The sequence below is a fragment of the Pigmentiphaga daeguensis genome (genome assembly GCF_039523035.1).
GTDB classification, from domain to species: Bacteria; Pseudomonadota; Gammaproteobacteria; order Burkholderiales; family Burkholderiaceae_B; genus Pigmentiphaga; species Pigmentiphaga daeguensis.
Window position 1 is genome coordinate 1 of sequence record NZ_BAAAEN010000004.1, and the last position, 56093, is coordinate 56093.

52 protein-coding genes and 2 tRNA genes (1 of these 54 running past the window's edge) are annotated in these 56093 nt (G+C 67.7%); 17 read left to right on the forward strand and 37 right to left on the reverse strand.

Annotated features, from left to right (window positions below):
• Nucleotides 1-482 precede the first annotated feature (482 nt).
• From ABD104_RS06745 to ABD104_RS06760, 4 genes are read right to left on the reverse strand one after another with little or no spacing between them, the layout of a single operon-like run.
• Nucleotides 483-1097: a glutathione S-transferase family protein gene (locus tag ABD104_RS06745; protein ID WP_279814199.1), complete on the reverse strand. Its 615-nt coding sequence runs from the start codon at nucleotides 1095-1097 to the stop codon at nucleotides 483-485.
• A gap of 14 nt (nucleotides 1098-1111) precedes the next feature.
• The gene (locus ABD104_RS06750) at nucleotides 1112-2182 is read right to left on the reverse strand and encodes a phenylacetaldoxime dehydratase family protein (RefSeq protein WP_343927306.1); all 1071 of its coding nucleotides are present in this window, start codon (nucleotides 2180-2182) and stop codon (nucleotides 1112-1114) included.
• Nucleotides 2183-2205: 23 nt separating this feature from the next.
• A complete protein-coding gene (locus ABD104_RS06755) occupies nucleotides 2206-3837 on the reverse strand; it encodes an MFS transporter (protein WP_279814193.1) in 1632 nt (543 codons plus the stop codon).
• Between the two features lie 35 nt (nucleotides 3838-3872).
• On the reverse strand, nucleotides 3873-4811 hold the full coding sequence (locus tag ABD104_RS06760; protein WP_207958655.1) for a carbon-nitrogen hydrolase family protein: 939 nt from the start codon (nucleotides 4809-4811) through the stop codon (nucleotides 3873-3875).
• A gap of 117 nt (nucleotides 4812-4928) precedes the next feature.
• Here ABD104_RS06760 and ABD104_RS06765 point away from each other — a divergent pair, with 117 nt between their 5' ends.
• Nucleotides 4929-5822, forward strand: coding sequence for a LysR family transcriptional regulator (locus ABD104_RS06765; protein ID WP_343927307.1), 894 nt, complete (start codon nucleotides 4929-4931; stop codon nucleotides 5820-5822).
• 15 nt (nucleotides 5823-5837) lie between these two features.
• Here the strand turns inward: ABD104_RS06765 and ABD104_RS06770 are convergent, their stop codons facing one another.
• From ABD104_RS06770 to ABD104_RS06800, 7 genes are all read right to left on the reverse strand, one after another.
• Entirely contained in the window at nucleotides 5838-6317 is a 480-nt protein-coding gene (locus tag ABD104_RS06770) for a VOC family protein (protein ID WP_087839366.1), read from the reverse strand.
• 159 nt (nucleotides 6318-6476) lie between these two features.
• Nucleotides 6477-6564, reverse strand: a tRNA-Ser gene (locus tag ABD104_RS06775).
• Nucleotides 6565-6625: 61 nt separating this feature from the next.
• Entirely contained in the window at nucleotides 6626-6976 is a 351-nt protein-coding gene (locus tag ABD104_RS06780; RefSeq protein ID WP_087839365.1) for a GFA family protein, read from the reverse strand.
• 19 nt (nucleotides 6977-6995) lie between these two features.
• Nucleotides 6996-8900, reverse strand: coding sequence for an ABC transporter ATP-binding protein (locus tag ABD104_RS06785; protein ID WP_343927308.1), 1905 nt, complete (start codon nucleotides 8898-8900; stop codon nucleotides 6996-6998).
• Nucleotides 8900-10363 carry an ABC transporter permease gene (locus tag ABD104_RS06790; protein WP_343927309.1) on the reverse strand — a complete coding sequence of 488 codons (1464 nt, stop codon included), beginning with the start codon at nucleotides 10361-10363 and terminating at the stop codon, nucleotides 8900-8902. The genes ABD104_RS06785 and ABD104_RS06790 overlap by 1 nt, the downstream gene beginning before the upstream one ends.
• Nucleotides 10364-10367: 4 nt before the next feature.
• Nucleotides 10368-11345: an ABC transporter permease gene (locus ABD104_RS06795; protein ID WP_279814174.1), complete on the reverse strand. Its 978-nt coding sequence runs from the start codon at nucleotides 11343-11345 to the stop codon at nucleotides 10368-10370.
• The gene (locus ABD104_RS06800) at nucleotides 11342-13639 is read right to left on the reverse strand and encodes an ABC transporter substrate-binding protein (RefSeq protein WP_343927310.1); all 2298 of its coding nucleotides are present in this window, start codon (nucleotides 13637-13639) and stop codon (nucleotides 11342-11344) included. Before ABD104_RS06800 ends, ABD104_RS06795 begins: the two co-directional genes overlap by 4 nt.
• A 202-nt stretch (nucleotides 13640-13841) precedes the next feature.
• Between ABD104_RS06800 and ABD104_RS06805 the strand changes: the two genes are divergently transcribed.
• Complete coding sequence (locus ABD104_RS06805) at nucleotides 13842-14807, forward strand: Bug family tripartite tricarboxylate transporter substrate binding protein (protein ID WP_343927311.1); 966 nt, start codon at nucleotides 13842-13844, stop codon at nucleotides 14805-14807.
• 12 nt (nucleotides 14808-14819) lie between these two features.
• On the opposite strand, the gene ABD104_RS06810 is transcribed toward ABD104_RS06805, so the two are convergent.
• Nucleotides 14820-15548, reverse strand: coding sequence for an OmpW/AlkL family protein (locus tag ABD104_RS06810; protein WP_343927312.1), 729 nt, complete (start codon nucleotides 15546-15548; stop codon nucleotides 14820-14822).
• A gap of 178 nt (nucleotides 15549-15726) precedes the next feature.
• Between ABD104_RS06810 and ABD104_RS06815 the strand changes: the two genes are divergently transcribed.
• Together ABD104_RS06815 and ABD104_RS06820 are read left to right on the forward strand one after the other, a co-directional pair.
• On the forward strand, nucleotides 15727-16641 hold the full coding sequence (locus ABD104_RS06815) for a YihY/virulence factor BrkB family protein (RefSeq protein WP_087839534.1): 915 nt from the start codon (nucleotides 15727-15729) through the stop codon (nucleotides 16639-16641).
• Between the two features lie 38 nt (nucleotides 16642-16679).
• Entirely contained in the window at nucleotides 16680-16988 is a 309-nt protein-coding gene (locus ABD104_RS06820) for a hypothetical protein (RefSeq protein WP_343927313.1), read from the forward strand.
• A gap of 16 nt (nucleotides 16989-17004) precedes the next feature.
• Here the strand turns inward: ABD104_RS06820 and ABD104_RS06825 are convergent, their stop codons facing one another.
• The 8 genes from ABD104_RS06825 to ABD104_RS06860 form a co-directional block, all read right to left on the reverse strand.
• Entirely contained in the window at nucleotides 17005-17205 is a 201-nt protein-coding gene (locus tag ABD104_RS06825; RefSeq protein WP_343927314.1) for a hypothetical protein, read from the reverse strand.
• 76 nt (nucleotides 17206-17281) lie between these two features.
• Nucleotides 17282-17674, reverse strand: coding sequence for a RidA family protein (locus tag ABD104_RS06830; protein ID WP_124692289.1), 393 nt, complete (start codon nucleotides 17672-17674; stop codon nucleotides 17282-17284).
• Between the two features lie 33 nt (nucleotides 17675-17707).
• Nucleotides 17708-18895 carry an acyl-CoA dehydrogenase family protein gene (locus tag ABD104_RS06835; RefSeq protein WP_425543316.1) on the reverse strand — a complete coding sequence of 396 codons (1188 nt, stop codon included), beginning with the start codon at nucleotides 18893-18895 and terminating at the stop codon, nucleotides 17708-17710.
• Nucleotides 18896-19002: 107 nt separating this feature from the next.
• Nucleotides 19003-19857, reverse strand: a complete 855-nt coding sequence (locus ABD104_RS06840) for an enoyl-CoA hydratase family protein (RefSeq protein ID WP_087839531.1) — start codon at nucleotides 19855-19857, stop codon at nucleotides 19003-19005.
• Nucleotides 19858-19874: 17 nt separating this feature from the next.
• Nucleotides 19875-20417: a MarR family winged helix-turn-helix transcriptional regulator gene (locus ABD104_RS06845; protein WP_087839357.1), complete on the reverse strand. Its 543-nt coding sequence runs from the start codon at nucleotides 20415-20417 to the stop codon at nucleotides 19875-19877.
• A gap of 10 nt (nucleotides 20418-20427) precedes the next feature.
• Nucleotides 20428-21201, reverse strand: coding sequence for an SDR family NAD(P)-dependent oxidoreductase (locus ABD104_RS06850; protein ID WP_087839356.1), 774 nt, complete (start codon nucleotides 21199-21201; stop codon nucleotides 20428-20430).
• Between the two features lie 127 nt (nucleotides 21202-21328).
• A complete protein-coding gene (locus tag ABD104_RS06855) occupies nucleotides 21329-23722 on the reverse strand; it encodes a bifunctional salicylyl-CoA 5-hydroxylase/oxidoreductase (RefSeq protein WP_087839355.1) in 2394 nt (797 codons plus the stop codon).
• A 115-nt stretch (nucleotides 23723-23837) separates the two neighbouring features.
• Nucleotides 23838-25919, reverse strand: coding sequence for an ATP-dependent helicase (locus tag ABD104_RS06860; RefSeq protein ID WP_279814148.1), 2082 nt, complete (start codon nucleotides 25917-25919; stop codon nucleotides 23838-23840).
• 65 nt (nucleotides 25920-25984) lie between these two features.
• Here ABD104_RS06860 and ABD104_RS06865 point away from each other — a divergent pair, with 65 nt between their 5' ends.
• A complete protein-coding gene (locus ABD104_RS06865; RefSeq protein WP_343927315.1) occupies nucleotides 25985-26893 on the forward strand; it encodes a DUF72 domain-containing protein in 909 nt (302 codons plus the stop codon).
• On the opposite strand, the gene ABD104_RS06870 is transcribed toward ABD104_RS06865, so the two are convergent.
• Nucleotides 26881-27741 carry an IclR family transcriptional regulator gene (locus ABD104_RS06870; RefSeq protein ID WP_243724555.1) on the reverse strand — a complete coding sequence of 287 codons (861 nt, stop codon included), beginning with the start codon at nucleotides 27739-27741 and terminating at the stop codon, nucleotides 26881-26883. The genes ABD104_RS06865 and ABD104_RS06870 overlap by 13 nt on opposite strands.
• Nucleotides 27742-27836: 95 nt before the next feature.
• On the opposite strand from ABD104_RS06870, the gene ABD104_RS06875 reads away from it, so the two are divergent.
• From ABD104_RS06875 to ABD104_RS06905, 7 genes are all read left to right on the forward strand, one after another.
• Complete coding sequence (locus ABD104_RS06875; RefSeq protein ID WP_132979985.1) at nucleotides 27837-29171, forward strand: Rieske 2Fe-2S domain-containing protein; 1335 nt, start codon at nucleotides 27837-27839, stop codon at nucleotides 29169-29171.
• A 62-nt stretch (nucleotides 29172-29233) separates the two neighbouring features.
• The gene (locus ABD104_RS06880) at nucleotides 29234-30208 is read left to right on the forward strand and encodes a Bug family tripartite tricarboxylate transporter substrate binding protein (protein ID WP_165963199.1); all 975 of its coding nucleotides are present in this window, start codon (nucleotides 29234-29236) and stop codon (nucleotides 30206-30208) included.
• A 3-nt stretch (nucleotides 30209-30211) separates the two neighbouring features.
• A complete protein-coding gene (locus ABD104_RS06885) occupies nucleotides 30212-30991 on the forward strand; it encodes an HpcH/HpaI aldolase family protein (RefSeq protein ID WP_087839349.1) in 780 nt (259 codons plus the stop codon).
• On the forward strand, nucleotides 30988-31965 hold the full coding sequence (locus ABD104_RS06890) for a thiamine pyrophosphate-dependent dehydrogenase E1 component subunit alpha (protein WP_343927316.1): 978 nt from the start codon (nucleotides 30988-30990) through the stop codon (nucleotides 31963-31965). Before ABD104_RS06885 ends, ABD104_RS06890 begins: the two co-directional genes overlap by 4 nt.
• A complete protein-coding gene (locus ABD104_RS06895) occupies nucleotides 31958-32989 on the forward strand; it encodes an alpha-ketoacid dehydrogenase subunit beta (RefSeq protein ID WP_338618571.1) in 1032 nt (343 codons plus the stop codon). The genes ABD104_RS06890 and ABD104_RS06895 overlap by 8 nt, the downstream gene beginning before the upstream one ends.
• Nucleotides 32986-33975 (forward strand): NAD(P)H-quinone oxidoreductase, encoded by a 990-nt coding sequence (locus ABD104_RS06900; RefSeq protein ID WP_343927317.1) that lies wholly within the window; start codon nucleotides 32986-32988, stop codon nucleotides 33973-33975. The genes ABD104_RS06895 and ABD104_RS06900 overlap by 4 nt, the downstream gene beginning before the upstream one ends.
• Nucleotides 33975-34442, forward strand: a complete 468-nt coding sequence (locus ABD104_RS06905) for a nuclear transport factor 2 family protein (RefSeq protein ID WP_165963198.1) — start codon at nucleotides 33975-33977, stop codon at nucleotides 34440-34442. Before ABD104_RS06900 ends, ABD104_RS06905 begins: the two co-directional genes overlap by 1 nt.
• Before the next feature lie 15 nt (nucleotides 34443-34457).
• On the opposite strand, the gene ABD104_RS06910 is transcribed toward ABD104_RS06905, so the two are convergent.
• Nucleotides 34458-35735, reverse strand: a complete 1278-nt coding sequence (locus ABD104_RS06910) for a c-type cytochrome (protein WP_087839344.1) — start codon at nucleotides 35733-35735, stop codon at nucleotides 34458-34460.
• Nucleotides 35732-36460: a c-type cytochrome gene (locus ABD104_RS06915; RefSeq protein ID WP_425543317.1), complete on the reverse strand. Its 729-nt coding sequence runs from the start codon at nucleotides 36458-36460 to the stop codon at nucleotides 35732-35734. Before ABD104_RS06915 ends, ABD104_RS06910 begins: the two co-directional genes overlap by 4 nt.
• A 285-nt stretch (nucleotides 36461-36745) precedes the next feature.
• On the opposite strand from ABD104_RS06915, the gene ABD104_RS06920 reads away from it, so the two are divergent.
• Nucleotides 36746-37000, forward strand: a complete 255-nt coding sequence (locus ABD104_RS06920) for a type II toxin-antitoxin system RelE family toxin (protein WP_087839342.1) — start codon at nucleotides 36746-36748, stop codon at nucleotides 36998-37000.
• Nucleotides 36984-37310, forward strand: coding sequence for a helix-turn-helix domain-containing protein (locus ABD104_RS06925; RefSeq protein ID WP_338618567.1), 327 nt, complete (start codon nucleotides 36984-36986; stop codon nucleotides 37308-37310). Before ABD104_RS06920 ends, ABD104_RS06925 begins: the two co-directional genes overlap by 17 nt.
• Before the next feature lie 16 nt (nucleotides 37311-37326).
• Here the strand turns inward: ABD104_RS06925 and ABD104_RS06930 are convergent, their stop codons facing one another.
• The 3 genes from ABD104_RS06930 to ABD104_RS06940 all read right to left on the reverse strand — a co-directional run bounded on the left by ABD104_RS06930 (nucleotide 37327) and on the right by ABD104_RS06940 (nucleotide 38939).
• Complete coding sequence (locus ABD104_RS06930; protein WP_087839340.1) at nucleotides 37327-37530, reverse strand: hypothetical protein; 204 nt, start codon at nucleotides 37528-37530, stop codon at nucleotides 37327-37329.
• 286 nt (nucleotides 37531-37816) lie between these two features.
• Nucleotides 37817-37893: transfer RNA gene (locus ABD104_RS06935), tRNA-Arg, on the reverse strand.
• A 74-nt stretch (nucleotides 37894-37967) separates the two neighbouring features.
• On the reverse strand, nucleotides 37968-38939 hold the full coding sequence (locus ABD104_RS06940; protein ID WP_343927318.1) for a LysR family transcriptional regulator: 972 nt from the start codon (nucleotides 38937-38939) through the stop codon (nucleotides 37968-37970).
• Between the two features lie 99 nt (nucleotides 38940-39038).
• On the opposite strand from ABD104_RS06940, the gene ABD104_RS06945 reads away from it, so the two are divergent.
• Entirely contained in the window at nucleotides 39039-40508 is a 1470-nt protein-coding gene (locus ABD104_RS06945; protein ID WP_343927319.1) for a carboxylesterase/lipase family protein, read from the forward strand.
• 23 nt (nucleotides 40509-40531) lie between these two features.
• A complete protein-coding gene (locus ABD104_RS06950) occupies nucleotides 40532-41800 on the forward strand; it encodes an MFS transporter (protein ID WP_343927320.1) in 1269 nt (422 codons plus the stop codon).
• 32 nt (nucleotides 41801-41832) lie between these two features.
• On the opposite strand, the gene ABD104_RS06955 is transcribed toward ABD104_RS06950, so the two are convergent.
• The gene (locus ABD104_RS06955; protein ID WP_132979982.1) at nucleotides 41833-42744 is read right to left on the reverse strand and encodes a LysR family transcriptional regulator; all 912 of its coding nucleotides are present in this window, start codon (nucleotides 42742-42744) and stop codon (nucleotides 41833-41835) included.
• 106 nt (nucleotides 42745-42850) lie between these two features.
• Here ABD104_RS06955 and ABD104_RS06960 point away from each other — a divergent pair, with 106 nt between their 5' ends.
• A complete protein-coding gene (locus ABD104_RS06960) occupies nucleotides 42851-44062 on the forward strand; it encodes an MFS transporter (RefSeq protein WP_343927321.1) in 1212 nt (403 codons plus the stop codon).
• Between the two features lie 48 nt (nucleotides 44063-44110).
• Here the strand turns inward: ABD104_RS06960 and ABD104_RS06965 are convergent, their stop codons facing one another.
• From ABD104_RS06965 to ABD104_RS07010, 10 genes are all read right to left on the reverse strand, one after another.
• Entirely contained in the window at nucleotides 44111-44803 is a 693-nt protein-coding gene (locus tag ABD104_RS06965) for a DUF2968 domain-containing protein (protein WP_243724554.1), read from the reverse strand.
• A 142-nt stretch (nucleotides 44804-44945) separates the two neighbouring features.
• Nucleotides 44946-46304: a sigma 54-interacting transcriptional regulator gene (locus tag ABD104_RS06970; RefSeq protein WP_087839335.1), complete on the reverse strand. Its 1359-nt coding sequence runs from the start codon at nucleotides 46302-46304 to the stop codon at nucleotides 44946-44948.
• A 37-nt stretch (nucleotides 46305-46341) separates the two neighbouring features.
• Nucleotides 46342-48483, reverse strand: coding sequence for a TadG family pilus assembly protein (locus ABD104_RS06975; RefSeq protein ID WP_343927322.1), 2142 nt, complete (start codon nucleotides 48481-48483; stop codon nucleotides 46342-46344).
• A gap of 10 nt (nucleotides 48484-48493) precedes the next feature.
• Complete coding sequence (locus ABD104_RS06980; protein WP_176400763.1) at nucleotides 48494-49234, reverse strand: DUF3613 domain-containing protein; 741 nt, start codon at nucleotides 49232-49234, stop codon at nucleotides 48494-48496.
• Between the two features lie 66 nt (nucleotides 49235-49300).
• Nucleotides 49301-50326, reverse strand: coding sequence for a tetratricopeptide repeat protein (locus ABD104_RS06985; protein WP_087839332.1), 1026 nt, complete (start codon nucleotides 50324-50326; stop codon nucleotides 49301-49303).
• 1 nt (nucleotide 50327) lies between these two features.
• Complete coding sequence (locus tag ABD104_RS06990) at nucleotides 50328-51296, reverse strand: type II secretion system F family protein (protein ID WP_087839331.1); 969 nt, start codon at nucleotides 51294-51296, stop codon at nucleotides 50328-50330.
• A gap of 4 nt (nucleotides 51297-51300) precedes the next feature.
• Nucleotides 51301-52242, reverse strand: coding sequence for a type II secretion system F family protein (locus ABD104_RS06995; protein WP_087839330.1), 942 nt, complete (start codon nucleotides 52240-52242; stop codon nucleotides 51301-51303).
• The gene (locus ABD104_RS07000; RefSeq protein WP_165963196.1) at nucleotides 52239-53594 is read right to left on the reverse strand and encodes a TadA family conjugal transfer-associated ATPase; all 1356 of its coding nucleotides are present in this window, start codon (nucleotides 53592-53594) and stop codon (nucleotides 52239-52241) included. The genes ABD104_RS06995 and ABD104_RS07000 overlap by 4 nt, the downstream gene beginning before the upstream one ends.
• A 43-nt stretch (nucleotides 53595-53637) precedes the next feature.
• On the reverse strand, nucleotides 53638-54921 hold the full coding sequence (locus ABD104_RS07005; protein WP_132979978.1) for a CpaE/TadZ family protein: 1284 nt from the start codon (nucleotides 54919-54921) through the stop codon (nucleotides 53638-53640).
• A 33-nt stretch (nucleotides 54922-54954) separates the two neighbouring features.
• On the reverse strand, nucleotides 54955-56093 hold the 3' portion of the coding sequence (locus tag ABD104_RS07010; protein ID WP_279814104.1) for a type II and III secretion system protein family protein. 181 nt of this gene lie beyond the right edge of the window; only the last 1139 of its 1320 coding nucleotides appear in the window; its start codon lies off the right edge, out of view; its stop codon occupies nucleotides 54955-54957.

Genomic DNA, 56093 nt, shown 5'->3' on the forward strand with positions numbered 1-56093 from the left:
CTCGCCCACGAAACCGATCTTCAACGGGGTCTGCGCCGCGGCCGTGCCGCTCAGCGCCATGCCCAGTACACAACCCCACAAACGTATTTTCATTGTCCGTCTCCTCGCGAAGGCAAGCGCGATGCGCCCTATTGGCTCATGACCTGCCACTCGTTCACACGTTTTTATAGAAAATGATTTTTTCTTGTATTTTTTGAACAAAATTCTCTAAAAACCCACCAAAAACATTCCGGTCAGAGCCACGTCATCAAGCCATGAATCGCTTGAATCTTATGTCTCGACGTTTTTAATGAAAATAGACTATCTACACATGAGCATGGATAATCGAAACATTCCCACGAGTGTTTTCCCGAGAAAAACGATCGATTCGACAAATGAATCACCGTCCCTCTGCTGCTTCATTCGTCTGCCCCAAGCACTTGCATAAACAAAAAGCCCCTGGATCTCTCACGAAATCCAGGGGCGAAAGGCAAGCGACGTCGCTACGCTTCAGTCCCCGCCTTTGGCATGGGGACAAAACCCGGCAACGCCTCGATTCGGCCTAGCCAGGCCCGGATGGCCGGATACGCCTCGAGCGACAACCCGCCCTCCGGCGCATGCGCGATATAGGTGTATGCCGAGACATCCGCCAGCGAAGGGCGTTCCCCGGTGGCGAACGAGCGCCCGGACAATATCGACTCCAGGACCGGGAAGAGCTTCAGGCTGGTCTCCACCGCATTGCGCAGGGGGACCAGTTCTTCCCCATAGACCCGCCATCGTCGCGCCGCGCACGGGCCGAATGCGATAGGCCCCGCCGCCAGCGAGAACCACTGCTGCACGAGCGCGCTTCCTTCCGGGTCCTCGGGCAGCCAGGCAGGCCCGCCGTATTTCTTCGCCAGGTACACCAGGATGGCATTCGAGTCATGAAGAACCGTGTCGCCATCGACGATGACGGGGACCTGCCCGAAAGGATTCATCGCCAGGAATCCGGGCGTCCGCAAGGTCCCTCCGTGCGGATCGACGTCGATCTTCTCGTAGGGCAGGCCGAGCAGGGACAGCATCAGCTGCACGCGATGGCCATGTCCCGAGTAAGTCATCGAATACAGACGGATGGGCATGGCGGGGGCCCCGGTCAAGGCGATGCCACACCATGCCCCCACGCCCGGGCGAAGCGCAGCAGGCCGGTGCCGGCATGGCAGTTCACATATTCGAAAGAAGGCGTGGCGCCGATCACGAAGACTTCGTGCCAGGTGACGACGCTGCGTTCGGCCCCGTACTGCCGGCGCTTGGCCAGCGCGTGCCTGAAGATGTCGAGGTGGCTCTTGTGGCTGGCCGCCCACCGCTCGAGCGGCGCCAGGGAAAGGAAATAGCCGTGCTTGGACGTTTCCCTGAGCTCGTTGCCTTCGCGGTCCAGCGCGACCAGCGAACGCAGGGACAGGCACCCTGTCGTGCCGGCATGGTCCTTGAGATACGCCATGCCCGTGTCCAGCTTGGGCTGCAGATTGGCGTAATAGTCGTCCAGTTGCTCGCCTTCGGCCCGCGCCCAATACTGGCCCGAGCGGATGTTCACCACGTTGGGCGGTACGTCTATCCTGATCCGCCTGCCGGCGCCGGCATCGAACCCGCCTTCGGGAGCCTCGTCCCCATGGGGGGAGTCCAGCGGATCCACGGCCGAAATGGGAAGCCGGTCGCGCATGGCGCCGAAATAGCCGGCGACATACATGGGCTCCAGTTCGCAGCCGTTCGTGCGCGCGATGCCCGCACGGTAGTAAGGTTCGGAGAAAATCGTCTCGACCCGGTCGTAGGGCACGACCAGGGTTTCGCGCCAATGGCCCACCGCTTCCTTTTCCCGGTCCGGCGATGCGAACCAGCCGTTGAATGCGTCGCGGTGCTTCCAGGCCGCGTACCGCGTCAGGTCGACCCAGTATGCGATGACGATGGAATTGGCGAAGCCGGCCTCGTCCGTGCACCGGACCTCGTCGAAGCAGTCCGGCCCCCACGGGCTGGCGAATGCCGCCCGGGCCCTGTCGAAGAAGGCCCGTTCCGCGCCCAGGTCCGAGGGCTGGCGCTGCACGGCGATGTAGTCCGCCACGACCGTCGTGACGGGTGCGCTCCACCGGACCTGGAACTTCGGTGCCGCCGGGGCGAAGTCCCCCGGCCGCCGGGCCGGTATCGTACGCGGGTATTCGATATGAAAACTCATGCTGGGCTCACTGATGCGGATGCTCAGGCTCGGCCAGGGGCGCCGTGCAGCCCCGGCGACTCTTCTTCGACGGGCTGCTCGCGCAGGAACAGGCCGCCTATCACCACCGACAAGGCCGCGAAGATCACCGGATACCAGAGGCCGAAGTAGATGTCGCCGGTAAAGGCGACCATCGCGAACGCCACGGCGGGAAAAAAACCCCCGAAGATCCCGTTCCCCACATGGTAGGGGAAAGACAGCGCGGTATATCGGACACGGGCGGGGAACATCTCGACCAGCGCAGCGGCAAGAGGAGCATAGACCATCGCGAAAAAGACGCACAGGATGACCAGCAGCAGTATCACCATCCCGTGGTTGACCCGCGCGGGATCCGCCTGGCTGGAGTAGCCGGCCTGCTCGAGCGTGGACTTCAGCGCCGCGGCGTCGAAGCCGGTCAACGTGGTGCCCCCGATCTGCGTGACGGGGCTGACGGCGGCCGGATCCGCGACGTTGTCGTAGGGCACGCCCGACTTGGCCAGCAAGGCCTTGACGTTGTCGCATTCCGTCACGGGCGGATTCTTGCCCAGCAGGTCGATCTGCACGTTGCAGGTGCCGGGCGCGGCGCGCACCGTGACCGGGCTGGACGTCGAGGCCGCCTGCAGGCCGGGATTGGCGTATTGCGTCAGCGCCTTGAAGACCGGGAAGATCGTCAGCGCAGCAAGCAGGCAGCCCGTCAGGATCACCTTCTTGCGGCCGATCTTGTCCGAGATGGCCGCGGCGCACCACATCATGGGCAGGCAGATCGCCAGGGAAATGGCGTTCAGGAAGCTGGCCGTGCCTATGTCCAGCCTGAGCGTCTGGGTAAGAAAGAAGAACGAATAGGTCTGCGCCGTGTAGAGCACCGTCGTCACGCCCATGACCAGGCCGAACAGGGCGATCAGCATGGCCTTGATGTTGGCCCAGCTGCCGAAGGTTTCCTTGATCGGCTGCCGGGACGTCTTGCCCTCGGCCTTCATCTTCATGTAGACGGGAGATTCATGCAGCACCGTGCGGATATAGACCGAGATCGCCAGCATGACCGCGGAAAGCAGGAACGGAATGCGCCAGGCCCATTCCTCGAAAGCCTCGCCGAAGCTCGTGCGGCAGACATAGACCACGAGCAGCGCCAGGATGGAGCCGCCGGCGCCGGTCATCTGGATCCAGCTGGTATTGCGCCCTTTCCTGCCCCGGCTGGCATGCTCGGCCACGTAGATCGCGGCCCCCCCGTATTCGCCGCCCAGGCCCAGGCCCTGCAGCACCCGCAGCAAGAGCAGGAGAATCGGCGCCAGAATGCCGACCTGCGCATACGTCGGAATCAGGCCCACGCAGAATGTGGCGCCGCCCATCAGCACGATGGTGATGAGGAAGGTGTACTTGCGCCCGATCATGTCGCCCAGGCGGCCGAACAGCAGCGCCCCCAGCGGACGCACGGCAAAGCCGACGCCGAAGGCGATCAGCGCGAACAGATACGCGCTGGACGGCGACAACGGCGCGAAGAACAGCTTCGAGAACACCGACGCCACCGCGCCAAACAGGAAAAAGTCGTACCACTCGAACAGCGTGCCCAGCGTGGACCCGACGATGACGAGACGTTCGTGTTTCTTGGAATGCTTGATCGTTGATGTTTGTGCCGACATGATTTCTCCCAGTTCCCCAACGACTATCGACGCGCTCAGTCGGCCACGAAAGTGACTGGCTGCATGGGCGTGGTGTTCACGGTCAGACTGAAAATGTCCGGGCGGGAATAATGGCCGCAGACGTCGAAATCCACGTTGCTGGCCCTGCCTATCCCGGTATCGATGTCCGCGTACAGGATCGTCTCGGTATCGAACACCGGCCCCGCCAGGACCTCGCCCAGGGGACTCACGATCATGCTGCCGCCACGCATGAGATAGTCTTCGTCCGCCGCCTGCATGCCGAAATCCTCGCGATAGAACGGCGGATACTCGCCCAGCCTGATGGCCTGGCACGCGCTCAGCACGTGCACCCGCCCTTCCAGGGCGACGTGGATCATCGTGGGCGCCCAGCTGGCACGGTCATCGGCGGTCGGGGCGCAGTAGATTTCCGTCCCCTGCGCGTACATCGCCTGCCGGAATGCCGGCATGTAGTTCTCCCAGCAGATGACCGAACCGATGCGGCCCAGCGGGGAATCCACCGGAGCGATCGTCGAGCCGTCGCCAAAACCCCAGATGATGCGTTCCTGGCCGGTCGGCATCAGCTTGCGGTGAAAGCCGGCCAGGCCGGCTCCAGGGGCAAGCGTGACGCTGGTGCAGTACAGCGTGCGCCCCATCCGCTCGATCACCCCCATCACGACGTGGACACCCGTCTCGGCACAGACCTCGCCCAGCAACGCCAGCTCTGGACCATCCAGGGTAACGGCACCCTCCATGTAGCGCCGGAAATGCGCCCGTCCGATATCCGTGCGGCGGCCGACCACGGTCCCGAACGCGGAACCCTTGGGATATCCCCCAAGAAAGGCTTCCGGAAAAACGATCAGCGACGCCCCTTCCCCCGCGGCGGTACGGATCAGGCCGGCAGCCTTCTCCGCCGTCTTCTGCGGCTCGAAGGGGACCGACGATGCTTGGACGACAGCAGCCTTGAACATCCACATACTCCCGAGGCGACATTTTCAGTGGGCCTCCATTCTCGTGACAGCCAGGTGTCCCGTCCATCCGAACGTATCGAACATCATGTTCTAATAAACTGCACACCAGGACACAAGACTCCCATGCAGATCCCCGCCTACCGCTACTTCCTCGCCGTCGCCGAAACCGGGTCGATCCGGCGTGCCGCCGAGCTGATGCATTTGAGCCCGTCGGCCATCAGCCGCCAGGTCCAACTGCTCGAACACGCGTTTCGCTCCCCCCTGTTCGAGCGGAACCAGACCGGCATGGTACTGACCGAAGAAGGCCGCATCGTGGCCACGCAGATGCGCAACAGCCTGCGCGACATGGAGCTTGCGCGGGCGCGCATCGATGAACTACACGGGCTGGTGCGAGGCAACGTCGGCCTCGCCTCGATCGAAGGCGTCATGACCGGCTGGCTGCTGCCCGCCATCTCCCGGTTCCGCGCCTCGCACCCGGGCATCACCTTCGATGCCCGGGTCGCCGGCTCGGAACAGGTCCTGCGCCTGGTCCACGACGGCACGGTGGACCTCGGCATTGCGCTGGCGCCGGACGAACACGACCCCGACCTGGAGATCGTCCACCGCTTCGTCACGCGCTACGTCGTAGCCGTCGCGCCGGACCATGCGCTGGCCCGGCGCCGCCGCGTCGACCTGAAGACGCTGCTCGCGCAGCCGCTGGCCCTGCTCGATGCGAACTTCGAGACCCGGCGCTGGCTCAACCAGGCCGCGACGCGCCGGCAACTGCCGCTCACGGCCGTCCTCAACCTGGACCACATCGAGAGCATCAAGCGCGCCGTGCGTGGCGGGGAACTTGCCACGGTGCTGCCGGACTATGCCGTGACCACCGACGCGGCGGCCGGGGAGCTTGTGATGATCGAACTGGAAGGCGCCTCGGCGGCGCGGACGGCCACCGTGCTGTGCTGCCGGAGGGGCCGGGTACAGACACGCGCGGCGCGGGCGGTCATCGACCTGCTGGCCGGCTGCGGGCCGGCCTGAGCCGGATATCGCGCGTCAGCCCCGCCGCGCGGCCACGATCGCGGCGACGTCGATTTTCTTCATCTCCATCATCGCCGCGAACGCGCGCTTGGCTTCCCCGCCGCCGGCAGCCAGGGCCTCGGTCAGCACGCGCGGCGTGATCTGCCAGGAAATACCCCATTTATCCTTGCACCAGCCGCATGCGCTTTCCTGGCCGCCGTTGCCGACGATGGCGTTCCAGTAGCGATCGGTTTCTTCCTGATCATCGGTGGCGATCTGGAACGAGAACGCCTCGTTGTGCCTGAAGGCCGGCCCGCCGTTCAAGCCCAGACAGGGAATGCCGGCCACCGTGAACTGGACCGTCAGCACGTCGCCGGTCTTGCCGGATGGATAGTCGCCGGGAGCACGGTGGACGGCGTGCACCGCGCTGTCGGGAAAAGTCTTGGCGTAGAAGCGGGCCGCCTCCTCGGCGTCCTTGTCGTACCACAGGCAGATCGTGTTCTTGGCGATGGTCATGGCGGGTTCTCCTGCATCGGGAAGACGTCTGGGAAGATTACGCCAGTCGGGGATGGCGGGCGGGTCCGCGAACATTTTGAAGCCATTTTGCCTTGGGGCGGCCCGGCGGCAAGAAAAACCCCTTGATCCTCAACTGAATCAAGGGGCTTTCACGTTCTCTGGCGGAAGCGGTGAGATTCGAACTCACGAACGGTTGCCCGTTGCCGGTTTTCAAGACCGGTGCAATCGACCACTCTGCCACGCTTCCCTATGCGGCGCCAGGAGCGGAATGATAATCCATTTTAGCCCTCCCGCCCCTGCCGGCCCGCCTAGAAGCTGGCCCCATCCACCCGCTTGATCTGCAAGGCGTCCAGGTCGATGGACGGCACGCAGCGCAGGTTCACCGCCCGCATGGGCGTGCCGTCGGGCATGGCGCCGCGGGCGAAGGATTGCGTGCCGCAGGTGGCGCAGAACATGTGCTCGATCTTGTGGGCGTGGAAGAAATAGGACCGCAACTGGTCCTGGCCCTGCTTCAGCCTGAACTGGCCTTCGGGCACGAAGCTCAGCAGGAAACCCTTGCGGCGGCAATGGGAGCAGTTGCAGCTCATGGCCTGGGCGGGCACGGGGGCGTCGACCTCGAACGCGACGGCCCCGCAATGGCAACTTCCTTCGTACGACATGCTTGGTCTCCTTGTTCGTTCAGGCCGCCTCGACGTCGAAGCGCGGCACGGCGTCCAGCAGCTGCCGGGTATAGGCGTGGTCCGGCCGGGTCAGGACTCGCTCGGCCGGGCCGGTCTCGACGATGCGGCCGCCCTGCATGACGGCGATGTCGTCGGCCAGGTATTCGACCACGCCGAAGTTGTGGGTGATGAACAGGTAGGCGATACCCATGTCCCGCTGCAAGGCGTGCAGCAGGTTGAGGATCTGCGCCTGCACCGAGACGTCCAGCGCCGAGGTCGGTTCATCGCACACCATGAGCTTGGGCTCGACCGCCAGGGCGCGGGCGATGGCGATGCGCTGGCGCTGGCCACCCGAGAATTCGTGCGGGTAGCGGTCGCGGGCATCGGCGCGCAGCCCGACCTGGTCCAGCAGGCGCAGCATGGCGGCCTGGCGGCTGGCGGCGTCCAGGTCGGGACGCAGCGAGGCCAAGCCCTCGTCCAGGATCTCGCCCACGCGCATGCGTGGATTCAGCGAGGCGTAGGGGTCCTGGAAGATGATCTGGATGTCGCGCCGCAGGCGCTTGAGCTGGCGGCCGCCGGCCCGCAGCAGGTCGTGCCCCTGGAGACTGGCCTGGCCCGAGATCGTGGCCACGCCGTCCAGCAGGCGCAGCAAGGCCTTGCCGGTGGTGGTCTTGCCGCAGCCCGATTCGCCGACCAGGGCGAGCGTCCTGCCGGTATCCAGCGACAGGCTCACGCCGTCCACCGCCTTGACCCAGCCGGTGGTGCGGCGCAGCACGCCCTTGCGGATGGGGAAATGGACCTTGAGGTCGATCACGCTCAAGAGACCGGATCCGGGCGCGGAGGCGGCGCAAGCCGGCGCGGGCGCCGCCACGGCGGCCTCGGACGGCGCCACGACGTGCACCTCGGGCAGCGGCTCGGCCTTGCCCGCCGCGCGGGCGGCGTCGATCTCGGCCAGCCGGACGCAGCGCACGGCGTGTTCGGGCGCATCCTGGACCAGGGGCGGCGGCGCGGCGTCGCATTCGGCTGCGTGGGCCGGGCAGCGCTGGGCGAAGCGGCAGCCGCCGAAAGCCTGGTTCAGGGCGGGCACGGTGCCGGGAATGGCGGCCAGGTGCTCGCCGCGGCGGCCCATGCTGGGCAGCGCGCCGAACAGCAGCCGCGCATAAGGATGGCGGGGATGGCGGAAGAATTCGTCGGCCGGCGCGGACTCGACGATCTGGCCGGCATACATCAGCGCGACGTGGTGGGCCATGCTGCGCACGATGCCCAGGTCGTGCGTGATGAGCATCATCGCCATGCCGAGCTGGGCCTGCAGGGCGCTCAGCAGTTCCAGGATCTGCGCCTGGATGGTGACGTCCAGCGCCGTGGTGGGCTCGTCGGCGATCAGCAGTTCCGGTTCGGCCGCCAGCGCGATCGCGATCATGACGCGCTGTTTCTGGCCGCCCGACAACTGGAAGGGATAGTCGTCCACCCGCCGCTCGGGCTCGGGTATGCCGACCCGCCTCAGCCACTCGACGGCCTTGGCGCGCGCGGCCGCCCCGCGCAGCGAGGTATGGGTGGCGATGGTCTCGACGATCTGGTCGCCCACCCGCATGACCGGGTTCAGGCTGGTGGCGGGTTCCTGGAAGATGATGCTGATCTTGCGGCCCCGCACGGTGCGCATGTCGCGCTCGGGCAGGCGGTTCAGGTCCACGCCTTCGAGCAAGGTCTGGCCGCGCTCGATCCGCCCGGCGTCGGGCAGGAGCCGCAGCAGCGCCAGCGCGGTCATGCTCTTGCCGCAGCCGGATTCGCCCACCAGCGCGAAGGTCTGGCCGCGCGCGATGGCCAGGTCGAGCGCATCCACGGCATGGACGACGCCGTGGTCGCTGTCGAGCCGGACGTCCAGGCGGCGCACGTCCAGCATGGCGGTTTCCGCGGGGGCGTTCATCAGCGGTCCTCCAGCATCTTGGCCGAACGGGCCCTGGCCCACGCCGGCCGGTAGGCCCGGGCGCGCGGATCGAAGGCCTCGCGCACGGCGTCGGCGAACAGGTTGGCGGACAGCACCAGGGCCAGCATGAAGGCGAAGGCCGACAGCAGGCTCCACCAGATCATGGGGTCGCGCGACATCTCCAGCCGCGCCAGGTTGATCATGGATCCGAACGAGTTCATGGACGGATCGACGCCCACGCCCAGGTAGGACAGCACGGCCTCGTACAGCACCAGGGTCGAGAAATCCAGCACCACGGTGATCAGCACGATGTGCATGACGTTGGGCAGCAGGTGGCGGGTCATGATGCGCACGGGCGAGGCGCCGAAGGCGCGCGCGGCCAGCACGTAGTCCAGCTCGCGCAGCTTGAGCGTCTCGGCCCGCAGCAGGCGGCACAGCCCCGCCCAGCCGGTCACGCCCAGGATGATGCATAGCAGGAACAGGCGCAGGTCGGCGCGCTCGGCGCCGGTCTCGAACAGGTCGGGGTTGTTGTCGATGAAGACCTGCACCATGAGCACGCAGGCGGCGATCAGCAGCACGCCCGGGATGGAGGTCAGCGTGGTGTAGACGTACTGGATGATGTCGTCGACCCAGCCCTTGAAGTAGCCCGCCATGATGCCCAGCGCCAGGGCCAGCGGCAGGGTCGCCAGCGTGGTCAGGCTGCCGATGACCAGGGCCGTGCGGAAGCTCTTGACCGTCTGTACCAGGACGTCATTGCCGGTGCTGTCGGTACCCATGACGTGATAACCGGTGGACAGCGACACGGCCGCCCCCGCCAGGATGGCGATGATGCCGAAGGTCAGCAGCATGGGCGCCAGCGGCACGGCGGTGCGCCGCTGGACGATGTCGCGCCACGCCCCGGGAAAAGTCTGCCCGCCGCGCTGCGCCAGGGCGCCCGCCACCAGCAGGGCCACGACGCCGGCCAGCAGGCCGCCGGCCACGACGCCTACCGCGGTCCGCCGCAGCACGTCTCCCAGCCACTGGCTGTCGGGGTCGGCCAGGTGCGCGCCGCCGTGGCGCAGGCGTGGATAGTCCCGCACCGGCTTGCCGTCGACCAGCATGGATTCCTTGGTGAACTGGCGCACGGCCAGCGGGGCCGAGTAGGTCTTCTCGCGCCCGGCCATGGGTTTTTCCAGCAAGGCGTCGAGCACCGAGCGGGTGACCGGGGAGTAGGCGCGCGCGCCCTTCCCCCCATTGACCTCCACCGATTCCAGCAGGGGCCGGTAGTGCATGGAATCGAGCAAGCCGATCGTCACGAATACGCCCAGCACCACCACGGCGCACATGGCCGGCGTATCCCGCGCCACCCTGGCCCAGGTGGCCCGCAGGTTGGGCGTGCGGCGGGCGTGCCAGGCATAGCAGGCCACTCCCAGCACCAGCAGGAACAGCGCGACGTCGGTCCACAGAAAGACGATCTTGGGCATGTTCTTACTCGAAACGCACGCGCGGATCCGCGATCGTGTAGGAGATGTCGGCCAGGATCAGGCCGATGATGTAGAGCACCGAGCCGATGAACACCATGGCGCGCACGATGGCGAAATCCTGGGCGTTGATGGCGTCCATGGTGTAGCTGCCCAGGCCGGGGATGCCGAAGAAGGATTCGGCGATCAGGCTGCCCATGAACAGCAGCGGGATGGCCGAGATGGTGCTGGTCAGGATGGGCAGCATGGCGTTGCGCAGCACGTGGCGGAACAGGACCAGGCGCTCGGACAGGCCCTTGGAGCGGGCGGTGCGGACGTAGTCCTTGCCGATCTCCTCCAGGAACAGCGCGCGATAGAACCGCGCCTCGGGCCCCAGCTTGGCGATGATGGCCACCAGCACGGGCAGCACCAGGAAACGCACGGCATCCAGTCCGCCGGCGAAGCCGGACAAGGGGACGAGCCGCAGGGTCTTGGAGAAGAGATATTGTCCGGCAATGATGTAGAACAGCGCCGAGATGGATAGCATGGCCACGCACAGCACCACGCCCCAGAAGTCCAGGTAGGTTCCCCGGAAGAACACCAGGAGCAGCGCGAACGCCACGCTGGCGAACAGGCCCAGCAGGAAGGTCGGCACCGCCAGCGCCAGGCTGGGCCCCACCCGCTGCCGGATCTCGTAGCCGATGTCCCGGCCGGCGTCCGAGGCGCCGAAGTCGAACACGAACAGCCGGGCGGAACGGTCGAAGAAGATGGTATCGGTATAGCGCCGCGCGCCCTCGGCCTGGGTATTGATCAGCAGCGGCTTGTCGTAGCCGCGCTCGACCTTCCATTTCTCGATGGCGTCGGCGGTGACCCGACGCCCGCCTATGGACAGGCGCGCCATGTCATCGGGCGTGTTGACCGCGAAGAACAGCATGAAGGTGAACAGGTTGACGCCGATCAGGATCAGGACCCCGTACAGGATCCGGCGCACGATGTAGGCGGTCATGCCGCATCTCCCGTGGGACGGTCGGTATGGACGGCCACGGCGCGGTCGCGGCGCCGGACCATGCGCCATGCGGGCACGGCCAGAAGGACCAGCAGCACCACCGCCAGCGCCACCGGCCACCAGACCGGCTGGTTCCATTCGGCGATCTTGCGGGCCCGCAGGGCGGAATCGATCTTCATGAACTGGAGGTTGTTGCGTATCATCTGGGTCGGCTTGCCGTTGCCCACCCATTGCTGGTAGGCGCCGCCCGACTTGGGGAAGTAGCCGAACATCCACGCGGCATCGGTCTGCACGATGGCGACCATGCGGGCGATCAGGGCTTCCTTCTCGGGCCCGTCGTCCAGGTATTTCATCCGCTCGAACAGCTTGTCGAACTCGGGATTGACGTAGTTCGAGGCGTTCTCGCCCCCCTCCTTCGCCTTGCCGTTCGGGCCGTAGAGCAGGAACAGGAAGTTCTCGGCATCGGGATAGTCGGCGTTCCAGCCCCACAGGAAGATCTGCGCCACGCCGCGCCGCATCTTGTCCTGGAAGCGGTTGTAGTCGGTGGAGCGGATCTCGAGCTGGATGCCCAGCTTGCCGAACTGGCGCTGCAGCCAGTCGAACTGCGAGCGGGCGCCGGGCGAGACGCCGCCCATCGCGTCGTAGTTCAGGACCAGGGGCTGGCCGGTCTGCGCGTTGCGGCCATCGGGGTAGCCCGCTTCGGCCAGCAGCCTCTTGGCCTCGGCCAGCGGCTTGCGGGTGACCTTGTCGCCGTCTATGTCGTAGACCACCGGATTGGCGCCGGCGGGCGGATCGCGATAGCCCAGGAGGCCCGGCGGCAGCGGCCCATGTGCGACCTGCGCCTGGCTGTTCTCGAAGATGGTGACGTATTCCTCCCAGTCCACCGCGATGCTGATGGCCTGGCGCAGCTTGCGGTTACGCTCCTCCTGGGCGGGATTGTCGCCCTTGCCGACGACCGGATCCAGCCAGTTGAAACCCATGTACCAATTCTGGGTCTCGACCGTGGTCGGCAGCTTGAGCCCGCGCTCGGCGTACAAGGCCGCCTTCTCCTTGGAATCACCGGCCGCCACCAGGTAGGCGACGCCGTATTCGCCCCGCTCGGCCTGCGGCACGTCGTAGTAGCCCTGCAGGAACTTGCCCTGCAGCGGCACGCTTTCCTTCTCGATGTTGAAGACGATGCGGTCGATGAAGGGGGTGGGCTTGCCGCAGTCCTCCAGCAGGCCGGCGGCGCGGTCTTCGTCCGTGCCTTCGCAGGGATAGGGTTCGCCGCGGAAATTGGGATTGCGCGACAGCACGTGGCGGCGGTTCTCGCGGTACTCCGTCAGCATGTACGGCCCGGTCCCCACCGGCCAGTAGTTCAGGGTCAGGTTGCGCTCGGCCATGCCGGCCTGGCTGTAGAACTGGTCGGCCTCCCAGGGGATGGGCGAGAAGAAGGTCATGGCCAGCCAGTACTTGAACTGGGGGTACTTGCCCTTGATCCGTATGCGCAGCGTATGGGGATCCAGCGCCTCCACGCCCTCGAAGGCGTACTTGCGGAAGTCCAGCCACGGCAGGTCGCGCGTGGTCGGGGCCAGGCCCTTGCGCAATTCGGCGTCGGCGGCGCGGATGCGGTCGCCGTACTCCTTGAAGCCGACGATGTAGTCGGTCATGTGCGCGTAGATGGGCGACACCACGCGGGTGGTGGCCAGGCGGCGGATGCCGTAGACGTAGTCGTCGGCGGTCAGCTCGCGCGAACCGGTGCGGGGAAAGTCCGGGATGGCGTACTTGCCTTCCAGGTCGGCCGGCGCCAGGTGCCGGTACAGGTCCCTGCCCGCCTCGTCCACCGCGAAGGCGGGGTGCGGCTGGAACCGGATGCCGGGCTTGATGGGGATGTCGTAGACGCTTTGCACCACCTGTTCGCCCGGCACGTCGTCCGGCAGGCGGTTGCCCTGCGCGTCCAGGTAGACCGGGTCGACCACCCGCCCGGCGGCGCGGGGCACGAGCTGGTAGGGCCGCTTCAGGTAGTCGTAGCCGTACAGCGGTTCGTAGATCTGGTAGGTGTAGGGGGTCTCGTCGACCGAATAGGAACTGGCCGGGTCGAGGTACTTGGGCGAGCGCTGCGTGAACGCCGTGTACATCACGTTCTCGCGCTCGGCGCCGGCCGCGTAGGGGCTGTTCAGCGGCGTGCCGCCGTCGGGGCCGCCGGGCGAGCAGCCAGCCGCGACGACCGCCGCCACCGCCAGGAGGAGTCTTCTGGCCCATCCGCACGCGCCCTGTGCGCCCTGTCTCGAACCCTCAGCGCGCGTCAGGCGCATCGACCACCTCCCCGGAGTAGCGTTCTGATGAGAATAGCAAAAACCGTACCGTTGACCACACCGGTTTCGTTAAGGAATACCCCGAAACTTCCCGTGCCAGGCATGTCGATATAGGCAACCGGCATATCCCGGGCGGGGATTTTCATTACCCGGCGCGGCGCACCGCCCTTAGGATGGGGGGTTCGCAGCAAAGAGGGAAATCATGTTACGCCACGCCACCCTGACGATCTCCTGCCTGCTGGCGGCCACCGCCGCGCAGGCCGACACCTATCCTTCGCGCCCCATCACCCTGGTGGTGCCGGGCCCGGCGGGCGGCACGCCCGACGTCGTCGCCCGCATGGTCGCCGACAAGCTGCGCACCCGCCTGGGGCAGCCCGTCATCGTCGAGAACAAGGCCGGCGCCAACGGCTTCATCGGCTCGGCCGCCGCCGCCAAGGCTCCGGCCGACGGCTACACGCTGCTGATGGGCTTTGCCCAGACCATGGCGGTCAATCCCGTCACCTTCAAGAAACTGCCCTACGACCCCGTCAAGGACTTCACCGCCGTGGCGCGGCTGGTGGATTTCGAGCTGGCCCTGGCCACTCCGGCCAGCGTGCCGGCGGCCTCGCTGGGCGAGCTGGTGTCCTGGCTGCGGGCCGGGCGCGGCAAGTACTCGTATGGATCGTTCGGCGCCGCCTCGCCGTCGCAGTTCGCCGGCGACATGTTCAACCGCAAGGCGCAGCTGGACATGCAGCACGTCCCCTACAAGGGCTCGGCGCCCCTGGTGACCGATCTCGTGGGCGGCCAGGTGCAGTTCGGTTTCGTGGTCCTGCAGGTCGCGCAGCAGCTGGCCCAGGGCGGCAAGCTGAAGATCCTGGCCGTGACCGGAGAGCGCAGGCAACCCGCCGCCCCCGGCGTCCCGACCATGACCGAAGCCGGCTACCCCGACGTGAACGCCACCGGCTGGTACGGGCTGTATGCCCCCCAGGGCACGCCCGCCGCCGTGGTGAACAAGCTGGACGAGGCCGTGGGCCAGGTGATGAAGGACGCCGACGTCCAGCGCAAGCTGATCGAGCAAGGCGTGAATCCGGCCTACGCCGGGCACGACGCGCTGGCCGCCTACACGCGCAGCGAAATCGCGCGCTGGCGCGACATCGTGGCCCAGACCGGCTTCAGCGCGCAGGACTGACGCCGGCGCCGTTCAAAAACGGTAGGTGACGGCCAGCATGCCCACGATGGGGTTGATCTTCAGGTCCGCCTGGCTTTCGATCGTACCCACCGGCGTGCCATGGGTACGCAGGCGGGCACGGGTCTTGACCGGCAGGTAGGACACCGACAGCAGCGCCCCCCAGTTCCTGTCGATCTGATAGGCGGCGCCGGCATTGAGCACCGGCGCCCATTTGCTGTCGACCTCGGCCTCGGTCTTCAAGCCGGGATTGGTGTTCCGGGTGACGGTGGCCGACACCGCGCGCTGGAAGCCATCGGTCAGGCGCACGTCCGAATACCAGATGTAGCTCAGACCGGCTCCGACGAAAGGCCGGAAAGCGCTGTCGGCCGGGCCGAAGAAATACTTGAACACCACGGCCGGACTCCACTGGCGGGCGGAGCCCAGCAGCCCCACCGGCGCCAATGCCTGTTCGCCATTCAGCTTGAACCGGGGCGGCACGCCCAGGACCAGTTCGGCCGCGACGTGGTCGGTCAGGAAACGCGTATAGGTCAGCCCCAGGGTATCCGCGCTTTCCAGGGACGATCCGGTGTCGGGTACGGGCCCCGCCACCGCGCCGGGCGCAACGATGGCCAACGGCTTGCTCGTATCCTGCGGAGCGAGATGCATCCAGCCCACGCCGAAGACGTTGGATCCGGCGCCTTGCGCGTGAACCGCCGCGGCGCACAGGGTTCCCAGCATGGCCAGCAGGATTCGATGCTTCATGAATGTCTTTTCCGAATGTTCCGGGTCGCGCGGCGATGCACATTTAACCTGCCGATGGTCGCATATCGGTAACGCGTTAGCAAAATCTACATTTGCGTCGGTTTGTGTTCGGATACTGACGCTGCGCCGCCCCACGCCCAGAATGGAGCCATGCCGTTCCCGCGGAGGTTGCGCCGCCATGCCCCTGGGCCCTTACCTGGACCGTCTGCGCCGCGTGCTCATCGTCGCGCTGCTGTGGGACACCGCGCGCCGGTGGTCCGATCACCGCGCCGCCAGCAAGGGCGCGGCGCTGGCCCTGTACATGGTGTTCTCGCTGGCGCCCATCCTGCTGCTGGTCATCGCCATCGCCGGCGCCTTCTTCGGCGAGGATGCCGTGCGCAACCAGCTCGTCAGCCAGATCGGCTCGCTGACGGGGCGCCAGGGGGCCGAGGCCATCCAGACCGTCCTGGCCAGCGCCCAGCAATCGGACAAGGGCTGGGCCGCCGCCCTGATCTCGACCGTGCTGCTGATGTTCAGCGCGACCACGGCCTTCTCGGAACTGAAAGAGAGTCTGGACGAGCTGTGGGACGTGCCATCGTCCAGGACGTCCGGCATCTGGGCCCTGGTCCGCGGCCGGCTGCTGTCGTTCGGGTTGGTGCTGGTACTGGCCCTGTTCCTGCTGATCTCCCTGGCCATCAACGCCGCGCTGGCCGCCCTGCAGGAATACTGGCACGCGTACTGGGCCGAATCGGTGTTCTCGACGGCGGCGCTGCTGGTGTCCAACCTGTTTTCGTTCGCCGTGGTCACGGCGCTGTTCGCGGTGGTGTTCAAGCTGCTGCCCAGTATCCATATCCCCTGGCGGGAGGTCGTTCCGGGCGCGCTGATGACGGCCGTGCTGTTCCTGATCGGCAAGGGCGTCATCGGCCTGTACCTGGGTCACGGCAGCGTGGCGTCGTCCTACGGCGTGGCCGGTTCGGTCATCGCGCTGATCCTGTGGATCTACTATTCGGCGCAGATATTCTTCTTCGGCGCCGCCTTCACGCGGCAATACGCCGATACCTTCGGCAAGGGCAAGCGCAGTATCGCGCAGGCATTGGACGAAATCCCCCGTTGAAGTAGGATAGCTTCACCCGGTACGCGGGGGAGACGACGATGGCCGCGCTGCATCCCTACATCAGATTCCTGGGCAGTCTGCCGCAGTTCGAGATCGACCATCATGCGGGCACCGCCATCGAGCTGCGCAGCGGCGTGGTGGTGGCCAAGTACGAAGGCGAAAAACCGCATCACCGGCATTGCCTGGCGTTGACCTGGCCCGGCCAGGCGGCCGACCGGCCGGTGCTGGTGTCGGCCACCAAATACGTGCCGCTGCAGGTGGGCGAAGCCATCAAGCTGGGCGCGCCCCGCGCCGAGCTGTTGGAAGCCAGCCGGCACATCTTCGTCGAGGCCGGCGAATGGCACTGAACCGCGCGCCCGCCTTCTAGGGCACCAGCGGCGGATCGATCCAGACGAAGGTTTCGCCGCGCTGGATCATTTCCGCCACGTCCTCGGGCGGCACCTCGTAGTCGGTGCCCATCAGGCTGGCCGCGCCCGTGTCGTGGATGTGGATGATCGACGGCGGATCGGTGTCGATGAAATACCAGTAGTACCCGGGCTTGAGGCTGTGGGGGGTCTCTTTCACGATGGCTCTCCGTATGTGCGAACGTCCATGCATGAGATGATACCCATCCCCTCCACGCGACGCGACCCGGATACGGTCAGTCCGGAATGACCGCCGTCACCTCGATCTCGACCTGGGCCTCGTCCTCGACCAGGCCGGCCACCTGCACCGCCGTCATCGCGGGGAAATGGCGGCCGATGATCTCGCGATAGGCCTTGCCGATGTCCTCGTAGGACGCGACGTAGACCCGCTTGTCCAGCACGTACCAGGTCATGCGCACGATGTGCTCCGGCCCCGCGCCGGCCTCGGCCAGCACCTCGACGATGTTGGCCAGCGCCTGCCGGACCTGGCCGGCGAAGTCCTTGGCGCGGAACACGCCGTCGGGCTCCCAGCCTATCATGCCGCTGATGAAGACCTGCTTGCCGCGTGCGGCCAGGCCGTTGCTGTAGCCGCGGGGGCGGGGCCATCCGGCCGGCTGCAGTATCTCGATGTTCGGTGCCATGGGTTCTCCTTTCGTCGTTCTTCAGGCCGCGCCCGCCGCGCGCAGCAGCTCGCGGGCGATGATCAGTTGCTGGACTTCGGTGGCGCCTTCGTAGATGCGCAGCGCGCGGATCTCGCGGTACAGCCGCTCGACCGTCTCGCCGCTGACCACGCCCTGCCCGCCGAACATCTGCACCGCCGCGTCGATCACGCGCTGCGCGGTCTCGGTGGCGGTCATCTTGGCCATGGCCGCCTCCTTGGTGATGCGCGCGCCGCCGTCGCGCATCCAGGCCGCCCGGTAGGTCAGCAGCGCCGCGGCGTCGACGCCGGTGGCCATTTCGGCCAGCTTCGCCTGGGTCAACTGGAAATCGGCCAGCGTCTGGCCGAACATGCGGCGCGAGGTCGCGCGCGCCAGCGCCTCGTCCAGGGCGCGGCGGGCGAAGCCCAGCGCCGCCGCGGCCACCGAGGTGCGGAAGACGTCCAGCGTGGCCATCGCGACCTTGAAGCCCTGCCCCGGCTCGCCCAGCCGCTGGGACACCGGCACGCGGCAGCCGTCGAAACGCAGCCGCGCCAGCGGGTGCGGCGCGATCACGTCGATGCGCTCGGCGATCTCCAGCCCGGGGGTATCGGCATCGACCACCAGGGCGGTGATGCCGCGCGCGCCCGGCGCCTCGCCGGTCCGCACGAACACCACGTAGAAGTCGGCGATGCCGCCGTTCGAGATCCAGGTCTTGCTGCCGTTCAGCACGTAGTGCGAACCGTCCTCCGTGGCCGCGCAGGCCATCGCGGCCACGTCCGAGCCCGCCTCGGGTTCGGACAGCGCGAAGGCGGCGATGGCCTGGCCGGCGGCCACGCGCGGCAGATAGCGCGCGCGCTGCTCGCCGGTGCCGAACAGGCTGATCGCGCCCGACCCCAGGCCCTGCATGGCGAAGGAAAAATCCGCCAGGCCGTCGTGATAGGCCAGCGTCTCGCGGATCAGGCAGACGGCACGGGTGTCGATGGTGTCGGTCAACCCGCCGTGCTCCAGCCCGGCCACGGCATAGCGCAGCCAGCCGTCCTCGCCCAGCGCGCGCACCAGCCCGCGGCAAGTGGCGTCGGTATCCCCGCCATGGGCATGCGCCACCCGCCGCGCCGCCCAGGGGTCGAGCTCCGCCACCAGTTCCTGGTGCCGCAGCTCGAAGAACGGCCAGGCCAGGTGCTGCCCCCTGCTCAAATTCGATGTCTCACTCATCTCAACTCCACTGAATTACTTTCCAGGGCGCCGCGGATCTGGCTTTGCCAGTCAGCCAGCGCCGCCCCCTGGGGGGCGCGCGTCAGCGCGAAGGGGGGGCCTCCCCTTCAGTCCCCTTCGAAGACGGGCCGTTGTTTCGCCACGAACGCGTGATAGGCGCGGTGGAAATCATTGGTGGCCATGCAGATGGCCTGGGCCTGCGCCTCGGACTCGATGGCCTGCTCGATGCCCATGTTCCATTCCTGGTGCAGCATGCGCTTGGTCATCGCGTGGGCGAACATCGGCCCCTGCGCCAGGCTGGACGCCAGTTCGTAGGCCTGGTCGGACAAGGTTTCCGGTTCGCACAGGCGGTTGAAGAACCCCCAGCGCTCGCCCTCGTCGCCGCCCATCGAGCGACCGGTGTACAGCAGCTCGGACGCCCTGCCCTGTCCGATCACGCGCGGCAGCAGCGCGCACGCGCCCATGTCGCAGCCGGCCAGGCCGACGCGGGTGAACAGGAAGGCAGTCTTGCTGCGCGCGGTGCCCAGGCGCATATCCGACGCCATCGCCAGGATGGCCCCCGCGCCCGCGCACACGCCGTCCACCGCCGCCACGATGGGTTGCGGGCAGGCGCGCATGGCCTTCACCAGGTCGCCCGTCATCCGCGTGAAGGCCAGCAGCGACGGCATGTCCAGGCGGGTGAGCGGACCGATGATGTCGTGCACGTCGCCGCCGGAACAGAAATTGCCGCCGGCGCCCTGCACCACCACCGTGCGGATGTCGTCGGCATACGCCAGCGCGCGGAAGAAATCGCGCAGCTCGGCATACGAGTCGAAGGTAAGCGGATTCTTGCGCTCGGGCCGGTCCAGCGTGACGATGGCGACCGCGTCGCGCACCTGCAGCGAGAAATGCCGGGCCGCGTAGTCGGCCATGGCGGTACGGCCGCCGTGCAGCATCTGTTTTTCCCCATGAACATAGCGCATGGTCGTCATCCCCTGTTCTATTTGCGTTCGGTGGTGGGCAACCGGTCGGTCAGCCCCTGTTTCAATTGCGACAGCAGTTCGATCAGCGTGTCCTTGGAAGCCGCGGGCAGGGTCGAGAACAGCTCGACGATCCATTGCTCGTGCACGGCCGCCATCTTGGCGAAGGCCTTGCGTCCGGAGGGCGTGAGCTTGACCACGAAGGCGCGCCGGTCTTCGGGCGAGGGCTCGCGCACCACCAATTTTTCTTGCTCGAGCTGGTCGGTGATGCCGGTGACGTTGCCGCCGGTCACCATCATGCGCTGCGACAGCTCGCCCATGCGCAATCCCTCGGGATGCCGCTCGAGCTGGGCCATGAGATCGAAGCGCGGCAGGGTGATGTCGAATTCGGCACGCAGCCTGGACCGGATCTCGGTCTCGATGCGCACCGTGCAGGACAGCATGCGCAGCCACAGCACCAGCGACTGGTGGTGGTCCTCGGTCAACCTGGCTTCCAGGTCGAGCACCGGCGCGGGTTCGCGCCCCGCGCCGGTTGCGGTCTCGTCGACGGGCTTGCGAGCCATCTTTACTCCTTCAAGTGACTTCGCCGCCCGCGACCGCGATGGCCTGGCCGTTCATCGCGGCCGAGGCGGGCAGGCACAGCCAGACGGCGGCATTGGCCACTTCGTCGGGCTGCACCAGCCGCTTCTGCGGGTTGAACGCGGCCAGCGCCGCCGTGGCCTCGGCCTGGCTGCGGCCGGTGCGGGCGGATATGTTGGCGATGGCCTCGCGGCCCAGGTCGGTTTCGGTGAAGCCGGGACACACGGCGTTGACCGTGACCCCCTTGGTGGCGACCTCCAGCGCCATCGCGCGCGTCAATCCGACGACGCCATGCTTGGAGGCGCAATAGGCCGCCGTGTAGGTATAGCCGATCAGGCCGGCGGTGCTGGCCACGTTGACGATGCGCCCCCAGCCGGCTTCCAGCATGCCGGGCAGGACCGCGCGCGAACAATAGAAGCTTCCGCTCAGATTGACCGCCAGCATGCGCGCCCACAAGGCATCGTCGGTCTTGCCCACGGACGCCGATTCCGCCTGGCCGGCGTTGTTGACCAGGATGTCGATGCGTCCGGCCGCGCGCACGGCCTCGGCCATGCCCTGCTGGACCGAGGCCGAGTCGGCCACGTCCATCCGCACCCGATGCGCGGCGCCCAGCGGCGCCAGCGCCGCCACCGCGCCATCCAGCGCAGCCAGGTCGCGGCCCGTCAGCGTGACCGCGGCCCCCTGGCGCAACAGCTCGCGGGCGATGGCGAGGCCTATGCCCCGCGCGCCGCCGGTCACCAGCGCATGCTTTCCGTTCAATTGATCCATGAGCTATGTCACCACTCCATCGTATGACTCATGCCCAGACCCAGGGCACCGCGGATCCGGCTTTGCCGGTCCGCCAGTGCCGCCCCCTTGAGGGGGCGCCCGAAGGGCGTAGGGGGTGGTCCCTTCCTTACTCCAACAGGCGCGCGGCGATTTCGCGCGGCGACATGCCCTGGGTCGCGGCGGCCATCTGGCGTTCGCGTTCCAGGTTGCGTTCCAGTTGCAGGCGGCCCGCATAGTATTGCTTGGGCCACGTCACGTCCCATCCCATCTTCGCCGATTCCAGCAGCGTCCACGCCGGATTGGCGAGGTGCGGCCGGGCCAGCGCGCACAGGTCGGCGCGCCCGGCCGCGATGATGCCGTTGACATGGTCGGCCTCGAAAATGGCGCCCACCGCGATGGTCGGGATCCCGGCCTCGTTGCGGACGCGGTCGGCGAACGGCGTCTGGAACATGCGCCCGTATACCGGCTGCTCGCGCTTGCTGACCTGGCCCGACGAACAATCGATCATGTCCGCGCCCGCGGCCTTGAACAGGCGGGCGATCGCTACCGCGTCGTCCGGCGTGATCCCCCCCTCGACCCAATCGTGCGCCGAGATGCGCACGCTCATGGGCTTGTGCGCGGGCCAGACCTCGCGCATCGCGGCGAAGACCTCGAGCGGATAGCGGCAGCGGTTCTCCAGGCTGCCGCCATACTCGTCCGTGCGGCGGTTGGTCAGCGGGGAAATGAAGGTGGACAGCAGGTAGCCGTGGGCGCAGTGCAGCTCCAGCCAGTCGAAGCCGGCCTTCTCGGCCTCGAGGGTGGCCCGTACGAAATCGCCCAGGATGCGCCGCATGTCGTCATGCGTGGCCGCGCGAGCCACCTGCGACACGCCCGGCAGATACTGTTCCTCGGACGCGGCGATGAGCGGCCAGTTGCCGGACTCCAGCGGCATGTCCGTGCCTTCCCAGGCCAGCTTGGTCGACCCCTTGGGGCCGGCGTGCCCGATCTGCACGGCGATCCGGGCATCGGTATGCTCGTGCACGAAATCGACGATGCGCTTCCAGGCCTCGGTATGCTCGGGGCGGTAGAGCCCGGGACACCCCGGCGTGATGCGCGCGTCGGCCGACACGCAGGTCATCTCGGCGACGACCATGGCGGCCCCGCCCATCGCGCGGCTGCCCAGGTGCACCATGTGGAAATCGCCCACCGTGCCGCCCACCGCCGAATACTGGGCCATGGGCGACATGACGATGCGGTTCTTCAGGACCAGGTCGCGCACGCGCAACGGCGTCAGCATGGGGGGAATGGGCTTGCCGCGCGGCTCGGGGGGCTCGGCCAGGCCGGCCGCCGCGAACGCCTTGCGCGCGAACCAGCGCTCGTAGCCTTCCACATAGGACGCGTCGCGCAGCCGCAGGTTCTCGTGCGACAGGCGCTGGCTGCGCGTCAGCATGGAATAGGCGAACTGCTCGGGTTCGAGGTCGACGTAGCGGTCGACGTTCTCGAACCACTCCATGGAATTGCGCGCCGAGCTCTGGATCTTCAGCACCTCGATGGCCCGCACCGCCTCGTAGCCGGCCATGACGCCCTCGAGATCCTGTCCCTGGTAGGTATCGAAGCAGCGCGCCAGCTCGATCGCGTCCTCGAGCGCCAGCTTGGTGCCGGAACCGATGGAGAAATGCGCGGAGTGGGCCGCGTCACCCATCAGCACGACCGGCACGCGCTTGCCGTCGATGTCGTTCCAGTGGACCCAGCTGCCGCAGACGATGCGCGGGAAACGGATCCAGTTCGCCGACCCGCGCAGGTGGGGCGAATTGCTCAGCAGCGGCTGGCCGTCCAGGTACTTGGCGAAGAGTTTTTCGCAGAAGGCGATGGCCTCGGGCTGGCTCATCTTGTCGATGCCGGCGCGCTGCCAGACCTCGTCGGGCGTCTCGATGATGAAGGTCGAGGTATCGCCGTCATACTGGTAGGCATGCGCCTGGAACCAGCCGTGCTCGGTTTCCTCGAACGCGAAGGTGAAGGCCGGGAACAGCTTCTTGGTGCCCAGCCAGACGAAACGGCAGGCGCGGGTCTCGATGTCGGGCTTGAAGACGTCCTCGTAACGCTTGCGGACCTTGCTGTTCAGCCCGTCGCAGGCGATGACCAGGTCGGCCCCGTAGCGGCGGGCGACTTCCTGGTCGTCGTCCACTTCGGTCTCGAACACCAGCTCGACGCCCAGCTCCTGGCAACGGTCCTGCAGGATGTTCAGCAGGCGCTTGCGGCCGATGCCGCAGAAGCCATGGCCGCCCGACGTGATGGTACGTCCCTTGAAATGGACGTCGATGTCGTCCCAATGGTTGAAGGACTGGAGGATGCGGCGCGCGGTGGGCTCGTCGGCCTGCACCAGGTTGCCCAGCGTCTGGTCCGAGAACACCACGCCCCAGCCGAAGGTATCGTAAGGACGGTTGCGCTCGATGACGACGATGCGCGATGATGGATCACGCTTCTTCATCAAGAGCGCGAAATACAGCCCGGCGGGCCCTCCTCCGATGCACGCGATATTCATGAGTCCTCCGCTGGCCGGCTCGACGGCTGGAAAAATGGCGGCGGAACACGCGTATCCGCCTGTCTGGTGGCTATTATTTCATACTTAAAATATTTTTGCGTCAAGCATTTGGCGCCTAGCGCCAGGCGTTGCGCATGCGGCTGGCGATGTCGATCCGGACCGCCGGCTGGGCCGCCGGCGCGGCTGCCGGCATGCCCTGCCTGGCCTTGGGGAGGATCTCGAACAGCGGCAGCATGCGCTCCGGGATGAAGCGGCTGCGCGTGCCATAGACGTGGCGGTCGCCCATTCCGCTCTGCTGGTGCACGTAGAAGCGCTGGGGTACGACCAGTTGCAGGTCTTCCTTGGCGCGGGTCATGGCCACGTACAGCAGCCGCCGCTCTTCTTCGATCTCGTCGGCATCGCCGGTGCTCATGTCCGACGGTATGCAGCCATCGACCACGTTCAGCACGTAGACGGCCTTCCATTCCTGCCCCTTGGCCGAATGGATGGTGGACAGGATGAGATAGTCCTCGTCCAGCAGCGGCTGCCCCGACTGCGCGCTGGTGGCGTCGGGCGGATCCAGCGTCAGTTCGGTCAGGAACTGTTCGCGCGATCCGTAGGTGCCGGCGATGCGTGCCAGCTGCTCCAGGTCGGCCTGGCGCACGACAGCGTCGTCGTACAGCCGCTGCAGATGCGGGCCGTACCACCGCAGCGCGAGGTCCAGGTGCGCGGGCCAGGCCAGGCCGGGGTCGCTGAGCGCCACGAAGGTCTCGGCGAAGGATTTCCAGTCTTCCGCGGCGGCGGCCGGCGGGGAAAAATCGGCCAGCGCCTGCACCGCGGACCCGGCCCCGGCCATGGCATCGAGCAGTCGAGCGGCGTTGGCCGGGCCGATGCCGGGCATGAGCTGCGCCACCCGGAAGCCGGACAGCCGGCCCAGCGGATTGGCCGCCCAGCGCAGCAGGGCCAGCACGTCCTTCACGTGCGCGGCTTCGAGGAATTTCAGGCCGCCGAACTTGACGAAGGGGATGTTGCGGCGGGTGAGTTCGAGTTCCAGCCCGGCGCTGTGGCTGGCCGAGCGGAACAGCACCGCCTGCGACATCAGCCGCACGCCGGTCTCGCGCCGCGCCAGGATCTGGTCCGCCACCCATCGCGCCTGCCCCGGCTCGTCGCTGACGTAGACCAGTTGCGGCCGCTGCGACGAGGCGCGGTCGGTCCAGAGCTGCTTGGCGTGGCGCTCGGGCGCCGCGGCGATGACCGCGTTGGAGGCATCCAGGATGGGCTGGGTCGAACGGTAGTTGCGGTCCAGCGTGACGACGTGCGCGGGGCGCGAGAACTGCGAGGGGAAATCCAGGATGTTGCGCACGGTGGCGGCGCGGAACGAATAGATGGACTGGGCGTCGTCCCCCACCACCGTCAGGCCGCGGCCGTCCGGCTTCATGGCCAGCAGGATCTCCGCCTGCAGGCGGTTGGTGTCCTGGTATTCGTCGACCAGCACGTGGTCGAAGGTCGCGCCCAGCTCGGCGGCGATGGCGGGCTCCTTCGTCATCTCGGCCCAATAAAGCAGCAGGTCGTCGTAGTCCAGCACGTGCTGGTCCTGCTTGGCCTGCACGTAGGCGCCGAATAGCGTCTTCAGTTGCTCCTCCCATTGGGCGCACCAGGGAAAGTGCCGGGCCAGCACGCCGTGCAGCGGCGCCTGGCTGTTGACCGCGCGCGAATAGATGGCCAGGCAGGTGCCCTTCAGGGGAAAGCGGGACTTGGTACCCGAGAACCCCAGCTCGTGCCGCGCGAAGCCCATCAGGTCCTCGGCGTCGCCGCGGTCGTGGATGGTGAAGGCGTCGGACAGGCCGATGCGCGAGGCGTAGTCGCGCAGCAGCCGCGCGCCCACGGCGTGGAAGGTGCCGGCCCAGGGCAGCGACGGCGGCTGCCCGCCCATGCCCAGCACGGCCTGCATCACGCGGCCCGCGCGGCGCTCCATTTCGATGGCGGCGCGGCGCGAGAACGTCAGCAGCAGGATCCGGTGCGGATCGGCCCCCTTCAGGACCAGGTTGGCCACCCGGTGGGCCAGCGTGCTGGTCTTGCCCGAGCCTGCGCCGGCGATGACCAGCAGCGGTCCGCAACGGTCGGCGTCGGCGCCCGTGCCGTACTCGACGGCCTCGCGCTGGCGGGGGTTCAGGTCGGCCCAGGGATCGTGGGCCGGCGTGTCGGGGACATGTGACATGGGACGCAGGAAAACTGTATATTCATCCAGTATAAACGCCCCTCCCCTCCTTCGGATTTCCCGCCATGGCCGTGCGTGTCGGCACTTCGTCCTGGACCGATCCCACCCTGCTGGCCTGCGGCCGCTTCTATCCCGCCTCCGCCCGCACGGCCGAGGACCGGCTGCGCTTCTATGCCTCGCGCTTCCCCCTGGTCGAGGTGGACAGCAGCTACTACCGCCTGCCCGCCGCGCGCACGGCGTATCTGTGGACCCGGCGCACGCCGCCGGACTTCGTCTTCCACCTGAAGGCCTTCCGGCTGTTCACCGGACACCTGACCCCGGTCGCGGCGCTGCCGGCCGACATCGCCGCCGAACTCCCGTCCGGTGCCCGCGTCGTCGACCATGCCACCCTGCCGGGCGAATTGCGCGACGAATTGTGGAGCCGCTTCCTGCAAGGCCTGGAGCCGCTGCGCCAGAGCGGCCAGCTGGCGGCGGTCCATTTCCAGTACGCGCCCCGGGTGCGCAACAACGCCGCCGGCCGCGCCCTGGTCCGCGATTGCGCGCGCCGCATGGAGGACCAGGTGCACGCGGTGGAATTCCGCCATCGCGGCTGGCTGGACCCGGCGGGCCGGCCCGGCACGCTGGCATTGCTGCGCGAACTGGGCGCGGCCCACACCGTGGTCGACAGCCCGGACCAGTACGTGAACAGCGTACCCGCCGTCTGGGCCGCCACGCGCCCCGACCTGGCGGTGGTGCGCCTGCACGGGCGCAACAGCCAGGCCTGGAACCGCCGGCGCCTTGCCGCCTCGTCGGGCCGCTTCGTCTACGAATACACGCCCGAGGAACTGGAGCGCATCGCCGAGCTGGTGCGTCGGCTCACCAAGGCCGCGGCCAACGTCCACGTGCTGTTCAACACCAACTTCGAGGACCAGGGCGTGCGCAACGCGGCGGCATTCGACGATACCCTGCGGCGGCGGCCGCGTCAGACCGCGTAGCTGCTGCGGCGCACCTGCGCCACCATTTCCACCAGCCTGGGCGCCAGCCCTTCCTCCACGCTTTGCCGCGAGGCGCGAAAGCGCGGAATGACCGCGTTGAACACGATCAGCTCGCCGTCGCGCAGCCGGCCCATGGGCACGCCCACCGCATAGTGGTCGGGGTGCTGCTCGCCGTAGACGCTGCAAAACCCCTTCTTGGCGAAGGCCTCGACCGAGCGCGCCGCATGATCCTGGTGCTCGGCCCACATGCGCGGCGTCTTGACCCGGATCTCGTTCAGCAGCTTCTGCCGTTCGACCGGCTCGCACCCCGAGATGAAGGCATGGCCGATGGCGGTCGAGACGATGGGAAAGCGCAGGCCGATGTCCGAGAGCTGCGGCGCGAAAGAACTCGTGATGCGGCTCGTCTCCACATAGACGATGCTGAGTCGGTCGCGTATGCCCATCGACACCGAGCAGTTCATCGACTCGGCCAGCACGTTCATCAGCGGGCGGGCCAACTGGCGCAAGGTGATCGAGGCCAGCAGCGGGTAGCCCAGCGACACCACGCCCGGCGCCAGGCGGTACTTGCCCGACAGCGTGTCGGGCCGCAGGTAGCCCAGCTTCACCAGGGTGTAGGTGAAGCGCGAGATGGTCGGCGGCGACAGGCCGGTGCGCCGCGCCAGCTCCTTGTTGCCCAGCGCCGGCTCGAGCGGCGTGAAGCAGCGCAGGATCTGCATCCCCCTGGCCAGGGTGGAGGCGAACAGCCGGTCGCCCTCGTGCGCCTCGTAGGCGTCGAACTCGATGTCGCTGGGCTCCTCGTCGATCTGGTAGGGATTGCGCGGCATGGCGTTCCAGGGCGTATTCGGCATTGCAGAATGCTATTCAAAATATCCGAACTTCCCTACCAGCGATTTCCCGCACGGCACGACACTTCCTGCACGAACACCAAGGAGACGGCCACATCATGCTGAGCGCGGAAGACAACGAACTGATCACCCGTTCCGGTCCCGGCACCCCCGCCGGCCGCCTGTTGCGCCAGTTCTGGGTGCCGGTCCTGCTGTCCGAGGAACTGCCGGAGCCGGACTGTCCGCCCAAGCGCATCAAGGTATTGGGCGAGGACTTGCTGGCCTTTCGCGACAGCAGCGGACGCGTCGGCGTGGTCGATCCGGTCTGTCCGCACCGCGGCGCCAATCTCTACTACGGCCGCAACGAACACGCGGGGCTGCGCTGCGTGTTCCATGGCTGGAAGTTCGACGTGGACGGACGCTGCCTGGACATGCCCACCATGCCGGCCGATTCGCCCTACCGCGATCGCATCCGCCTGAAGGCCTATCCCGCGCGGGAGTGGGGCGAATGCGTCTGGGCCTACATGGGGCCGGCCGCCGAACCGCCCCCGCTGCCGAAGCTGGCCTTCGCGCTGGTGCCGCCCTCGCACCGCTACGTCAGCAAGAAGTGGCAGGACTGCAACTGGCTGCAATGCGTCGAGGGCGCGCTGGACACGACCCATTTCTCGTTCCTGCACATGCTGTTGGGTACGGAAGAAGCCGGGACGGCCGAAGCGGTGATGGAACGGATCAAGCACGCCGCGCTGGGCGCGCAGGCCGTGCGCAACGACCGCTTCAAATGGGTGCGCGACGATCCCATGCCGGCCTTCTCGGTGGACGAGTTCCCCGCCGGCCTGGTGGTGGGCGGGGCGCGCAAGGCCGACGGCGACGATCTGTACTGGCGCATCGCCCACTACCTGGTCCCCAACCATGCGCTGGCGCCCAGCGCGTTTCCCGGCGAGAACTACCATGGGCAGACCTTCGTGCCCGTGAACGACACCTCGTGCTGGATCTACACCTACACCTGGAACCCGGACCGGCCGCTGACCGAGGAAGAGCGGGAGGCGGCGCGTCAGGGACACACCATCCACGCCCAGGTGGACGAGCACTACGTGCCCTACCGGAACCTGCGCAACGACTACCTGATCGATCGCGAGGACCAGAAGCACAACAGCTTCACCGGCATCCAGGGCGTGTCCGAGCAGGACGCCGCCATCCAGGACAGCCAAGGACCGATCGCCGACCGCACGCGGGAACACCTCGGTCCCACCGACCTGGGCATCGTGCGCATGCGCCGCCTGCTGCTGGGCCTGATCCGCGACGAGATGGCGGGCAGGACGCCCCAGGCGCTGTCCCACCCGGACGAGTACGCCGTGTTGTCCGGCGGCTGGGTCGCGCACAAATCCAAGGCGCTGGGCGAAGTCATGACCGAGCGCTTCGGCAACCCCCACGGCTACGTCGGGCAGGAGCGATGACCCGCTGATTTCCCTCAAGCGTGAAGCGGCGCGGACACAGCGCCGCCATACCGGAGACGATGATGAGACTACTCAAGCTGCTCGCGGCAACGAGCGCAGTGCTGTCCTGCGCTCTGGCAACACCGGGCGCGCACGCCCAGAACTACCCGGTCAAACCCATCAAGCTGGTGGTGCCCTACCCGCCCAGCGGCATCGGCGATACCGCCGCGCGCGACATCGCGCTGAATCTCGCGCAGCGCCTGGGGCAGCCGGTCATCGTCGAGAACAAGCCAGGCGCCAGCCAGATGATAGGCGCGGAGTTCGTGGCCAAGTCGCCGCCCGACGGCTACACGCTGTTCCTGGGCAGCCTGTCCAGCCTCGTGCTGAACATCGCGGCCCAGAAGAACCTGCCCTACGATCCCTTCAAGGATTTCGCGCCGGTATCGCTGGCTTTCACCACCCCGCTGTACCTGGTGGTCAATCCTTCCCTGCCGGTGAAGTCGGTGGCCGACCTCATCGCCTATGCCCGCGGCAATCCCGGCAAGCTGAGCTTCGGTTCGATAGGCGCGGGCAGCTCGCTGCACCTGACCGCGGAAATGTTCAAGTCCATGACCGGCACGGACATGGTCCACATTCCGTACAAGGGCAGCATGCCGGCGCTGAGCGACCTCGTCGGCGGCCAGATCCAGCTGGTGTTCGACGTCGGCACCTCGGCCCTGCCCCTGGTGCACGGCGGACGGCTGCGGGTGCTGGGCGTCACCAGCAAGACGCGCGCCAGCGGCACGCCCGACATCCCGCCCATCGCCGACACCGTGCCCGGCTTCGACGCCTCGTTCTGGTTCGGCATCGTCGCGCCGGCCGGCGTCCCCCAACCCATCGTCGACAAACTGTCGACCGAGCTGCGCGCCATCCTGCGCCAACCCGCGCTGCGCGAGAAATTCCGCAGCAGCGGCGTCGAGCTGACCGGCAGCACCCCTGCCGAGATGATGGCGCAAATGAAGGCCGACCTGCCGATCTGGCAGGAGGTCCAACGCAAGGCAGGCATTTCACCGGAGTAAGACATGACTTCATCCCCCGTGCAAAACCGCTTCAAGCGCCTGATCCAGTCCGGGCACCCCCAGTATGGACTGTTCTGTGTCTCCAACGCCTTGCAGACCGTGGAGGCGCTGGCGGACAGCGGTTTCGACTTCATCATGTTCGACCTGGAGCATTCGCCCCAGAGCATGCCCCACCTGCATGCCCAGTTCGCGGCGCTGGCGGCTGGCCACACGGCGGCCACGGTACGCGTCCCCATCCTGGAGCCCGCCTCGTTCAAGCAATACCTGGACCTGGGCGCGCAGGCGCTGATGGTGCCCAACATCTCGAACGCCGACGAAGCCCGCGCGGCCGTGCGCTACACCCGCTACCCGCCGGCGGGCGGCGTGCGCGGCCTGGGCGGCACCATGCGCGCCACGCGCTATGGCCGGGACAAGGAATACTACGCGCGCGCCGCGCAGGAGACCTGCCTGCTGGCGCAGATCGAGACGCGCGAGGCCATGGCCAACCTGGACGCGATCTGCCGCGTGGAAGGCGTGGACATGGTGTTCTTCGGGCCGACCGACCTGTCGGCCGACATGGGGCACATGGGGCAGCCCAACCATCCCGAGGTGGTCGAAGCCATCGAGCAAGGGATACGGCGCGCGGTGGCCCTGGGCATGCCGGCCGGCGTGCTGGCGGGATCCCCGGAATGCGAACGCTACGTCGCGGCAGGCGCCACGGTGGTCATCGTCGGCTCTGACCTGTCGCTGCTGGTGCGCACGGCCGACGCCCTGGCCGCCAAGCACGTGCAGGCCGCCCGATGAGCCTCCAGGCGACATCCGGCGACGGGCCGTTCGCGCGCGAACTCGCGGCCCTGGACACCATGCTGCGCATCCGCCTGCTCGAGGAAAAGATCACCGAGCTGCGCAAGGCGCAATCCATCCAGGGCTCGGTCCACCTGTGCATCGGCCAGGAAGCCATCTACGCGGGCTCGTGCCAGGCGCTGCGGGCGGACGACCCGGTGTTCTCCACCTATCGCGGCCACGGGTGGGCGCTGGCGCGCGGCGTGCCGGCGCAAGGGATACTGGCCGAGCTGCTGGGCCGCGAAACCGGCGTATGCCGGGGGCGCGGCGGATCGGCCATGTTCAGCGCCGCCGACCACGGTTTCTACGGCGAGAACTCCATCGTCGGCGCCGGTGCCCCGATCGCCTGCGGCGCCGCGCTGGCCTCGGCGCTGCGCGGCGAGGAACGCGTGGCACTGACCGCGTTCGGCGACGGCGCCATGAATCAGGGCGCCATCCACGAGGCGATGAACTTCGCCGCCTACCGCAACCTGCCGGTGCTGTTCATCTGCGAGAACAACACCTATGCGGAACTGACGCCGGTGGCCGAGACCGTGCGCGATGCCGAACTGCACAAGCGGGCCGCCGCCTACGGCATGCCCGGGGAACGGGTGGACGGCAACGACGTGGCCGCGGTGCGCGACTGCGTGGCCCATCACGCGGCGCGCGCCCGCGCGGGGCAAGGCCCGGCGCTGATCGAGATGATGACCCAGCGGCTGGTCGGCCACTACTACGGCGACCTGCAGGGCTACCGGCCGCGCGGCGAACTGGCCGAGGCCCGGCAGCGCGAACCCATCGCGCGCCTGCGGCAGCGCCTTGCGGCGGACGGCGTGGCGGCCGATGCCCTGGCCGCGCTGGAAGCGGCCGCCGCGGCCGACATCGCACGCGCGGCCGACGCGGCGCTGGCCGCGCCCCTGGCCGATCCCGCCACCGTCATGGAGCACCTGTATGCCTGAAGCTTCTTGTTCCACGGGAGTCGCCCAGCTCAGTTTCGGCAAGGCGGTGAACGCCGCGCTGGCCCGCGCGCTGGAGGAGATGCCCGAGGTGGTCGTGTATGGCGAGGACGTCGGCAAGCCCGGCGGCGTCTTCGGCGTGACCAAGGACCTGCAGCGACAGGCCGGCGCCGCGCGCGTGTTCGATACCCCCATCAGCGAGACCGCCATGCTGGGCGTGGCGGTGGGCGCGGCCATGAGCGGCCTGCGGCCCGTGGTCGAGATCATGTGGATAGATTTCAGCCTGGTCGCCATGGACCAGCTCGTGAACCAGGCCGCCAACGTGCGCTACGTCTCGGCCGGCCGGCTGGCCGCGCCGCTGACCGTGCGCACCCAGCAGGGCGCCACGCCCGGTTCGTGCGCCCAGCACTCGCAGAACCTGGAAGCGCTGTACGCCCACATACCGGGGCTGCGCGTGGGCATTCCGGCCACCGCGCAGGATGCCTACGACATGCTGCTGGCCGCCATCCGCTGCGACGACCCGACCCTGGTCATAGAGAGCCGCGCCATATACCACGGCGACCCGCAGCCCGTCAGCCTGGGAGGGCCCATCGAGGATGCCCGGGGAGCCCGCGTGGCACGGCCCGGCCGCGACCTCACCCTGGTGGCCTGGGGCGCCATACTGTTCCCGGCGCTGGAGGCTGCCGCGCAATTGGCGCGCGAAGGCATCGAGGCCGAAGTGATCAACGCACGCTGGATCGCCCCTTTCGACTGGCCCGCCCTGCTGGCCAGCGCCGGCCGTACCGGCCGCCTGCTGGTCGTGCACGAGGCCAACGTGACCGGCGGCTTCGGCGCCGAGATCGCGGCCCGCGTGCAGGACGAGCTGTTCGGCTGCCTGCACGCGCCCGTGCGGCGCCTGGGCGTGGCCGACTGCCGCATCCCCGCGGCGCCGCACCTGCAGGCCGCGCTCATCCCCGACGCCGGCCGCATCGCCCAGGCCGCGCGCGAACTCGTGGGCGGACAGCGGAACAGGAGGACCCGGCCATGAGCACGCTGCGCTACATCGACCACGGCAAAGGCGGACCGCCCGGCGTCCTGCGCATGGCCGAAGGCACCGTGCCCGCCCCCGGTCCGGGCGAGGTACTGATCGAAGTGGCCTTCGCCGGCGTCAACCGGCCCGATTGCGCCCAGCGCGTCGGCCGCTATCCGCCGCCTCCGGGCGCCTCGCCCATCCTGGGCCTGGAAGTCTCGGGCCGCGTCGCCGCCGTCGGCCCCGGCGTCGAACGGTGGCGCGCGGGCGACATGGTCTGCGCCTTGACGCCGGGCGGCGGCTACGCCAGCCATTGCCTCGCCCCGGCCGAACACTGCCTGCCGGTGCCGGCCGGCTTCTCGCTGGAACAGGCCGCGGCCCTGCCCGAAACCTGCTTCACCGTCTGGGACAACCTGTTTTCGCGGGCACGCCTGCAGCCCGGCGAGAACCTGCTGGTCCACGGCGGTTCGAGCGGCATAGGCGTTACCGCGATCCAGATGGCCAAGGCCCTCGGCGCCCGTGTGCTGGCCACCGTGGGCACGCCGGAGAAGGCCGCCTTCTGCCGGATGCTGGGCGCCGACCTGGCGATCGACTACCGGAACGAGGACTTCGTACGACAGGCGCTGGCCTTCACCCAGGAACGCGGCGTCGACGTCGTGCTGAACATGGTGGGCGGCCCCTATGTCGCCCGCGACCTCGAGGCCCTGGCGCTGGACGGCCGCATCGCGCTGATCGCCTTCATGGGCGGTCCCGAGGCGATGCTGCCCATCCCCGCCCTGCTGCGCAAGCGCGCCACGTTGACCGGCTCCACGCTGCGGCCCCGCTCGGTCGCCCTGAAGGCCGCGATCGCCCGCGAGCTGGAACGCCATTGGTGGCCCCGGCTGGCGGCCGGACAAGGCACGCCCGCCATCGACAGCGTCATTCCATGGACCGACGCGGCGCGTGCGCACGAACGCATGGAAAGCAGCGCCCACACCGGCAAGATCGTGCTCGCGGTGAACTGATGCCCACCCAACCTTCCAAGGACCCGACCGCCATGGCGACCTCCGAACTCGAGACCGCGTGGGCGTGCAGCCGCGTGGTGCACGACTTCTTCCACCACTACGACCACTGGCGCTATGGGCGCATGCTGGACCTGTATACGCCCGATGGCGTCTGGCACCGCGCCGGCGCCGCGCTGCGCGGCCATGCCCGCATCCTGGAGGAACTGGAACGCCGCCCGCGCAACCAGCGGGTCGCCCACGTCGTGACCAACCTGCGCGTGGAGCCGGCCACGGCCTCGACGGCCAGTGCGACCTACTACCTGACGGTGTATCGCCACGCGGGCGAGATCGCGGACGACGCGGCGGCGCCCATGGCCGGCCCCGCCATGCTGCTGGCCGGCACGGCCGGACTCGTGCACACCGCGCAAGGATGGAAATTCGACAGCCAGACGCTCACGCGCCGGTTCGAGGCCGGCCCGGCGCGCTGAACGCCGGACCGGGCCCTAGCGCACGGCCTCGCGCACCCGGCGCACCTCAGGCAGACTGACGGCGCTGGCCTGGTTGCCCCAGCTCTGCCGGATGAACGACACCACGGCCGCCACGTCCTGGTCGCCCAGCAACTGGCCGAACGGCGGCATGCCGTGCGGCTGCGGATTGCCCGCCGTGGCCGGCGCGAAACCGCCCGACAGCACCATGTGCACCGCATTGTCCGACGACGCGGCCACCACCGAGATATTGCCCGCCAGCGGCGGCCAGGCGGGCGGGCGCCCCTTGCCATCGGCGCCGTGGCACTGGGCACAGTGCTGTTCGTACAGCTTGCCGCCGATCTCCATCAACGCCGGCGCCGCGGCCGCGGACACCGAGGCCGTATCGGTGCCGACCGCCGGCAGCGACTTCAGATAGACCGCCATCGCATCCAGGTCGGCGTCGTTCGCATACTGGAACCCTTGATGGACCGCCTCGGCCATCGGCCCCGCCGCGTGCGAACGTGGCGAAATGCCCGTCTTGAGCAGATCGACGACGTCCTGCCGGGTCCAGTCTCCCAGGCCGGTCACGCGGTCGCCCGTCAGCGGCGGCGCATACCAGGATTGCCCGCCGATCAGCGAACCGGCCAGCCCGGCATCCAGCGCCATCGCGCCCAGGCGATTGCGCGGCGTGTGGCACTCCGCGCAATGGGCCAGGCCCTGGACCAGATAGCGTCCGCGCAGCCAGGCCTCGGACGGCTCCGCCGGTGCCGGCTCGTCCGACGTCGGCCGGAAATAGAAGGCCCGCCACACCGCCACCAGCCAGCGCTGGTCATAGGGGAACTCTAGCTCGTGCGGCCGGTTCACCCGCGCCGCCGGCGGCAGCGAACGCAGATAGGCGAACAACGCGTCCGCGTCCGTGCGCGAGACGTGGCGATAGCTGGGATACGGAAAGGCCGGATACAGCAGGCTGCCATCCGGCGCCTTGCCCTGGTGCAACGCGCGCCAGAAATCATCGGCGCTCCACCTGCCCAGTCCGTGCTCCGGATCGGGCGTCAGGTTCGGGCCATAGAACGTGCCGAACGGCGTCGCCAGCGCACGGCCGCCGGCGAAGGCCTCGCCGCCGGGCGCGGTGTGGCACCCCACGCAATTGCCCAGGCGAGCCAGATAACGCCCGCGCTCGATCTGCTGCCCGCCATCCTCCGCGGCCATGGTCCGCGCAGGCGTGTCGTACTCCCGATGCCCCATCCAGAACACCGTCCCCACCGCCACGACGGCCACCGCCAGCACACCCAGCAGGAATCCGCGCTTGTTCATGGCCGGCTCCCCACATGCACCTGGCTGCCGCACTCCATCGGCATCGGCTCGGGCAGGCTGGCGGCCGGCACCACTTCGCGCACCGGTTGCGAAGACAGCCATCCCGCCACCGCGCTGACGTCCTCGGGCGTCAGGCGACGCGCGATGTCTGCCATGCAATCGGGCGCGATCGCCTTGCGCAGGCCGTTGGTCCACGCGCCGAACTGCGAGCTCAGGTAGTCATGCGGCAGGCCCAGCAGCGCCGGCACCGCCGGCAACACACCGGACAGCGCCTGCCCATGGCAGGACACGCATGCGGGCACCCCGCGCGCACGATCGCCTTCCATCACGAGCTGCCGGCCATGCTCCAGCGTGGCGGCGGGCAGGCGCGATGGCTTGGGATCGGGATAAGGAGGATGCTGGTCCGAGAACCACACCGCGATCTGCTTCAGGTACTCGTCCGACATGTTCTCGAGCAAATGCTGCATGGGCCGGTACTGACGCTGGCCGGCGCGGAAATAGACGAGCTGGTTGTACAGGTAGTCGGCCGGCTTGCCGGCGATACGGGGGTAGTAGCCATCTGGCCCGGCGCGGCCCTGCTCGCCATGACAGGCCGTACAGGCCGCCATGCGTCCCGCCATGGTGCCCGGCTCGAGCTTCTCGGGCTGCTGGGCCGACAACGACGCCGACAGGGCCATCGCGGCAAGTCCCCCCAGGATTTTGTATTTGTAGTTGACGAATGGCATGGGTCAGTGGGGCAACGGCGTGAAACCGCGCCCCTGGGCAGCGTTTCGACACAGCCAGTGTACCCGGGGTTGGTGGAGAAACGCGGGGGGATGGGACGCGACCGATCGTCGCATGGGGACTTGCTCGGCATGGCGGCGGTCACGTGAAACTGGACCAAGATGTCCTTTGCCACGTTGTCGGCCATGTTCATCGTGGTTAATGATGCGCCGTCAGCTCGGCGGGTGACCTCGTCAAGCGCACTTGGACAGATCACGCATAAAACTTATAATTAACTTATAATACTAATGAATTCGATCGTCTGGACCCTGAAGGCCGCCAAGCAATTGCGCAAGATCAATCGGCCTCATCAGGCATCGATTCGTGATGGCATTTCCGCGCTGTCGGCAATGCCGGATTGTCAGAACATCAAGTCCCTGGTCAACCAACAGTATGGTTACCGCCTTCGAGTCGGGAACTACCGGATCTTCTTCGATTGGGACGGGGAGATCAGAATCATCGAAATCCAGGAGATAAAAAAGCGCGATGAACGCACGTATTAATATCCAGGTCATCAACGGCGCGGACGGCAAACCCGCCTTCGTGGTGATCCCTTACGGCGAATACATGGCGCAGCGCAACGTCGGCAAGGATTTGATTCCTCACGACGTAATCAGCCGAACCGTGGACGGCGCCACACCCGTTCGCGCGTGGCGCGAGCATCTCGGCTTTACGCAAGCTGAAGTGGCCGAGCGTCTGGGCATCAGCCAGTCCGCCTACGCTCAACAGGAAAGCAGCGAGCGTCTGCGCAAATCGACTCGGGAAAAAATTGCGGCAGCGCTGGGCATCAGCCCGGAACAGCTCAATTTCTAGCTATATATCGCACCCCCTACTTCGCCTGCTCCAACCCCCGATAGCTGTTGATGGTCGTCAAGGCCTGCGTGCGCGCCAGATTTTCGGTTTCGACCAGATCCTGCCATCTCGTCCAGCTGTGCGGATCAAGGATGTCGTTGTTTCCGAAATAGTCGTGGACTGCGACATGGGCCTCGTCCCAGACTCGCATCGCATCTTGAACGTCGTTGATAGTCAGCATGTCGGCCTCCTGGAAGGAGGAGACGGGGCAGCAACTGTCGTTCCTGGAAGAAAGCCAGGCCAGCCAGCCTCAACGAAAAAGCCACCCCTCGGGATGGCTTTGCTGTCTCTGGGCGCAACTCGGCCCGGATGCGCACGCACTGATGTCAGCCGATACCGCACGGCACGCCTGCGCGAGATTGATGCCATCCAAGCAGGCGGCGCCCCCAAATCTCCCAGGCAAAGAAAAACGGCTTGAGAGTCGTGGACCTCAAGCCGTTTAAATCCCTGATTTAACAGGGTAATTCTGGCGCGCCCGGCAGGATTCGAACCCACGACCCCTTGGTTCGTAGCCAAGTACTCTATCCAACTGAGCTACGGGCGCTGCAAAGAAATGAAATTATAGCGACACTTTTTTCGGCTTGCAAATCGAGGGCTGAAAAACCTGCAAACCCCGCATCAACCCCGGCCAGACGCCCGGCTTCGCCCCGCTCTGCCAGCCTGCTCCGCCCTGCCCCGTGACGTCTGCGAGACGTCGAAATGCGCGCCCGGCAGGCGCTGCACCAGCATGTCCAGGAAGGACCGGGCCGCGGTGGTCAGGGTCCTGCCCCCCGGATAGACGGCAAAGATGTTGACCGGCGGTGGCAGCCAGTCCTCCAGGACTCGCACCAGCCGGCCCCGGCGCAGTTCCTCCGCGCACAGGTCCAGGGGCAGTGCCGCGATGCCCAGGCCCTGGCGCGCCGCCTGCAACAGCGCCGACAGGTGGTAGGTGGTGAAGCGCGGTTCGAAGCGCACGACGCTGGTTTCGCGGCCGCGCCGAAGCCGCCATAGCCACTCGGTGGCCTTGCGCCCGAAGCCCAGGCAGGGCATGGCGGCCAGGCCGGACGGGTCCGCCAAGGTGTCCAGGCCGGGCAGGTCCGGGCTGGCCATCAGGGCGAAGGGGCTGGTGATCAGTTTGCGCGCGACGATGTCGGCGTCGGGCAGCGCTTCGAACGCGGGATAGATGACGAGGTCGGCCGAAACGAAGCGCGGATCGAAAATGAGCGCGCTGGCCTCGAAATGGAGCCGTACGTGGGGGTGAGCCAGCGCGAATTCGGTGGCCAGTCCTTCGACCGCGATCTCGCTCAGGTAGGGCGGCGCGATGACGTGCAGGGATCCGGTGGGCACGGCTTGCAGGCGTTCGGCCAGTGCCAGCAGCCTGTCGGCCTCGGCTGCCACCCGTGCGCATTGCCGGTAGCACTCCTGTCCGAAGCTGGTCAGCACGAACTGCCTGGGGCCACGGTGGAAGAGCGGCGCGCCCAGGCGGCGCTCCAGGTCGGCCAGCCTGCGCGCCAGCGTGGACTTGGCCACGCCCATCTGCCGTCCGGCGGGCGACAGGCCGCCATGGTCGACCACCATCTTGAACACGTACATGTCGTCCAGGCCGCGCATGGATTCGTTCCTTTTCCAGTACGTTGACGTTCCAATAACAGAACGAACTCGAGCAGTTTGCGATGCTACGCTTCCTTCACCACAAAGGGGAGCCATGCCATGAACCCGAACGATCCAAGCGTCGTGGACATGCCCTACGGTCGCCTGCTGGGCGCCCGCGAGGGCAAGGTGGTCCGTTTCCTGGGCGTGCCCTACGCCCTGCCCCCCACCGGCGGCCACCGCTTCGCGCCGCCCCGGCCACTGGCCGAAGGCGATGGCCGGTTCGACGCGACGGCGCCCGCGGCCATCCCGCCGCAGTTGCCGTCGAGGCTGGCCAAGGTCATGGGCGACTATCCCGCCCGGCAGGACGAGGACTGCCTGCACCTGGACATCTGGGTACCTATCGACCGCCCATCCCGCGCGCCGGTGTTCGTGTTCCTGCACGGCGGCGCCTTCATGACGGGCGGCGGTTCGCTGCCCTGCTACGACGGCGCCGTGCTGGCCGAGCGCACCGGCATGATCGTGGTCAACGTGACCTATCGCCTGGGCGTGCTGGGCTTCTTGCCCATTCCCGGGATCGCACCCGCCAACCTGGGGCTGCGCGACCAGATGGCCGCGCTGTCGTGGATACGGCGCGCCATCGGCGCGTTCGGCGGCGATCCTGCCAACGTCACGGTGGCGGGACAGTCGGCGGGCGCGTACTCGATCGCTGCGCTGCAGACCCGCGCGGACGGCCCCGAGTGGTTCGACCGCGCCATCATGATGAGCACGCCGCTGGGCGTGGCCTTGCAGGCGCCGGCGCAGAAGCGCGAAGTGGCGGACATGTTCACCCGCGCCGCGAGAATCGAGACCGCAACGCCGGACAACCTGTCGCGGCTGCCGGTGGACGCCATCCTGAAAGCCCAGTTGCAGGTACTGCGGCAGACCGTCCCGGCCAGCCCCGGGGAGGTCACGCCGCCATTCATGCCGACTGTCGACGGCGATGTCATCGCCGCTCCACCGCTGGCAGCCGCCGGGGCCGGCGCCTGGTGCGACACCATCATCGGCTACACGCGCGAAGAAAATGCCGCGTTCTATGTGGGCGACGCCGTCATGGGCGGCCTGCCGGCGGACACGGTGCGCGAGGTATATCACGCCCACTACGGGCAGGCAGGTGGCGAGCGGTATGAGCAGGCGCGCGCCAGCCGGGCGCCGGGCACGCCTCTCGCGGCGCTGACGGACCTGCGGTCACGCCTGGATTTCATCGAGCCTACGCTGGCGTATGCCCGCGCGTTGGCCGCCAAGGGCCGCGCGCCTTTCGTCTATCAGTTCGACTGGCAGTCGCCTACACCGGGCATCGGCGCGTGCCATTGCATCGATCTGCCCTTCCTGTTCGGCAACCTGGCCACCTGGCGGGACGCGCCCATGGTGGCTGGTGCCGACTCCGCCGAGCTTGCCGACCTCAGCCACGGTTTCCAGGACATCTGCGCCGCGTTTGCCCGCACCGGCGATCCCAATCGCGCGACGTTGCCGCCGTGGCCCAGCCATGGACAGGATGGCGCCGTTCTGCATATCGACCGCCTCATCCAGGCCCGGCACGCGCCGCGTTGAATCCCTTCTTCGCAAGGACCACCATGGACACTTCCTCCGCATCGGCCGCCACGTCCGGCGACGCTCCGCGTTCGCGCCTTGCCCGCATCGGTATCGTGGCGATCTGTTTCCTGGTCGTGCTGCTGGACGGCCTGGACACCACATCCATCGCCTTCGTCGCGCCGGCATTGGCGCGTGAATGGGGCCTGCCGCCCGCGGCGTTCACGCCGGCCTTCGTCGCCACCAGCGTGGGCGCCGTCGTGGGCTATGTGGCATGCGGTCCACTGGCCGGCCGCTGGGGACAACGCACGGTGGGCGGCCTGAGTGTCGCGATATTCGGCCTGGGCACGCTGCTGTCCGCCTGGTCGCCGGATGTTCCCGTGCTGGCGGCCCTGCGCTTCGTCGCGGCCGTGGGTCTGGGTGGCGCGCTGCCCGTGGCGGTGTCGGCTGCCGCCGGCGCGACGCCGGCCCGCTACAAGGAAACGGCGGCGATGCTGGTGGCGGCGGGACTGTCGGCGGGAGCCGTCATCGGCGGCATGGCCGGCGTGCCCTTGATGCGGCAGTACGGTTGGCACTCGGTGTTCTTGATAGGCGGCATCCTTCCGCTGGTGCTGCTGCCCTTATTCCTGAAGGTCCTTCCCGGCCGCGGCCCGGCAACCCGTGCCTCCCGGCCGGCCCAGGGCGGCAGCGTGGCGGCGCTGTTCGACCGCCGGTGGCGGCTGCGCACCTGGCTGCTCTGGCTGTTCGCCTTCCTGATCTTCCTGGACGCCTATGCTCTGACCTTCTGGATACCCACGCTGCTGGCCGAGTTCGGCTTCGGTCGCGCGCAGGCGCCGGCCGCGACGGCCGCCTTCGGCATGGGCGGCCTGCTGGGCAGCCTGGCGATGATGGCGCTGGTGGCGAAGCTGGGCGTCAAGCGGCTCCTGGCGATCACGACCTTGATCGCGATCGCTTCGATACTGGTCGTGAACCAGGTCGCGCTGGCGCCTGGGCAGGTGCTGGCCGTGATCGGCGGCATGGGCGCCGGCCTGATCACCGGGTGCGTGGGACAAAGCGCCCTGGCAGTGTCCTACTATCCGCCGGAACTCCGTACCACCGGCGTGGGCTGGGCCGCGGCCTCGGGCCGCATAGGTTCCATCGTCGGACCGGCGCTGGGTGGCCTGATGCTGGCGCTGAACTGGAGCCCCCGGGACATCGTGCTGACCGCGGTCGCGCCAGCGGCGGCCGCGCTGGCGGTGCTGGCCGTGCTGGCCTGGGTGGACCGGCGCCCGGATGCCGGCCATGCTCCGGCCCGTGCCACGTCCACCACCTGAGCCCTGACCGCTGGCCGGCTACCCACCAGCGGTCAAGGCTCGCGCAACGAGTCCGGCTCCCTCAGCGCCTCGATCAGCGCCTTCCGAAACGCGGCGATGGGCCGCGCCAGCCGCCCCGCGGGCGCGCGGTGCAACAGCCAGGCGCGCACGCAGGGACGGAAATCGGGCGACGCGATGACCTGGACCTCGTCGCGCCACGCGCCGCCCGCGAATGCGGCGGGCGTCACGATGCCGATGCCGAAGCCGCGTGCCACCAGCGACATCCTCAGGTCCACGCTCAGCGCTTCGACCGCTACCTGGAAAGGCAGCCGCTCCGCCTCGAAGCGATGGCGGATGAAGGCCCGGAAGCCGCAACCGTTCTCGTTCATGACCCAGGGGAATCGGGACAGTTGTTCCAGATCCGGACGGCGCGGCACCTTCAGCGAACGCGCGGCAACCAGCAGCACCCGCTGGGCGCCCAGGTCGTCGCACACCAGGGTCTCGGGCGGCGGCACGCCGTCGGCCAGGCACACCGCGGCGGCATCCAGCTCGCTGCGCGCGACCTGCTCCACCAGGCGCGGCGACCAGCCCGAGGTCACGCGCAGGGTCAGCGCCGGGAAATCGGTGCGCAGCCGATCGAAGGGCTGCATCAGCGCGGCTTCGGACAAATAGGGCATGATGCCGAGCCGGAATTCGCCCTGCACTTCCCCGTGGGGCGACACCCCGGCCTTCAGGTCATCCAGCGAGCGCAGCACCCGCCGTCCGTGCTCGTAGGCCTCACGGCCCGCCGCCGTCGGCTTCAGGGGCTTGGACTGCCTGTCCAGCAGGGTCGCGCCCAGGCGCTCCTCCAGATTCTGCACGCGGCGGGTGACGCCCGGCTGCGTCAAGTGCAGGCGGGCCGATGCGCCGACGATGGAACCGGTCTCCACCACCGCCACGAAAGCTTCCAGGTCATGGATATTCATGACATCTGCGCATAATGATGATGCGAAGGATTGAATTGCTTGATCATGCGATAGAAAAATAAAGTTTCCGTTCGATATGCAATTAATTTATCAAACGGAGCATTGCATGGCCACCTGCGGCAAATCCGGGGCCCTGGCCCCTCGCGCGTCTCTATCGACCCGGCCCCCGGTGCTGCTGTTCGGCACCGCCACCGGCGTCCTCGTCACCAATCTCTTCGCGCCGCAGACACTGGTGGGCGTCATGGGCGCCTCGCTGGGCCTGGCACCGATGGCGTCGGGCCTGATGGCCATGACCACGCTGCTGGGTTATGCGGCCGGACTATTCCTGCTCGTGCCCTTGGCGGACGTGGCGCCGCACCGCCGCCTGGTGCTCGCGATGCTGGCGGTCGCCGCAGTGGCCGCGGCGACCGCCGCGTGCAGCCCCTTCGCCGCGCTGCTGCTGGCGGCCTTGTTCGTCCTGGCCGCGGCCAGTTCCGTCATCCAGGTGCTGGTGCCCATCGCCGCCGCCATGGTGGGCCCCGAAATCAGGGGGCGGGTGATCGGCGACATCATGGGCGGCCTGATGGTCGGCATCCTGCTTTCCCGTCCGCTGGCCAGCCTGCTGGCCGACACGCTGGGCTGGCGCGCGTTCTATGCCGCCAGCGCCATGGCCTCGCTGGCGCTCGGCCGGGCGCTGGTGCGCGGCATTCCCGACCGGCTGCCGCCGCCCGGTCCGCGCTACCTCGATCTGATCGTGTCGCTGGGATCGCTGCTGCGCCGCGAACCGGTCCTGCGCCGGCGCGCGGCCAGCGCTGCCCTCAGCATGGCGGCCTTCAGCCTGTTCTGGACCGCGGTCGCGCTGCGCCTCGCGCAGCCGCCCTACTCGGTGGGACAACGCGGCATCGCCGTGTTCGCGCTGGTGGGCGCGGCCGCCGCCTTCATCACGCCCTGGGTGGGCCGGGCCGGCGACCGGGGCTGGACGCGGCCGGTAACGGCGATCTCCCATCTCGGCATGATCGGCGCCTTTGCCCTGGCGGCCTGGGCCGGAAACACCGGGCACGGCAGCCATGCGTCCTGGATCGCGATGGGCCTGGCGGCCATCGTCCTGGATGCCGGCGTCACCGGCGACCAGACACTGGGACGGCGCGCCGTCAACCTGCTCGACCCCGCGGCGCGCAGCCGCATCAACGCGCTGTTCGTCGGCCTGTTCTTTCTTGGCGGCGCGGCCGGATCCGCACTGGCCGGCCTGGCATGGAGCCTGGGCCAGTGGCAGGCGATATGCGCGACCGGCGCGGCGCTGGGGCTGGCAGCCTTGCTGGTTCCTGGCGCTCCGAAATGAAAACCGGGGCCTGGGGCCCCGGTTCCGGCACTGCGCGGCGATCGAGGCTCAGCGGCCGCGCCGGCCGTCCTGGCTCGTCACGCTGTTGGCGCTGTCGAGCTTGGTCTGCTGCTCTTCCAGCATGCGGATCTGGCGCTGGAGGGTGTTGAGCTGTTCGCGCGCGGCCTGCCGCTCGTTGGCCAGCGCGGCGGCTTCCTGGCGGGCCTGCTCCTGGCGGGCCGCCACCTGCTGCTCCTGCTGGCGCTGCATGGTCAGGTCGTTCTGCAGCGCGTTCAGGCGCGTCTCGTTGGCACTGATCAGCTTTTCGGTCACCGCGCGCTCGGCGTCGAGCTTGATGCGGCGGATATCCACGTCGGCCAGTTGCACCGTCTGCTCGACAAAGGCCTTGTAGGTCTGCTCGGCCTGCGCCTCGGACGTGGTCTTGACCACGCGCCAGAAGTTCTTCTGCTGGAACATCGCCACGTAATAGGTCAGGTCATCCGCCTTGAATAGCAGGCTGGCCCCGTAGTTGCCGTTGTAGGTGGTGCGCAGTTCGTTCAGCGTACGGTTCTGTATGAGCTGCTGCAGTTCCGCCATCGTGCTGTTGTTGGAAGCCGACTGGGCCGCGTCGACGGGCCGGACCGGCGCGGCCTGGGCCGCGGCCTGCGTCCCTGGCTTGGCGGTCGTGTTCTGGACCACCTGGGCGGAAACGCCCAGGGATGCCATGGAAAGCGACAGTACGATCCCCACTTGTCGGAACATTCTGCATGTCCTCATTTTCATTCCAGCTTCCTTGGTCATATCGAGTTCGTCGGCCTGGCCGTAACAAAGCGTGTCCGATTTTAATGAAAGTACGGCGCCGTGGGCTCTTTATTGAGTCTTTTTTGACGCCAAGCCGCTTCAGTCAGTCCAGTTCGCCCGCCACTTCCGCATCCTGGCCGACGATCTGGTACTTGCGCATCTTCTCCCACAGCACCTTGCGGCTGATTCCCAGGAAATTGGCGGTATCCTGGCGCCGCCAGCCATGGGCATCCAGCGCGCCGATGATCCGGTTGCGCTCGGCCAGTTCCTGCGGGCTGCGCTCGTTGGCCGGGATGACGCCTTCGGACAGCGACGCGAAGATGCGGCCGATGCGTTCCCGGTCCCAGGCCCGGAACTGCCTGACCATCACGCCCACCCGCTCTGCCACGTTGCGCAATTCCCGCACGTTTCCCGGGAAGCGCGTGCGCGTGACGAGCGCCGCCAGCCAGTCGGGCACCTCGTCCTCCTGCTCGGGCAGGATCTGTCCCAGCAGGGCCTTGAAGATGGCGATCTTGTCCACCGCGCCACGCTCTTCCAGGTTCGGCACCTGCAATTCGATCACCGCCAGCCGGTAGTACAGGTCGGCCCGGAACAGCTCCTGGCGCACCAGTTCGCGCAGGTCGCGGTTGGTCGCGGCCACAAGACGGAAATCCACCGGAATCTCGGCAGTCGAACCCAGGCGGGTCACGCAGCTCTGCTCCAGGACGCGCAGCAGCTTGACCTGCTGATACAGCGGCAGATCGCCGATCTCGTCCAGGAACAACGTGCCTTCATGGGCCTGCTCGAAATATCCCTTGTGCGCGAAGGTCGCCCCGGTGAAAGCCCCCTTGGCGTGGCCGAAGAAGTGCGATTCGAACAGGCCGTCGGGAATCGCGCCGCAGTTGACCGCCACGAACGGGCCCTTCCCGTAGCGGCGATGCCCCTCGTGCAACAGCCTCGCCACGCGCTCCTTGCCCACGCCGGTCTCGCCCCGGATCAGCACCGTCGAATCACAATCGGCGAAAGCCTCGACCTCCGACAGAAAGACCCGCATGCAGGCGGAGGTGGCGATGAGCGGCTCGGCCGCCTTGGCGCGGGCGCCCTGCTCCCGCACCACGCCAGCCACCTTGAAGACCAGCGTGCGCAGTTCGGCGGCGGTGAAATCCGCCGTCAGGACATTGGAGTACTCGGGCGGATAGACGCGCGGGTCGGAGTTCCGGGCCTCGGCCGCCACCCACACCACCGGCATGCCATGCCCGGCCTGCCAGTCGCTGACGCTGAAACTCGGACGGTCGATGACCGTGACCGAAATGATCGCGACCGACATGCGCACACTCGTCACGTCGCGCGATACGGCGATGTTGTCCGCCCGTATCACATCCACGTCGAAGTTGGCCAGCGCCCGTGCGACACGGTCGGCAATATCCGATTTGCCTTCCCAGACGTAAACGTCGAGATCATCTTGTGAAGGTCGTGTCTTCATGGCGGTACGCCCGTTCCTCCATCGTTGTCGTTCGCGCTCAATAGACGAGTCGAACGTTGTCGCATTCCAATGACATGAGATGCACGTCGGTCTGTCCGATCTTGATGCCGACCAGCCCGTCGAGCAGGTTGGCCAGCAGCTTGCCCACTTCGTTCAGCAAGGGTTTGAGCAAGCCGACCAGCGGACTCAGGATGGCCTGCAGCAGGTTCTGCGATTGGCCGCTGCCTCCACCGCCCAGCAGACTGCCCAACAGATCGCCCACGGCATTGAGCAGCCCGCCCAGCAAGCCGTTGCTGGCGCTCGTCTGCAAGGCCTTGATCAGTTCGGTCCGCATGCAGGCCTGGTTGCAGGACCCCAGCAGCGGCGTGACGGTCTGGCGCCAGAGCGTCGGCATGGCGCAGGTCCCCAGGCCCAGGAGGCCGCACGGACGGGGCCAGGTGATGCCGTCCCCGAGCAGCTTCTGTTCGATCACGCTGGGCGTGTAGCCGTATTGGTTCAGGTACTTGTCCGCCACCTGCGTGGCCGTGTCGGCGGGGAAGGCTTCGAACTGGGCGCCCTGGCCCGCGGACGACTGCGCCAGCAACAGCGCCAGCAACTGGTTGACCAGGTCCTGCACCGTGTCGCCCAGCGGCAGCTCGTTCCGGCCCACCGTCTTGGTCTGGTCCACTTCCAGGGTGGTGTAGACCGGATCCTGCGCCAGGATGTCGGGCTTGACCTGCCCGTGCAGCAGGTTGATGCCCAGCAGCTTGACGAAGGTCTCGTCCTGCAGGCCGGTCGCGCAGACGTCGTGGGTCGACCACAGCGTGGATTCGTTGATCTTGCCCATGCACAGCTTGGCGATGGACGAATCGACCTTGATCGTGGCCTTGGCCGGCGCCGTGCAGCTCATGCCGGTAAGCGTGCCTTGCGAACTGACCACGTCCAGCACGATGGGCAGCTTGACCTGCGTGCCGAGCAGCCCCAGCAGGCCGCCGACCAGCCCGCCGTCGGTCGCGATGTCGACGAAGGTGCGGACCTGGGCCGTGTAGGCCTTGGTACCCAGGCCGCCTATGCCGACCGAGGGCGGTTCGATGATGCTGGCGCGCACGTTGGTCTTGAGTCCGACGGCGGAACTCACGGCGGCCGGCAGTCCCAGATTGACGGTTACCGCATGATTGGACACGCCGACGCCGACCGCGGCGGTCAACAACCCCAGCGCGTCCAGGTCCACGTTCAGCGCCGAACCGGCGCTGGGCGCCTGGATCAGCGCGAACAGTCCGCTCGTGACGCTGTTCGAACCCAGCTGGACCAGCAGCGTATCGATGCCCAGCTTGGCGGTCAACGCGTTCAGCAGCGAAGCGTTCAGGCCCAGCAGGCTGTTCTGGTTCGCCAGGCTGACGATGGCGTTCAGCAACTGCCCGAGTTCGACCTTGCGGGCGGCCAGCAGGCTGTTCAACTCGCCTACGCTCAGGTCCGCGCCCACCGGGATGCCCAGTTGCTTGAGCAAGCCGCTGGGCGTGATCTTCACGCCGGCCAGGCCGGCATAGGTTCCGATGCTGAGGTCTTCGCAAAGGTTCGCGCCCACGACCCGGAGCAGCACGCACAAGGGGGCGGTCTGGGAATTCGTGGTCGCGAGTTTCGAGCCGACCCAGAAGGATGCGATCGGTGCTTCCTGGACGGCGATGGCCTCGGCGTAGAGCGACCGATTGCCCAGGAACGGCAACACCAGGGGGACCTGCTGGGAAATGGCCACCTTCACCGCATTGAAGCCGACCGAGGATTTGGGCGTGCCGAAATACTTCTTGCCGCCGGTCCCGCTATAGGATTCGGAGGGAGGCTCCATGGCCTGCACGGTGTTCTTGGCCGCATCCGGATTCGGATCCCAGCGCCCGCATACCGGATCGGGCGAGGTTCCCATCGACAGCCCGAATCGTTGCAGGTTCAGGTTGGCATTGCCGCGCGCGGCCGCGCTCGCGGCGACGCAACTGTCCCGCTCCAGTTGCTGGGCACCGGCCAAAGCCGCCAGGTCGGCGGTCTTCTGGAGCTCCCGCTTCATGTAGAAGAGATAGCCCAGGTCCGCCGAAGCCAGCAGCGTGACCGATACCAGCATCGCCGCCGCGGCCGCGATCAGCACCGATCCCCGCTGGCGCGCCGGCGGTGCCCGGAAAACGGACGAGGGGATACGACGATGGGGTGTCATGAAAACCTGCCTATTGCTTCGGCTGCGAGGTCGTCTCGTAGAACTGGGGGATGGGATGCGAGAAGCTGTCGATGTAGCGCTTCCAGCTGGGCGACGCGGTCGCGCCCAGCATGGGCAGCGCCTGGCCTGCCTGGCGTCCTTCGGCCTGCATGCGCACCACCTCGCTCGTCACATCGCCGTTGGGCCGGCTCCTGCCCTGCGGCGCGGCGGATGCCGTGGCCACGGCTGCTTCCGATCGCGGTACGGCAGCGGGCGCAGCAGCAGCGGGCGCGGCGACAGCTGCCACAGGCTGGGCGGGCGCCGCCGCTTGCGGAGTGACCACCGTCGTTACGCGCTGCTCGGAAGACTGCACGGCCTGGGGGCGCGCCGTGGTCGCTGGTTGGGCGGAGGCGGCCGGCGCCTGGCCCGGCCCCGGCACCTGCCGCACGACCGAGGAAGCGGGCCGGGACGCGGCCGGCGTCGACGCCGCCCCCTGCTGCGGGGCCGCGCGCAGTTGCGCCTCGCGTTGTGCCTGCGCGGCTTGTTGTTGCGCGGCCGCCGCGCGCCGGGCCTGCTCTTCCGCCTGGGCCTGGCGCGCTGCCTGCTCCATGCGCGCCCGCTGCTCCGGCGTCTCCTGCAGCATGGAACCGGTCACCGGCGCGTTGCTCTGCGCATGCGCCAGGGGGGCCGCCAGCAGCGCGGCCAGCACCAGATAACGGCTGACATGCCGGGAAGCGGACTGTCCGTGCGGGCATTGGCTGGTAGATTTCATGATCGCCTTGATTCCACTTGTATTCGTCATCGTTGAAGAAGATCCGGTCGCCTCGGCATGCCGGCATCAGGGGGTGGTCGAGTTGAACCGGTCCAGCATGGACTGCATGGGAGCGCGCACCGGCTGCAGGATGGGCGCGGAAACCGGCCGCACCGGGGGCTCGCGCACGGGCTCCATGGATGCGGACTCCTGCGCTGCGGCCCTGACCACGGCCGCTCCGCGTGCCGCCGGCGCCTGCTCGGGCGGAGGAGCCATGGGTACGCGGGACATTTCGGGTGCCAGGGACGAGACCGGGAACGGACTGGCCACCGGCGCCGCGGCCGGGACGGGATCCGCCTTCACGACCGCGGCCGGACGGGATGTCCGGGAAGCGCCGCGCGCGATATCGTCGGCCAGCTTGCGCACCGCCACGCGCGCATCGGGCGACAGGCCCGCCTTGTCCATGACGGTCCCTGCCCGCCCGGCGTCACCCGATACCAGCAGCAGCAAGGCCAGGTTGGCGAGAATCCTGGAGTTTTCCGGCGCGAGTTCGGCGGCCTGTGCCAGGGGCAGTCTGGCAGCGGACGTTTCGCCATTGCGCAGCAAGGCGTAGCCAAGGTCGCTGACGATCAGCGCATTGGTGGGATCGAGGCGCGCCGCCTCGCGCAGCGACACCACCGCGGCCGGATAATCGCCGCGCGCGCCCGCCAGCAGCCCCAGCCCCTGTGCGGCCGCCGCGCCGACTTCCGTCTTGAGCAGGCGGCGATAGACCACGGCGCTTTCCTCGGACTGCCCGGCCTCACGCAGCGCATGGGCACGCAGCAGTTCCACGTCGGGTGCCGCGCCATGACGCTGCTCGAACGCATCGATGTGGGCCAGCGACGCGAAATAGAGCCCCTTGCCTTGCATCTCCCGGATCAGCGAGAGATACATGCCGCGACTGTCCGCCGTCGGCTCGTCGTTCGCGACCTGCTGGCGCATCATGGCCTCGTCGTTGAACTTGGGCGCCGATACGCCGTAGCCCGAGGGCGCGGTGGAGCTGCACCCCGCCGCCAGCAGCAAGACCCCGAACAACCCGGCCATGCGCGCCGGGCAATGAATCGACCCGGTCATCTCAGCCTCCCATCCTCGCCAGGCCGCGGAAGACAGCCAGGAATCCCGCACCGCCCGTGACGATGATGAGCGCGGGCAACAAGGTCAGCACCATGACGCCCGTCATCTTGACCGTCAGCTTGCCGACGCGCTCCTTCAACTCCATCCGCCGCTGTTCGCGCACGCGTTCGGAAAACTGCTTGAGGGGTTCCTGGACCGCTCCGCCATGCCGGTCGACCTGCACGATCAGGCGCGCCACCGCCGCCAGGTCTTCGTTGCCGAAACCGGTGGCCAGCCGTTGCAGCGACTGTTCGCGCGACAGCCCGCGGGCATGCTGGTTGACGGCGATCTCCAGTTCCGCGGCCAGCACGGGCAGCACCGTGCGGAACTCGGTCACGATCACATGCAAGCTCTGGTCGATGGACAGGCCCACGCCTTGCAGCAGGCGCAGCAGGTCGATCAACAGCGGCAGTTCTTCCTTGGCCTTGCGGGTACGCGAGGCCGCCACCTGGCGCAGCGCCCACTTCGGCACCATGTAGCCCAGGGCGAACCCCAGGAACAGGGACAGCATCGTTCCGAGCGCGCCGCCACCGCCGAACATCCAGGCCAGGAGCGGCACGACGACAGCCAGCACGACCCGCGCGAAGATGAACAGGGAACGCGCGCGCGCCGGATCGCCAAAGCCGCATCGGTCGATCAGTTGCCGATCCTCGGCCTCGAGCAGATAGTTGCCCAGCTTGCCTCGTTCCCACTTCTCGCCCAGTTGCGCGGCGCCATCGAACATCGCGCTCACGCGTCCGCGCCGGACTGGCGACGCCACGCTGGCAAGGGCGTCGTCCAGCACGGGATTGGTCCGCGCAGTGATGGCGCTGTCCACCACCTGCCGGCTTCGGGTCTGCCGCGAGCCGCGGACCAGGATCGCCACACCCACTAGCAGCGCGGCGGCGGCGAACAGGACCAGGGAGACGGCGGTCAACAATTGTGTAGACATAGCTTCAAACCGATTTGGCCATGCGGTACAGCCAGAAAGAGCCGACCAGTTGCAAAGCGAAGGCGCCCACCAGCATCTTCTGGCCGACCGGGTCGGTCCACATGCCCACGAACATGGCGTTGTTGAAGATGACGATGAACCCCGCGACGAATACCGGCAGCAGCGCCAGGATCCATGCCGACAGCCTGACTTCGGCCGACAGCGCATGCAGTTCCTCGCGCGCCTGCTGCAGGTCGCGCATGAAGGCCGCCATGCGTTCGAGCACCACGTCGCTGCGACCGCCGAAACGCAATGCGACGCCGATGACCGCCGCGACCAGCTCCAGTTCATAGAAGCGATAGAGCCGCGCGGCATGCACCAGCGAAGCATCCAGCTCCATGCCTGCCCGGTTCAATTGGTTGGCGCGTTCCAGCACTTCGAACAATGGCGCATCGACCGACGAAACCGCCGTCTGGAAAGCCGATCCCAGGCTGTTGCCGATGGTGATGAGCCGCACCAGCGCGTCGATGAATCCCGGCAATTGACGCACCATCTTCCGCCGGCGCTTGTCGGCCTGCCACCACAGCTGGAACAGGACGGCCAGCACCACCAGGGCCAACGTCACCACGGCGGCAAGACCGCCGCCGAACAACAGCGCCACGATGGGCAATGCCACCAGCGCCACGAGCCACGGGCCGTAGAAAGCCGGACCGGGCTCGATGCCGGCGCGCAGCAACATGTTCTGGAACCGCCCGCGCACGCCCCGGGGGCGCACCGGCGGATACAGTTGCTGGGCCGTGGCGACGACCGCGCGCGTAGGGTCGAAGGAGCGATTGAGCTGTTCCTCGACGAAGGCGCTGGTCGCCTGCCGGCGACCCCGCTCGCTCGCGCTCTGCCACAGCCACAACCCTGCCGCCACCAGCAGCAGCGCGATGCACAACACCGAAAGAAGCTGGGCGGACATCATCGTCCCCTGGACCAGAAACCGCCCCCGCCCCCCTGGGGCGGTTCGGGCGCCATGGTCACCCGCAACTGGTCGCGGTACTTGGCCAGCTTGGGCGTGTGCGGATGGATGCCGAGCGACACCCAGCGATCCTTCTCTTCGCCGTCGGGACCGACGAAACTCTCGTGGCGGTAGAGTTCCTGCGTGGAAATCACGTTATCGCCCATGCCCGTGACTTCCGAGATCGACACGATGCGCCGTCGTCCGTTGGACAGGCGGGCGATCTGCACGATGAAGTCCAGCGCGCTGGCGATCTGCCGGCGCAGGCTGTCCTCGCTGCCCTGGAAACCCGCGAATCCCGCCAGCATCTCCATCCGGTACAGGCATTCGCGCGGGGAGTTCGCGTGTATGGTCGCCATCGACCCTTCGTGGCCGGTATTCATGGCCTGCAGCATGTCCATGACCTCGGGCCCCCGGACTTCGCCGACGACCACGCGGTCCGGCCGCATCCGCAGGCTGTTGCGTATCAGGTCGCGGATGGTGATCTGGCCCGCGCCGTCGAAGCCGCCCTGGCGGGCTTCCAGCCTGACCACGTGGGGATGGTTCAGCGACAGCTCCGCGGTATCCTCGACCGTGACCACGCGCTCGGTCTCGGGCACGAAGAACGCCAGCGCATTGAGCAGCGAGGTCTTGCCTGAGCTGGTCCCGCCCGAGACCAGGATGTTGCAGCGTTCCCGCACCGCCAGGCTCAGCAGGCGGTGGATCTCTTCGTTGAAGGTACCCAGCGCCAGCAGGTCGGCGGGCTTGAGCGGATCCTGGCGGAACTTCCGGATGGACACCATGGGGCCATCCACCGCCAGCGGCTCGATGACCACGTTCAGGCGGCCCCCATCCGGCAGGCGCGCATCCACCATGGGGCTGGATTCGTCCAGCCGCCGGCCCAGCGGCGCGAGGATGCGGCGCACGATGCGCAGCAGGTGCGAGTTGTCGCTGAAACGCAGGACTTCCCGCTGCAACACGCCACGGCGCGACACGAACACGTTGTCGTAGCCGTTGATCAGGATGTCCTCGACCGCCGGATCCGCCAGCAGGTCTTCCAGCGGGCCGAGCCCGGCCAGTTCTTTCGTCAACGAGGCCGCCACCTGCCGGAGCTCGGATTCGTTGATGGGGACCCGCCGCAGCCGTACGAAACTGTCGACCTCCAGGTCGACGAACTGCTGGATCGCGGTCCGGGACCAGCGGCCGAACTCCGCGCCCAGTTCCTCGATACGCGACAGCAGATGCTCGTGCGCCGCGGCCTTGACGTCCTGGAAGCGCTGGGTGTTGGCAAACGCCGGACTATCGTCGGCAAACTCGATCGATGCCGTCATGATCACACTCTCCGCCGCGTATACGCGCGCTTCAAACCGGAATCTTTCTTCATCGCGTCACCAAGTGCTTGTGCAGGTTGGGCAGCCACCGCGACAGCCATTTGGTGCCCGGCGGCAAGGCCTGGTCATAGGCCCCGAGCGAATCCACCAGGCCCTGCACGGCCCGCACGTAGGGATCGCGATCCGCCACCTCGTGCAGCAGCCGGCCCTGGTTGGTGCTGTTCATCAACGCCAGCGCGCGGTCGGGCAGCGTGCCCAGCAGCTGTACGTCGAACCGCTGGGCGATCTGCTTGGCGGTCATGCCGTAGCGCTCGTCGTAGCGGTTCACCACCAGCCGCATCCTGGCGCGATCCACGTCGCGTCCGTCCAGGTCGCGCAGGACGTCGGCCAGCGACACCAGGGCTCCCACCGACTGGTCCGTCACGATCCAGGCCTGGTCGGCGGCTCGCACCATGCCGGCCACGAAATCCGGGTTGGAAAATCCGCCCACGTCAGCCACCAGCAGGCCGAAGTGCTGACGCAGCCGGTCCAGGAGTCCCAGCGAATCCGCGTGCGACACGGTGCGCATCTCTGCCAGGTCGCGCGGCAGCGAGATCACGGCCACGCCGCTGGCGCTGCGCGTGAGTGCGGTGTTGACCAGGGTTTCGTCGAAGCGGCGCAGGTTGCGTACCGCCTCGGCGAAATGAAAGCTGCCTGAAACGTTCAGGTAGAGCTGGCCGTCGGCGACGGGCAGGCCCAGGTCCAGCAGTGCCGCGGGCCCACGCAAGCTGCTGGCCGGCCGCCCTTCCGCGGCCTGCCCGGCTTCGCCGTGCAGTTGCGCCATCGTGGTCAGGTGCGCCGCCAGCGTGGTCGTGCCCAGCCCGGCGCGCACACCCAGCAGCACGACCATCTGGCCACGACCGGGCACGCTGCTGCCCGCATGAGACTGGAGCACGCGCCGGACGACGTCGCGCACCTCGGCCTCGTCGGCCGGGTCGATGAAATCGCGCACGCCCGCCCGCAGGGCAGCCACGGCCCCCTGCGGCCGCATCATGCTGCCGACCGCAACGACCGGCAGCGCGGGCGCCACGCGCGCCAGCGTCCGCGCCAGGTCGCTGGCGTGCAGCAGCTTGCCCGGTTCGCTGTCGTCGGCGCCGAAATCCAGCAACACCATCTGCGGCCCGAGTTCGGCCAGGCGCGCCGACAGCCTATCGGGAACCACGTCCTCCTGAACGACCACGCCATCGTGCCTCAGCACCGCGGCCAGCCGCTGTGCCGACAAGCTGTCGCCGGTGAAGAACAGGAAACGGCGAGTGTCCAGCAAGCTCGCCAACTCCTTGCTCGGGGCGTTCATATACGACTCCTACAGATACCTGGCACCAAGCGACTACTTCGAGAAACCAGGCAACTCATCATTGCTCGCGACACCCAGCAGAAAATGGCCCCAGGCATTGGCTGCCGAGTCACGCTTCTCGTTCGCGCCGGGCATGGGCGGCTTGACGCCCTTGGCCAGGGGCTTGACCAGATGCGGCGTCACGACGATCAGCAGTTCCTTTTCCTTCTGCGAATACTTCATGTTCCGGAAGAAAGTGCCGATGATGGGCAGGTCGCCCAGGAACGGCAGCTTGTCCAGGTTCGAGGTGGTGGAACGCGACACCAGTCCGCCGATCACGAAGCTTTCGCCGTCGCCGAGCTCGACCGTGGTGTCGGCCCGGCGGGTGATGATGGCCGGGATCTGGATGTTGTTCAGGGTGATGCCGTTGGTCCAGTCCAGATCGCTGGCCTCGGGCGCCACCTTCAGCGCGATCCGATCCTTGGCCAGCACCGTGGGGGTGAGCGTCAGGCCGATACCGAACGGCTTGTACATGACCGTGGTGGTGCCCAGGCCCCCGGCCTGCGGCACGGGCAGTTCGCCTCCCGCCAGGAACTTGGCGCTCTGGCCGGACAGCGCGACCAGCGTGGGTTCGGCCAGCACGCGCGCCAGGCCGTTGGTTTCCAGCAGCCGCAGATTGGTGTCGAGCAGGAAATTGCCTCGAGTCAGCCCCAGGGTCAGGTCGAAAGCCTTGCCGGTGGGCGCCAGGTCGCTGGCCAGGCCGAAACTGAAGCTGCCGCGCCGGTTGGAGGCGGAAAAGTTGAAGCCGGCCTCTTTCAATACCTGCTTGCTGAATTCCACGACCTTCACTTCCACCTGGACCACGCCACCGGTCTCGATGGTGGAAGCATCGAATACGTTTTCACCGCCCACGGCATCGTTGGCCGCCGCAACGGTGCGGCGATGCGACAGCATCGACGGCGACTGTCCGCTCAGCACGGCAGCATCTCCGTAGACCTGGGCCTTGGCACCGTCGCCTTCGCCCAGCAGCGTGGCGAGATCGCCCGTCACGCGGACGAGATAGGCCTGGGGCGCCGCCGAGCCGCGCTGCCAGACCGACACCATGGTGGTGCCGGGCTTCTTGCCCACGACCAGTACCCCGCCCTTGCGGCCGCCGCTGCCCTTCTGGATCACGACGTCGGCCACGTCGGGAT

Bases quoted from the DNA above. Each gene is read 5' to 3' on its own strand.
- ABD104_RS06995 (WP_087839330.1), bottom strand. From the start codon at position 52,242: ATGATGTCCGCCCAGCTTCTTTCGGTGTTGTGCATCGCGCTGCTGCTG.
- ABD104_RS06855 (WP_087839355.1), bottom strand. From the start codon at position 23,722: ATGAATATCGCGTGCATCGGAGGAGGGCCCGCCGGGCTGTATTTCGCG.
- ABD104_RS06760 (WP_207958655.1), bottom strand. From the start codon at position 4,811: ATGTGGATGTTCAAGGCTGCTGTCGTCCAAGCATCGTCGGTCCCCTTC.
- ABD104_RS06860 (WP_279814148.1), bottom strand. From the start codon at position 25,919: ATGTCACATGTCCCCGACACGCCGGCCCACGATCCCTGGGCCGACCTG.
- ABD104_RS06815 (WP_087839534.1), top strand. From the start codon at position 15,727: ATGCCCCTGGGCCCTTACCTGGACCGTCTGCGCCGCGTGCTCATCGTC.
- ABD104_RS06865 (WP_343927315.1), top strand. From the start codon at position 25,985: ATGGCCGTGCGTGTCGGCACTTCGTCCTGGACCGATCCCACCCTGCTG.
- ABD104_RS06875 (WP_132979985.1), top strand. From the start codon at position 27,837: ATGCTGAGCGCGGAAGACAACGAACTGATCACCCGTTCCGGTCCCGGC.
- ABD104_RS06785 (WP_343927308.1), bottom strand. From the start codon at position 8,900: ATGAACGCCCCCGCGGAAACCGCCATGCTGGACGTGCGCCGCCTGGAC.
- ABD104_RS06765 (WP_343927307.1), top strand. From the start codon at position 4,929: ATGCAGATCCCCGCCTACCGCTACTTCCTCGCCGTCGCCGAAACCGGG.
- ABD104_RS06780 (WP_087839365.1), bottom strand. From the start codon at position 6,976: ATGTCGTACGAAGGAAGTTGCCATTGCGGGGCCGTCGCGTTCGAGGTC.
- ABD104_RS06755 (WP_279814193.1), bottom strand. From the start codon at position 3,837: ATGTCGGCACAAACATCAACGATCAAGCATTCCAAGAAACACGAACGT.
- ABD104_RS06925 (WP_338618567.1), top strand. From the start codon at position 36,984: ATGAACGCACGTATTAATATCCAGGTCATCAACGGCGCGGACGGCAAA.
- ABD104_RS06955 (WP_132979982.1), bottom strand. From the start codon at position 42,744: ATGAATATCCATGACCTGGAAGCTTTCGTGGCGGTGGTGGAGACCGGT.
- ABD104_RS06980 (WP_176400763.1), bottom strand. From the start codon at position 49,234: ATGAAATCTACCAGCCAATGCCCGCACGGACAGTCCGCTTCCCGGCAT.
- ABD104_RS06795 (WP_279814174.1), bottom strand. From the start codon at position 11,345: ATGACCGCCTACATCGTGCGCCGGATCCTGTACGGGGTCCTGATCCTG.
- ABD104_RS06880 (WP_165963199.1), top strand. From the start codon at position 29,234: ATGAGACTACTCAAGCTGCTCGCGGCAACGAGCGCAGTGCTGTCCTGC.
- ABD104_RS06950 (WP_343927320.1), top strand. From the start codon at position 40,532: ATGGACACTTCCTCCGCATCGGCCGCCACGTCCGGCGACGCTCCGCGT.
- ABD104_RS06940 (WP_343927318.1), bottom strand. From the start codon at position 38,939: ATGCGCGGCCTGGACGACATGTACGTGTTCAAGATGGTGGTCGACCAT.
- ABD104_RS06930 (WP_087839340.1), bottom strand. From the start codon at position 37,530: ATGCTGACTATCAACGACGTTCAAGATGCGATGCGAGTCTGGGACGAG.
- ABD104_RS06850 (WP_087839356.1), bottom strand. From the start codon at position 21,201: ATGGATCAATTGAACGGAAAGCATGCGCTGGTGACCGGCGGCGCGCGG.
- ABD104_RS06900 (WP_343927317.1), top strand. From the start codon at position 32,986: ATGAGCACGCTGCGCTACATCGACCACGGCAAAGGCGGACCGCCCGGC.
- ABD104_RS06840 (WP_087839531.1), bottom strand. From the start codon at position 19,857: ATGCGCTATGTTCATGGGGAAAAACAGATGCTGCACGGCGGCCGTACC.
- ABD104_RS06990 (WP_087839331.1), bottom strand. From the start codon at position 51,296: ATGTCTACACAATTGTTGACCGCCGTCTCCCTGGTCCTGTTCGCCGCC.
- ABD104_RS06750 (WP_343927306.1), bottom strand. From the start codon at position 2,182: ATGAGTTTTCATATCGAATACCCGCGTACGATACCGGCCCGGCGGCCG.
- ABD104_RS06805 (WP_343927311.1), top strand. From the start codon at position 13,842: ATGTTACGCCACGCCACCCTGACGATCTCCTGCCTGCTGGCGGCCACC.
- ABD104_RS06770 (WP_087839366.1), bottom strand. From the start codon at position 6,317: ATGACCATCGCCAAGAACACGATCTGCCTGTGGTACGACAAGGACGCC.
- ABD104_RS06910 (WP_087839344.1), bottom strand. From the start codon at position 35,735: ATGAACAAGCGCGGATTCCTGCTGGGTGTGCTGGCGGTGGCCGTCGTG.
- ABD104_RS06890 (WP_343927316.1), top strand. From the start codon at position 30,988: ATGAGCCTCCAGGCGACATCCGGCGACGGGCCGTTCGCGCGCGAACTC.
- ABD104_RS06915 (WP_425543317.1), bottom strand. From the start codon at position 36,460: ATGCCATTCGTCAACTACAAATACAAAATCCTGGGGGGACTTGCCGCG.
- ABD104_RS06905 (WP_165963198.1), top strand. From the start codon at position 33,975: ATGCCCACCCAACCTTCCAAGGACCCGACCGCCATGGCGACCTCCGAA.
- ABD104_RS06810 (WP_343927312.1), bottom strand. From the start codon at position 15,548: ATGAAGCATCGAATCCTGCTGGCCATGCTGGGAACCCTGTGCGCCGCG.
- ABD104_RS06885 (WP_087839349.1), top strand. From the start codon at position 30,212: ATGACTTCATCCCCCGTGCAAAACCGCTTCAAGCGCCTGATCCAGTCC.
- ABD104_RS06790 (WP_343927309.1), bottom strand. From the start codon at position 10,363: ATGCCCAAGATCGTCTTTCTGTGGACCGACGTCGCGCTGTTCCTGCTG.
- ABD104_RS06845 (WP_087839357.1), bottom strand. From the start codon at position 20,417: ATGGCTCGCAAGCCCGTCGACGAGACCGCAACCGGCGCGGGGCGCGAA.
- ABD104_RS06800 (WP_343927310.1), bottom strand. From the start codon at position 13,639: ATGCGCCTGACGCGCGCTGAGGGTTCGAGACAGGGCGCACAGGGCGCG.
- ABD104_RS06835 (WP_425543316.1), bottom strand. From the start codon at position 18,895: ATGAGTGAGACATCGAATTTGAGCAGGGGGCAGCACCTGGCCTGGCCG.
- ABD104_RS06965 (WP_243724554.1), bottom strand. From the start codon at position 44,803: ATGTTCCGACAAGTGGGGATCGTACTGTCGCTTTCCATGGCATCCCTG.
- ABD104_RS06870 (WP_243724555.1), bottom strand. From the start codon at position 27,741: ATGCCGAATACGCCCTGGAACGCCATGCCGCGCAATCCCTACCAGATC.
- ABD104_RS06960 (WP_343927321.1), top strand. From the start codon at position 42,851: ATGGCCACCTGCGGCAAATCCGGGGCCCTGGCCCCTCGCGCGTCTCTA.
- ABD104_RS06820 (WP_343927313.1), top strand. From the start codon at position 16,680: ATGGCCGCGCTGCATCCCTACATCAGATTCCTGGGCAGTCTGCCGCAG.
- ABD104_RS07005 (WP_132979978.1), bottom strand. From the start codon at position 54,921: ATGAACGCCCCGAGCAAGGAGTTGGCGAGCTTGCTGGACACTCGCCGT.
- ABD104_RS06895 (WP_338618571.1), top strand. From the start codon at position 31,958: ATGCCTGAAGCTTCTTGTTCCACGGGAGTCGCCCAGCTCAGTTTCGGC.
- ABD104_RS06920 (WP_087839342.1), top strand. From the start codon at position 36,746: ATGAATTCGATCGTCTGGACCCTGAAGGCCGCCAAGCAATTGCGCAAG.
- ABD104_RS06745 (WP_279814199.1), bottom strand. From the start codon at position 1,097: ATGCCCATCCGTCTGTATTCGATGACTTACTCGGGACATGGCCATCGC.
- ABD104_RS06985 (WP_087839332.1), bottom strand. From the start codon at position 50,326: ATGACCGGGTCGATTCATTGCCCGGCGCGCATGGCCGGGTTGTTCGGG.
- ABD104_RS06945 (WP_343927319.1), top strand. From the start codon at position 39,039: ATGAACCCGAACGATCCAAGCGTCGTGGACATGCCCTACGGTCGCCTG.
- ABD104_RS06970 (WP_087839335.1), bottom strand. From the start codon at position 46,304: ATGAAGACACGACCTTCACAAGATGATCTCGACGTTTACGTCTGGGAA.
- ABD104_RS06975 (WP_343927322.1), bottom strand. From the start codon at position 48,483: ATGACACCCCATCGTCGTATCCCCTCGTCCGTTTTCCGGGCACCGCCG.